At 60.6% G+C, this 57,671-nt stretch carries 48 protein-coding genes and 1 pseudogene (2 of these 49 cut by a window edge); 25 read left to right on the forward strand and 24 right to left on the reverse strand.

Going from position 1 to position 57,671, the window contains the following annotated elements; all coding sequences use genetic code 11:
- Positions 1-29, forward strand: partial view of a class I SAM-dependent methyltransferase gene (locus tag AUK77_RS14345; protein ID WP_296130792.1) — the final stretch only. Its footprint begins 910 nt before the window's first position; the window shows 29 of its 939 coding nt (coding positions 911-939); the start codon falls outside the window, past its left edge; it ends in the stop codon at positions 27-29.
- An 83-nt stretch (positions 30-112) separates the two neighbouring features.
- Here AUK77_RS14345 and AUK77_RS14350 read toward each other — a convergent pair whose 3' ends face one another.
- Positions 113-454: a cupin domain-containing protein gene (locus AUK77_RS14350; protein WP_090250378.1), complete on the reverse strand. Its 342-nt coding sequence runs from the start codon at positions 452-454 to the stop codon at positions 113-115.
- Positions 455-685: 231 nt separating this feature from the next.
- On the opposite strand from AUK77_RS14350, the gene AUK77_RS14355 reads away from it, so the two are divergent.
- The 5 genes from AUK77_RS14355 to AUK77_RS14375 are packed head-to-tail and all read left to right on the forward strand — an operon-like array spanning position 686 to position 4,607.
- On the forward strand, positions 686-1,831 hold the full coding sequence (locus AUK77_RS14355) for an ABC transporter permease (RefSeq protein ID WP_296130794.1): 1,146 nt from the start codon (positions 686-688) through the stop codon (positions 1,829-1,831).
- Positions 1,831-2,616, forward strand: a complete 786-nt coding sequence (locus tag AUK77_RS14360) for an ABC transporter ATP-binding protein (RefSeq protein WP_177479899.1) — start codon at positions 1,831-1,833, stop codon at positions 2,614-2,616. Before AUK77_RS14355 ends, AUK77_RS14360 begins: the two co-directional genes overlap by 1 nt.
- Entirely contained in the window at positions 2,616-3,533 is a 918-nt protein-coding gene (locus AUK77_RS14365) for an MlaD family protein (RefSeq protein WP_296130797.1), read from the forward strand. The genes AUK77_RS14360 and AUK77_RS14365 overlap by 1 nt, the downstream gene beginning before the upstream one ends.
- Complete coding sequence (locus AUK77_RS14370) at positions 3,530-4,141, forward strand: ABC-type transport auxiliary lipoprotein family protein (protein ID WP_296130800.1); 612 nt, start codon at positions 3,530-3,532, stop codon at positions 4,139-4,141. Before AUK77_RS14365 ends, AUK77_RS14370 begins: the two co-directional genes overlap by 4 nt.
- 28 nt (positions 4,142-4,169) lie before the next feature.
- Entirely contained in the window at positions 4,170-4,607 is a 438-nt protein-coding gene (locus AUK77_RS14375) for a nucleoside deaminase (RefSeq protein ID WP_296130808.1), read from the forward strand.
- A 3-nt stretch (positions 4,608-4,610) separates the two neighbouring features.
- On the opposite strand, the gene AUK77_RS14380 is transcribed toward AUK77_RS14375, so the two are convergent.
- The 3 genes from AUK77_RS14380 to hslO form a co-directional block, all read right to left on the reverse strand.
- Complete coding sequence (locus AUK77_RS14380) at positions 4,611-6,539, reverse strand: ATP-dependent DNA helicase RecQ (protein ID WP_296130810.1); 1,929 nt, start codon at positions 6,537-6,539, stop codon at positions 4,611-4,613.
- Positions 6,540-7,145: 606 nt separating this feature from the next.
- Positions 7,146-8,687 (reverse strand): phosphoenolpyruvate carboxykinase, encoded by a 1,542-nt coding sequence (locus AUK77_RS14385; protein WP_296130812.1) that lies wholly within the window; start codon positions 8,685-8,687, stop codon positions 7,146-7,148.
- Positions 8,688-8,848: 161 nt separating this feature from the next.
- Positions 8,849-9,736: an Hsp33 family molecular chaperone HslO gene (gene hslO / locus AUK77_RS14390; protein ID WP_296130814.1), complete on the reverse strand. Its 888-nt coding sequence runs from the start codon at positions 9,734-9,736 to the stop codon at positions 8,849-8,851.
- On the opposite strand from hslO, the gene AUK77_RS14395 reads away from it, so the two are divergent.
- Entirely contained in the window at positions 9,735-9,992 is a 258-nt protein-coding gene (locus AUK77_RS14395; protein ID WP_296130816.1) for a hypothetical protein, read from the forward strand. The two genes, hslO and AUK77_RS14395, sit on opposite strands and share 2 nt — an antisense overlap.
- Here the strand turns inward: AUK77_RS14395 and AUK77_RS14400 are convergent.
- Complete coding sequence (locus AUK77_RS14400; RefSeq protein WP_296130817.1) at positions 9,968-10,396, reverse strand: S4 domain-containing protein; 429 nt, start codon at positions 10,394-10,396, stop codon at positions 9,968-9,970. The two genes, AUK77_RS14395 and AUK77_RS14400, sit on opposite strands and share 25 nt — an antisense overlap.
- Positions 10,397-10,528: 132 nt before the next feature.
- On the opposite strand from AUK77_RS14400, the gene AUK77_RS14405 reads away from it, so the two are divergent.
- Positions 10,529-10,963, forward strand: coding sequence for an ATP-dependent zinc protease (locus tag AUK77_RS14405; protein ID WP_296130949.1), 435 nt, complete (start codon positions 10,529-10,531; stop codon positions 10,961-10,963).
- Positions 10,960-11,865, forward strand: coding sequence for a 30S ribosomal protein S6--L-glutamate ligase (gene rimK / locus AUK77_RS14410; RefSeq protein WP_296130819.1), 906 nt, complete (start codon positions 10,960-10,962; stop codon positions 11,863-11,865). The genes AUK77_RS14405 and rimK overlap by 4 nt, the downstream gene beginning before the upstream one ends.
- A gap of 54 nt (positions 11,866-11,919) precedes the next feature.
- Here the strand turns inward: rimK and AUK77_RS14415 are convergent, their stop codons facing one another.
- The 3 genes from AUK77_RS14415 to ompR form a co-directional block, all read right to left on the reverse strand.
- Complete coding sequence (locus AUK77_RS14415; RefSeq protein ID WP_296130821.1) at positions 11,920-15,696, reverse strand: EAL domain-containing protein; 3,777 nt, start codon at positions 15,694-15,696, stop codon at positions 11,920-11,922.
- 67 nt (positions 15,697-15,763) lie between these two features.
- Complete coding sequence (locus tag AUK77_RS14420; RefSeq protein ID WP_296130824.1) at positions 15,764-17,077, reverse strand: ATP-binding protein; 1,314 nt, start codon at positions 17,075-17,077, stop codon at positions 15,764-15,766.
- Between the two features lie 97 nt (positions 17,078-17,174).
- Entirely contained in the window at positions 17,175-17,909 is a 735-nt protein-coding gene (gene ompR / locus AUK77_RS14425; RefSeq protein ID WP_296130825.1) for a two-component system response regulator OmpR, read from the reverse strand.
- Positions 17,910-18,196: 287 nt separating this feature from the next.
- Between ompR and AUK77_RS14430 the strand changes: the two genes are divergently transcribed.
- The 3 genes from AUK77_RS14430 to AUK77_RS14440 all read left to right on the forward strand — a co-directional run bounded on the left by AUK77_RS14430 (position 18,197) and on the right by AUK77_RS14440 (position 22,758).
- Positions 18,197-20,524 (forward strand): Tex family protein, encoded by a 2,328-nt coding sequence (locus AUK77_RS14430; protein WP_296130827.1) that lies wholly within the window; start codon positions 18,197-18,199, stop codon positions 20,522-20,524.
- A gap of 294 nt (positions 20,525-20,818) precedes the next feature.
- Positions 20,819-22,399: a glutamate--cysteine ligase gene (gene gshA / locus AUK77_RS14435; protein WP_296130828.1), complete on the forward strand. Its 1,581-nt coding sequence runs from the start codon at positions 20,819-20,821 to the stop codon at positions 22,397-22,399.
- A gap of 149 nt (positions 22,400-22,548) precedes the next feature.
- Positions 22,549-22,758 carry a ribosome modulation factor gene (locus tag AUK77_RS14440; RefSeq protein ID WP_296130831.1) on the forward strand — a complete coding sequence of 70 codons (210 nt, stop codon included), beginning with the start codon at positions 22,549-22,551 and terminating at the stop codon, positions 22,756-22,758.
- A gap of 71 nt (positions 22,759-22,829) precedes the next feature.
- On the opposite strand, the gene AUK77_RS14445 is transcribed toward AUK77_RS14440, so the two are convergent.
- Positions 22,830-24,533 (reverse strand): amidase, encoded by a 1,704-nt coding sequence (locus tag AUK77_RS14445; RefSeq protein WP_296130833.1) that lies wholly within the window; start codon positions 24,531-24,533, stop codon positions 22,830-22,832.
- Positions 24,534-24,944: 411 nt separating this feature from the next.
- Between AUK77_RS14445 and aguA the strand changes: the two genes are divergently transcribed.
- A complete protein-coding gene (gene aguA / locus AUK77_RS14450; protein ID WP_296130835.1) occupies positions 24,945-26,051 on the forward strand; it encodes an agmatine deiminase in 1,107 nt (368 codons plus the stop codon).
- 28 nt (positions 26,052-26,079) lie between these two features.
- On the opposite strand, the pseudogene AUK77_RS14455 reads toward aguA, so the two are convergent.
- From AUK77_RS14455 to desA, 8 genes and pseudogenes are all read right to left on the reverse strand, one after another.
- Positions 26,080-26,544, reverse strand: a pseudogene (locus tag AUK77_RS14455) (methyl-accepting chemotaxis protein); the annotation flags it as partial.
- A 24-nt stretch (positions 26,545-26,568) separates the two neighbouring features.
- On the reverse strand, positions 26,569-27,399 hold the full coding sequence (locus tag AUK77_RS14460; protein WP_296130837.1) for a PAS domain-containing protein: 831 nt from the start codon (positions 27,397-27,399) through the stop codon (positions 26,569-26,571).
- Positions 27,400-27,752: 353 nt separating this feature from the next.
- The gene (locus tag AUK77_RS14465; RefSeq protein ID WP_296130839.1) at positions 27,753-27,944 is read right to left on the reverse strand and encodes a DUF2892 domain-containing protein; all 192 of its coding nucleotides are present in this window, start codon (positions 27,942-27,944) and stop codon (positions 27,753-27,755) included.
- Positions 27,945-27,964: 20 nt separating this feature from the next.
- Positions 27,965-28,381 (reverse strand): DUF6691 family protein, encoded by a 417-nt coding sequence (locus AUK77_RS14470; protein ID WP_296130841.1) that lies wholly within the window; start codon positions 28,379-28,381, stop codon positions 27,965-27,967.
- Positions 28,382-28,383: 2 nt separating this feature from the next.
- A complete protein-coding gene (locus tag AUK77_RS14475; protein WP_296130844.1) occupies positions 28,384-28,815 on the reverse strand; it encodes a YeeE/YedE family protein in 432 nt (143 codons plus the stop codon).
- A complete protein-coding gene (locus AUK77_RS14480; RefSeq protein WP_296130846.1) occupies positions 28,815-29,138 on the reverse strand; it encodes a metalloregulator ArsR/SmtB family transcription factor in 324 nt (107 codons plus the stop codon). Before AUK77_RS14480 ends, AUK77_RS14475 begins: the two co-directional genes overlap by 1 nt.
- Before the next feature lie 334 nt (positions 29,139-29,472).
- Entirely contained in the window at positions 29,473-30,771 is a 1,299-nt protein-coding gene (locus AUK77_RS14485; RefSeq protein ID WP_296130849.1) for an OprD family porin, read from the reverse strand.
- A gap of 503 nt (positions 30,772-31,274) precedes the next feature.
- Positions 31,275-32,462, reverse strand: coding sequence for a delta-9 fatty acid desaturase DesA (desA, locus tag AUK77_RS14490; protein ID WP_296130851.1), 1,188 nt, complete (start codon positions 32,460-32,462; stop codon positions 31,275-31,277).
- 168 nt (positions 32,463-32,630) lie between these two features.
- Here desA and dibA point away from each other — a divergent pair, with 168 nt between their 5' ends.
- The 8 genes from dibA (at position 32,631) to AUK77_RS14530 (ending at position 45,839) form a co-directional block, all read left to right on the forward strand.
- Positions 32,631-34,922 carry a phosphodiesterase DibA gene (gene dibA, locus AUK77_RS14495; protein WP_296130854.1) on the forward strand — a complete coding sequence of 764 codons (2,292 nt, stop codon included), beginning with the start codon at positions 32,631-32,633 and terminating at the stop codon, positions 34,920-34,922.
- Between the two features lie 130 nt (positions 34,923-35,052).
- On the forward strand, positions 35,053-39,519 hold the full coding sequence (locus tag AUK77_RS14500) for a PAS domain S-box protein (protein WP_296130856.1): 4,467 nt from the start codon (positions 35,053-35,055) through the stop codon (positions 39,517-39,519).
- Complete coding sequence (locus tag AUK77_RS14505; RefSeq protein ID WP_296130859.1) at positions 39,512-39,898, forward strand: response regulator; 387 nt, start codon at positions 39,512-39,514, stop codon at positions 39,896-39,898. Before AUK77_RS14500 ends, AUK77_RS14505 begins: the two co-directional genes overlap by 8 nt.
- On the forward strand, positions 39,891-41,543 hold the full coding sequence (locus AUK77_RS14510; RefSeq protein WP_296130862.1) for a diguanylate cyclase: 1,653 nt from the start codon (positions 39,891-39,893) through the stop codon (positions 41,541-41,543). Before AUK77_RS14505 ends, AUK77_RS14510 begins: the two co-directional genes overlap by 8 nt.
- Before the next feature lie 199 nt (positions 41,544-41,742).
- On the forward strand, positions 41,743-42,255 hold the full coding sequence (locus AUK77_RS14515) for a fasciclin domain-containing protein (RefSeq protein ID WP_296130865.1): 513 nt from the start codon (positions 41,743-41,745) through the stop codon (positions 42,253-42,255).
- 148 nt (positions 42,256-42,403) lie between these two features.
- Entirely contained in the window at positions 42,404-43,693 is a 1,290-nt protein-coding gene (locus tag AUK77_RS14520) for an FAD-binding oxidoreductase (protein ID WP_296130867.1), read from the forward strand.
- 71 nt (positions 43,694-43,764) lie between these two features.
- On the forward strand, positions 43,765-44,322 hold the full coding sequence (locus AUK77_RS14525) for an XRE family transcriptional regulator (RefSeq protein WP_296130870.1): 558 nt from the start codon (positions 43,765-43,767) through the stop codon (positions 44,320-44,322).
- Between the two features lie 170 nt (positions 44,323-44,492).
- Positions 44,493-45,839 carry a glutamine synthetase family protein gene (locus AUK77_RS14530; RefSeq protein ID WP_296130873.1) on the forward strand — a complete coding sequence of 449 codons (1,347 nt, stop codon included), beginning with the start codon at positions 44,493-44,495 and terminating at the stop codon, positions 45,837-45,839.
- 76 nt (positions 45,840-45,915) lie between these two features.
- Here the strand turns inward: AUK77_RS14530 and chrA are convergent, their stop codons facing one another.
- A complete protein-coding gene (chrA, locus tag AUK77_RS14535; protein ID WP_296130875.1) occupies positions 45,916-47,259 on the reverse strand; it encodes a chromate efflux transporter in 1,344 nt (447 codons plus the stop codon).
- Positions 47,260-47,399: 140 nt separating this feature from the next.
- Between chrA and pbpG the strand changes: the two genes are divergently transcribed.
- On the forward strand, positions 47,400-48,302 hold the full coding sequence (gene pbpG / locus AUK77_RS14540; protein ID WP_296130878.1) for a D-alanyl-D-alanine endopeptidase: 903 nt from the start codon (positions 47,400-47,402) through the stop codon (positions 48,300-48,302).
- Positions 48,303-48,312: 10 nt separating this feature from the next.
- On the opposite strand, the gene AUK77_RS14545 is transcribed toward pbpG, so the two are convergent.
- The gene (locus tag AUK77_RS14545; protein WP_296130881.1) at positions 48,313-49,986 is read right to left on the reverse strand and encodes a bifunctional diguanylate cyclase/phosphodiesterase; all 1,674 of its coding nucleotides are present in this window, start codon (positions 49,984-49,986) and stop codon (positions 48,313-48,315) included.
- 260 nt (positions 49,987-50,246) lie between these two features.
- On the opposite strand from AUK77_RS14545, the gene rep reads away from it, so the two are divergent.
- Together rep and AUK77_RS14555 are read left to right on the forward strand one after the other, a co-directional pair.
- The gene (gene rep, locus AUK77_RS14550) at positions 50,247-52,256 is read left to right on the forward strand and encodes a DNA helicase Rep (protein ID WP_296130883.1); all 2,010 of its coding nucleotides are present in this window, start codon (positions 50,247-50,249) and stop codon (positions 52,254-52,256) included.
- A gap of 200 nt (positions 52,257-52,456) precedes the next feature.
- On the forward strand, positions 52,457-53,029 hold the full coding sequence (locus tag AUK77_RS14555) for a xanthine phosphoribosyltransferase (RefSeq protein WP_296130886.1): 573 nt from the start codon (positions 52,457-52,459) through the stop codon (positions 53,027-53,029).
- A 92-nt stretch (positions 53,030-53,121) separates the two neighbouring features.
- On the opposite strand, the gene AUK77_RS14560 is transcribed toward AUK77_RS14555, so the two are convergent.
- The 5 genes from AUK77_RS14560 to dadA form a co-directional block, all read right to left on the reverse strand.
- Positions 53,122-53,544 carry a c-type cytochrome gene (locus AUK77_RS14560; RefSeq protein ID WP_296130891.1) on the reverse strand — a complete coding sequence of 141 codons (423 nt, stop codon included), beginning with the start codon at positions 53,542-53,544 and terminating at the stop codon, positions 53,122-53,124.
- Positions 53,545-53,653: 109 nt separating this feature from the next.
- Positions 53,654-54,202 carry a cupin domain-containing protein gene (locus AUK77_RS14565; protein ID WP_296130951.1) on the reverse strand — a complete coding sequence of 183 codons (549 nt, stop codon included), beginning with the start codon at positions 54,200-54,202 and terminating at the stop codon, positions 53,654-53,656.
- 101 nt (positions 54,203-54,303) lie between these two features.
- On the reverse strand, positions 54,304-55,377 hold the full coding sequence (gene alr, locus AUK77_RS14570; protein WP_296130894.1) for an alanine racemase: 1,074 nt from the start codon (positions 55,375-55,377) through the stop codon (positions 54,304-54,306).
- Between the two features lie 89 nt (positions 55,378-55,466).
- Positions 55,467-55,817, reverse strand: coding sequence for a RidA family protein (locus AUK77_RS14575; protein ID WP_296130897.1), 351 nt, complete (start codon positions 55,815-55,817; stop codon positions 55,467-55,469).
- Complete coding sequence (gene dadA, locus AUK77_RS14580) at positions 55,792-57,090, reverse strand: D-amino acid dehydrogenase (protein ID WP_296130899.1); 1,299 nt, start codon at positions 57,088-57,090, stop codon at positions 55,792-55,794. The genes AUK77_RS14575 and dadA overlap by 26 nt, the downstream gene beginning before the upstream one ends.
- Positions 57,091-57,244: 154 nt before the next feature.
- Between dadA and dadR the strand changes: the two genes are divergently transcribed.
- On the forward strand, positions 57,245-57,671 hold the 5' portion of the coding sequence (gene dadR, locus AUK77_RS14585) for a transcriptional regulator DadR (protein ID WP_090250512.1). The gene runs 62 nt beyond the window's last position; the window shows 427 of its 489 coding nt (coding positions 1-427); its start codon is at positions 57,245-57,247; its stop codon lies off the right edge, out of view.

The following is a 57,671-nucleotide window of genomic DNA, read 5'->3' on the forward strand; positions in this document are numbered from 1 at the left end:
TCAAAGCACTGGTCTTTCAGCAGGGTTAATCAACGCACACGGGCCTAAAGCATGAAATGGTGCCAGTCGCACGGGAGGCCATTGACGGTCGCTCCCGTAGGCGCTGAGCGAATCAGGCAAACACGAAGTATTTGCGCACGGTTTCCACCACCTCCCAGGTGCCCTTCATCCCCGGCTCGACGATAAAGATATCGCCAGCGCGCAGATGAATCGGTGCCTGCCCTTCCGGGGTGATGATGCAGTACCCCTCCTGAAAGTGGCAGTACTCCCATTTCTCATAGGCCACCTGCCATTTACCGGGCGTGCAGATCCAGGTGCCCATGATCTTGCTGCCATCTGCCGAGGTGTAGGCATTCAGGTTGACGGTGTGCGGCTCGCCGGCAATGCGCGTCCACTTGCAGGCATCCAGCAGTGGAATCGGCTGGGTATCACGCAAAACGGTAATCGGGGACATAGGTGGCTCCTGAGGTCAGTAGAAGAACAAGCGTCAGCCTAGAACCAACGCCCGTCCCTGACTGTCCTGAGGTCGACCTGCAACTGCCTGGAAGCGCGGGCAGTTCACACGCCCATACGGCTGGGTCATGCATGTTGAATCGGGCCATGCAAAGGTTGAACACCGCCCACGCGGTTCAAGCCTGCGCCTTGCACTGGGCGTTTGCGCCGCGACAAGGTTAAGCTGTGCGCCATGAGTACAGCCCCGTTTATCACACCGTTTGAGTCCAGCCGCACGGATGCGCCTTCTGGGTTGCGTATCGGTGGCGACTGGACGTTGGCCCACTACGCCGCACTCGAAGCGCAGGTGCAGAGCCTGCGCGGCCGTCTGCCGACGGATGCACCCATCGACCTGGATGCACTCAACGCCCTCGATACGGCCGGTGCGGCCCTGCTGGTGGAATTGCTCGGCAGCCAGCGCTTGGCACAACTGACGCAACAAGCGCCGCACCTGAGCACTGAACGCCGCGCTTTGCTGCAAGCCGTGGGCAGCGCGATTGCCGAAGCGGGCGATGTTGTACCCGCCAAACGCATACCGGCCTGGCGCGAGTTTTTCGGGCAAATTGGCCAGGCCGTGGAAGAGTTTTGGCAACAGGCTGTGACCCTGCTCGGTTTTATCGGCATGACCCTGGCCGCCATGTTCGCCATCCTGCTGCGCCCTGGCCGCTGGCGCATCACCTCGCTGGTCGCGCATTTGCAGCAGAGCGGGCTGAACGCGGTACCGATTGTGGCCCTGCTGACTTTTCTGGTCGGTGCGGTGGTGGCCTTTCTCGGCGCCACAGTGCTCGCCGACTTTGGCGCGAGCATCTATACGGTCGACTTGGTGGCGTTCTCTTTTTTGCGCGAATTCGGCGTGCTGCTCACCGCCATTCTCATGGCCGGGCGCACGGCCAGCGCCTTTACCGCGCAAATTGGCTCGATGAAGGCCAATGAAGAAATCGACGCCATTCGCACCCTGGGCCTCAACCCGCTGGAACTGCTGGTGCTGCCACGGGTGTTCGCCCTGCTGATCGCCCTGCCGATTCTGACCTTTATTGCCATGCTCAGCGGCATCCTCGGCGGCGCGGTGGTGTGCGCCCTGAGCCTGGATATTTCACCGGCCATGTATTTGGCCATGCTGCAGGAAAACATCGCCCTCAAGCACTTTCTGGTGGGCATGGCCAAAGCACCGATTTTTGCCTTTCTGATCGCCGTGATCGGCTGCCTGGAAGGCTTCAAAGTCACCGGCAGCGCACAGTCGGTGGGTGAACGCACCACCTCCAGCGTGGTGCAGTCGATTTTTGTGGTGATCGTGCTCGACGCCCTCGCCGCGCTGTTCCTCATGGAGATGGGCTGGTGATGGGCGAAGCGATTATCGAAGTGCGCCACTTGGTCAACCGCTTTGGCACGCAGACCGTGCACCAGGACCTGGCGCTGGACCTGTACCGTGGCGAAGTGCTCGGGGTGGTCGGCGGTTCGGGCACCGGTAAATCGGTGCTGCTGCGCAGCATTCTCGGCCTGCGCCAGGCCAACGCCGGCACCGTGCGAGTGTTCGGCGAAGAACTGCTGAGCCTGTCACCCGAGCGGCGCTCGCGGCTGGAACGACGCTTTGGTGTGCTCTATCAACGTGGCGCGCTGTTTTCCTCGCTGACGGTAACGGAAAACATCGCCCTGCCGCTGATCGAGCACGCGGGCCTCAGCCGCGCCTCGGCCGAACGCTTGGCCCAGGTCAAACTGGCGCTGGTCGGGCTGCCGCGCACAGCGGGCGATAAGTACCCCACGGAGCTGTCGGGCGGCATGATCAAGCGCGCGGCACTGGGGCGGGCGCTGGCCTTGGAGCCGGACATTCTGTTTCTCGACGAACCCACCGCCGGGCTTGACCCGATTGGCGCGGCCGCCTTCGACCAACTGATTCTGACCCTGCGCGACGCCCTGGGCCTGAGCGTATTTCTGGTCACCCATGACCTCGACACGCTCTACACCATCTGCGACCGGGTGGCCGTGCTGGCGGAAAAACGTGTGCTGGTGGCCGACCGTCTGGACGTGGTGGCCGCCACCGACAACCCATGGATTCACGATTATTTTCACGGCCCGCGCGGACGCGCAGCCGAACAGGCCGCCAACGGCGCGCCAGGGAGCCCCTGATGGAACCGCGTGCACACCACGTGTTGATTGGCCTGTTTACCGTGCTGATGGTGGCCGGTGCGCTGGGCTTTGCCCTGTGGCTGAGCAAAGCCAGCTCGGACCAGGAACTGCACGACTATGATGTCATCTTTAACGAAGCGGTCAGCGGGCTCTCCGCTGGCAGCGCCGTGCAATACAGCGGCATCAAAGTGGGCGATGTGATCAGCCTGCGCCTCGATCCCAAAGACCCGCGCAAGGTCCGCGCGCACATCCGCGTCAGCGCCAGCACGCCGATCAAACAAGACACCCGCGCACGCCTGTCGATTACCGGCATCACCGGTGCGGCATTGATCCAACTGCACAGCGGCACGCCGAAAAGTCCAGTGCTGGTAGGCAAAGAGGGCAAACGTGCAGAGATCGTCGCCGACCCTTCACCTCTCACCCGCCTGATGGCCAACGGCGAAGACTTAGTGCTCAGCGTCACCCAGTTGCTCAACCGCGCTAACCAACTGTTCTCCGATGAAAATATCGAGCGCGTCTCGCGCACCCTGGAGAACGTCGAACAAACCAGCGCCAGCGTGGCCGAGCAGCGCGATGAACTGCGCCTGGCCCTGCAACAGATGAGCAGCGCCAGCCAGGAAGCGGCCAGCCTGATGCGCAACGCCAATCAACTGCTCAGTGGCCCCGGCCATGACGCACTGCACAGTGCCGGGCGCATGATCACCTCATTGGAGCGCAGCAGCAGCGAGATCGAACGCCTGCTCAGCGACAATCGCAGCGCCCTCAATGGCGGCATGCAAGGCATCGGCGAACTGGGCCCGACCATCATTGAACTGCGCGAAACCCTCAGCGCCCTGCGTTCCTTCGCCCGCCGCCTGGAGGAAGACCCGGCCGGCTACCTGCTGCGCAGCGACACCATCAAGGAGTTCCAACCATGAAGCGCCTTCGCCTTGCCGTCGCCGGCCTGTTGATCGCCTGCCTGAGCGCCTGCACGGTGCTGCCGAAAAGCCAGGTGCTGAGCATTTACCGCCTGCCTGCCAGCAGCCTGCCCAGCCATGACGCCAGCGCCGACTGGGCGCTGCGGGTGAACAAGCCCTACAGCAGCCAATTGCTCGACAGCACACGAATTGCCGTCTTGCCGCCGGGCGATCAAATCAGCGCTTACCAAGGCGTGCGCTGGAGCGACCGGGCACCGCTGCTGTTGCGCGACCGCTTGGTGGATGCCTTTCTCGACGACGGTCGCCTCAAGGCGGTGAGCAGCGATGACAGCCGCCTGCAAGCCGATCTGGAACTGGACGGCGACCTGCGCGCCTTCCAAAGTGAATACCAGAACGGTCGCCCGGCCGCGCGCATCCTGCTCGAAGCGAGGCTGGTGGAAAGTGGCAGCTTGCGCATCCTCGCCAGCCGTCGCTTCGAGGTCAGCCAACCCGCCAGCGACACCACGGTGCCTGCCGTGATCAATGCCTTCGGGCAGGCTGGCGACCAACTGGCACGTGAGGTGCTGGAATGGACGGTGCAGCAAGGTCAGGCGGCGCAGCAAAAATAAACTCAGTTGTTTAAGAGAGGGACGAGCCATGGATAAGTTTATGCAAGCGGCCATCGACGAGGCGCGCCAAGGACTGGCCGAAGGCGGCATCCCAATTGGTTCGGTGCTGGTGCACAAAGGCCAGATCATCGGCCGTGGTCACAACCGCCGTGTGCAACAGGGCAGCGCCATCCGCCATGGCGAAATGGACGCCCTGGAAAACGCCGGTCGGCAAACCGCGCAGACCTACCGCGAGTCGGTGCTCTACACCACCCTCTCGCCCTGCGCGATGTGCAGCGGCGCGATTCTGCTGTACGGCATCCCCACGGTGGTGATCGGCGAGAACCAGACCTTTCTCGGCGAAGAAGCGTTGCTGCGCGAACGCGGGGTAAACCTGCAGGTGCTGCAAAACGACGAATGCCTGCACCTGATGCAAGGCTTTATCGCCGCCCAGCCGACGCTGTGGAATGAGGATATCGGCGAGTAGCGCCTACACGCGCTGCGCCGCTAGCCACGCGCGCACCTCGGCGTAGGGGTACGCCTCCAACGCCGCAAAGCCGCCTAATTGACGGGCCTTGAGCGCGGTGAACAGCGGCACGCTGACGCCGCACAGGTAGCGCGTCAGGCATTCGACGCTCGGCGCTACGCCTTTGTGCTCCTGATGCTTTCGCACAAAGCCGGCACACAATGCCTGTAAGTCCAACTCCGCCAAAGCCGGTAACGCGGGCGGGGCCGGTAGCTGGGCGATCTGCCCCTGACACACCGAACAATGCCCGCACTGCTGCGGCGCATGGCTGTCGCCAAAATAAGCCGCCAGTCGCTGGCTCAAGCAGTGTTCGCTGGCAAACAGCGCGAGCATGGCGTGTATCCGGCGAATCTCGCTGGCTTCCTGCTGGCTGAAATAGCCATGCAATTCAGCGCTCAGCGCCTCGGCATCAAACCCCGGCTGCAGCAAGGCATAGACCTCGGTCATCTGCTTGCTTTCCACCTCGATCCAGCCTTTTTCCTGAAAGTAATCCAACGCGATGATCACCCGGCTGCGCTCGGCCTGATGCTGCTGATACAACTGTTCGAAATCGACCGTGCACCAAGTGCGGGCGCGCTGCGAGGTGGTGATCAGCGCCTCGACAAACTGCCGCCGCTCACCGCTGAAATGAGCCAGCAGCGCCTCGGGTTCGAGCAGGTATTTGAAGCGATATTCGGCGAAATAGGCGTAGCGCGGGGCGATGATGCCGCGTAGCTCCAGCTGCACCAGCAGGGTTTTCAGCGGCAATTGGCGAATATTGCTTTGCTCGGAGAGTTGGTTGAGCATCAGCTCCCATTCGCCGCCCTGGCCGCCGGCCAACAGCTGATCAAGCACACAGCGAATGCCCTCGCGCTCGGGCGTGTCGCCATAGACAAAGTTCTCCAGCACGTTGAGGCTGTCGCGGTTGGCCAGTACCAGGCAGTCCGAGGGCTGGCCATCACGCCCCGCACGACCGATTTCCTGGCTGTAGTTCTCGATGGATTTGGGCAAATCAAAGTGCACCACGTTGCGGATGTCACTCTTGTCGATGCCCATGCCAAAGGCGATGGTGGCGACGATGCAGTTGATGTGCCCGGCCATAAACTGGCGCTGGATCGCCTCGCGCGCCTCGTGTGGCATACCCGCGTGATAGGCGCTGGCAGCAACGCCACGCTCACTCAGGCGCTCAGCCACCTGCTCGGCGGTGCGCTGCTGGGTTACATAGACAATGCTGGGTTGCCCGGCCTTGGCTGACAGCCATTGCTGCAACCGGAGCAGTTTATCGGCCCCGCTGACCGGCTCGACCAGCAGGTTGAGGTTTGGCCGGTAAAAGCCAGTGGTGACCACATCAGCTTCAGCGATGGCGAACTTCTGCTGCATGTCGGCCACCACCTTGGGTGTTGCCGTGGCGGTGAGCAGCAGCACCTGCGGGATGCCGAACTGGCGTTGGTAGTCCGGCAGCTTGAGGTAGTCCGGACGAAAGTTATGGCCCCACTCGGAAATGCAGTGCGCCTCATCGACCACCAACAGGGAGATCGGCACCTGCGCGATAAAGTTGCGGAAGCGCTCATTTTTCAGACGCTCAACCGAAATCATCAGAATCTTCAGCTCACCGGCTTTCGCCCGCGTCATCACTTCGGATGCCTGCTCGCGGCTTTGCGCCGAATCGATGCTGGCGGCACTGATGCCACGCCCATGCAGAAACGCCAGTTGATCCTGCATCAGGGCCAGCAACGGCGAGATCACCAAGGTCAAATGCGGCAGGTGCAGGGCGGGTAACTGATAACACAACGATTTGCCCGAACCAGTGGGGAAGATCGCCGCCGCCGATCGTCCCGCCAACACAGCCGAGACCACAGACTCCTGGCCGGGGCGCAACTGCTTGAAGCCAAACACACGTTCAAGGGTACTCATGGCGGTCACTCCATCGGCCGCCGCAGCGGTAAAAACGGTTAAGCCTGACAAGCGCCTGCGCTATTTCCAATCTAACTAACGCCACTGTCAGCCCTGGCCTACATTGAATTCAAACAAGCCGCAAAGGAGATCAGTATGCAGTTATCTGGCTTCAACAGCAGCGTGTGGATGGCCACCTGATTGCACGCTTGCTGCATGCGCTGCAAACCATGGGTCTGTTGGTGTGGCAACGCAGTTGCCTCGGCTGTCGTTTTGGTTCTATCGACACCACCTGCCCCCTTGCAGGTGATAGCACCGAAAGCCTGAGTTGCCACACCCGCAGGCCTATGGCCAGAGTTATCCATAGCCGTAACCAGGCCGTGTAGAGCGGCCACCTGACGCAACACCGCAGCACCCCACCATGCCTGATCAACTCGATAGGCATCAAAAGCCGCCTCCGGGCGGCTTTTCCGTTTGTTATCGCACGCTTAAAGCATCGTGGGAGGGGCTTTAGCCGCGACAGCCTCTTAAAGCTCGCCGCTAAAGCGCCTCCTACATATTAAGGCGCGATTTCCCAGGCATAAAAAAACCGCCGATTTCGGCGGTTTTTAATGAAACCGTTACAACTTACAGTTGCGGGCCGGCATTCTTAATGGCATCGCTCACATCAAACTTCTGGAAGTTGTCGACGAACAACTTGGCCAAGCCTTTGGCGGCGGTGTCGTAAGCAGCTTGATCAGCCCAGGTGTTGCGTGGGTTGAGCAGATTGGTTTCAACGCCCGGTACGGACTTCGGCACGCTCAGGTTGATGATCGGCAGCAGCTCGGTCTCGGTACCAATCAGCGCACCGCTCTGAATCGCTGCAATCACGCCACGGGTAGTCGGGATGTTGAAGCGCTTGCCAACACCATAGCCACCGCCGGTCCAGCCAGTGTTGACCAGGTAAACCTTGGAGCCGAAGCCGCGGATACGCTTGATCAGCAGCTCAGCGTATTCGCCAGCCGGACGCGGGAAGAATGGCGCGCCGAAGCAGGTGGAGAAGGTCGACTTGATGCCGCCGCCCGAACCCATTTCGGTGGAACCGACCAGCGCGGTGTAACCGGAGAGGAAGTGGTAAGCCGCTTGCTCTTCGTTGAGGATCGACACCGGCGGCAGTACGCCAGTCAGGTCGCAAGTGAGGAAGATCACGGCGTTCGGCTCACCGCCGAGGTTCTTCTCGCTGCGCTTCTCGACCAGCTCCAGCGGGTAAGCCGCGCGGCTGTTCTGGGTCAGGCTGTCGTCGGCGTAGTTCGGTACGCGGTTCTCATCGAGCACCACGTTTTCCAGCACGGCGCCGAACTGGATGGCTTTCCAAATCACTGGCTCGTTCTTCTCGGACAGGTCGATGCACTTGGCATAGCAACCGCCTTCGATGTTGAACACCACGCCCACGCCCCAACCGTGCTCGTCGTCGCCGATCAGGTAGCGGCTTTCGTCAGCCGAGAGGGTGGTCTTGCCGGTGCCGGACAGACCGAAGAACAGAGTTACGTCGCCTTCTTCACCGATGTTGGCCGCGCAGTGCATTGGCAGCACGTCGGCGTCCGGCAGCAGGAAGTTCTGCACGCTGAACATGGCTTTCTTCATTTCACCGGCGTAACGCATGCCAGCGATCAGGACTTTCTTGGCGGCGAAGTTGAGGATCACGCAGCCATCGGAATTGGTGCCATCACGCTCCGGTACGCATTCGAAGTTGGCGACGTTGAGCACTTGCCACTCGTCTTTGCCAGCCGGGTTGTACTGCTCCGGATTGATGAACAGGCAACGGCCGAACAGGTTCTGCCAGGCGGTGGCGGTGGTCATCTTGACCGGCAGGTAGTGCGCGTCGGCAGAACCTACATGAACGTAGGACACGAAGCTGTCCTGCGCGTCGGAGAACGCTTGTACGCGGTCCCACAGGGCATCGAACTTGTCAGCCGGGAACGGACGGTTGATTGCGCCCCAGGCGATTTTCGCCTCGGTGCTCGGCTCTTGCACGATGAAGCGATCAGCCGGCGAACGACCAGTGCGATGGCCTGTGCGTACGACCAGCGAGCCGTTGGCGGCCAGCTCGCCTTCACCGCGACGAAGAGCTTCTTCGACCAGTTGGGCAGCGCTGATGTCGGTGTACACGGCGTTGTTGGCTTGCGTCATGTGGTTCCCCGTCGGCCACGTGGCCGAGTCTTCCGAACGATTTGTAGTAGAAACCTGAGCACTACTACAGCGAAAAAAGTGCGGCGGATTATGCCAGAAAAAGCCGACTGCGGGTGCAGCCTCTGATCAGCTCTCCGTACCGCGATCTAGAGCGGTGCGCCTTAATGACGCGTGTCTGACGGTGAGTCTGTACCGCCAGCCATAAACAGTTGCAGCACATCGGCAGCATCAAACAGGTAACGCTCGTTGCAGAACTGGCAATCGATTTCCACGCGGCCAGCATGCTCGAGCACCAGCGCTTGGGCGTCGGTTTGGCCGAGGCTGATCAATGCGCGGCTGGAACGCTCACGCGAGCAGCTGCAACGAAACAGCAGTGCGCGCGGGTCAAACAGGCGCAGCGGCTCCTGGTGATAAAGGCGAAGCAACAGGGTTTCGTTGTCCAGGCCTAGCAGCTCTTCTGCTTTCAGAGTGTCCGCCAAGGCCATGGCGTGCTGCCAGCTGGCTTCGCGCTCATCGGCCTCTTTCAGGCGGTCTGCAGGCAACTGTTGCAACAGCAGGCCACGGGCGCGCTGACCATCGGCACAGAGCCAGAAACGCGTTGGCAACTGCTCGGAGGTGGCGAAATACTGGGTCAGGCAGTCGGCCAGAGTGTCACCTTCCAGATCGACGATGCTTTGATAACGCTGCCCAGACTTGGGGTCGACGGTCATGGCCAACACGCCATCGGGCATCAGAGCACGCAGGCTGACATCGGTGCCTATCTGCTCGTCATCGTAGCGGGCAATGCCACGCAACTCGCCTTCACTGGAGCATTCGACCATCAGCAACGGCACGGCACCGGAGGAGCGCGCCTGGAGAATCAGCAGGCCTTCAAACTTAAGTGTGCCGATCAGCAACGAAGCCGCCGCCAGCAGCTCACCGAGCAACTGTGCCACGGCTGGCGGATAGTCGTGTTTGGCAAGGACATGGCCGTAGCTGTCAGTTAAACCAACCAGCTCACCGCGAATATCGCTGTCGTCGAACAAGAAACGCTGGGAAAAATCAGGCATGCCACTTTCACTGAATCTGGTACGGCCGGCGATTTTAGGCGCAAATGCCCATCCAACCAAGCGCCTCTTATCTATCGGCCTTGCGGGCAGAAGCTATCAGGCAAGTGAACGCCAGCCTTACCGGGGCAAACTGCCTGATTCTGTACTCGCCGCCCGCCACACCACATGGAACCTCTGCGTGCTGCGCACGCCCGCCCAGCCGGAATTGGCCGAGCGCGCAGCACTGCTGGATCAGTCCTCGTCCGCCCAGGGATGACGCACGCCGCCGTCCTGTCGCTCATTGAAATCATGCAGCTGGCGACGCTGTTTTTTGCTTGGCCGGCCATCGGTCTGCATACCCAGCCCGCCGGCCTTGCGCTGCAAGGCGGCCTGCTCACGACGGGCGATGCTCTCGCCTGTCTCGGCATACAAGGCTTGCGCCTCGGGCGCACCGCGACGCACGGCGGACAATGCCTGCACCACCACGCTGCGCTCATCAAAACCGCTGCGGATCACATACACATCACCGACTTTCGGCTCCTTGCCCGGTTTGCAGCGCTCACCCCGGTGATGCACCTTGCCACCTTCTATAGCGGCCTTGGCCAGGGCGCGGGTTTTATAAAAGCGTGCAGCCCAGAGCCATTTGTCCAGACGCACCTTGTCGTCATTTTTCTCGCTCATTCAGTCCTCGCTGATTGCACGGCGCAATGCGGACATTTTGCCTGATGCAGTTGTCATAAGGGCCAACTAGAATGCCCGCACATAACCTGGAACTGCCCTGTGAAGACGTTTGACCAACTTGGCGTGATCGGCCTGCGTGAGTGGATCAACCTGCCGGAACTGGGCATGGTCGGCCTGCGCGCCAAGATCGATACCGGCGCGAGCACCTCTTGCCTGCATGCCAGCGATATTCAGCCATTCGACCGCGCCGGTGAGCCGTGGGTGCGCTTTACCGCTCACCTCGGCACGCTGGTGCAACGCCGTCATCGCTGTGAAGCGCCGCTGGTCTCGCTGAAAACCATCAAAAGTTCCAACGGTCAGGCGCAGTCACGTTACGTGATCCGCACCCCGGTGACCTTGGGTGAGCGCGAGTGGCCCGTGGAGTTCACCCTGACGTGCCGCAAAACCATGCGCTACCGCGTGCTGCTCGGTTCCAAGGCGCTGGTTGACGGCCAACTGCTGGTCAACCCGGCGCTGACCTATGTGCAAAACAAACCCTCTCTTGCTGACCCTTCTGGTGCCCAATGAAGATCGCCGTGCTGTCGCGCAACCCGCGCCTGTATTCCACCCGCCGCCTGGTTGAAGCCGGACAGTTACGCGGCCACGAAATGGTGGTGATCGATACCCTGCGTGCCTACATGAACATCGCCAGCCACAAGCCGCAAATCCACTACCGCGGCAAAGCGTTGGAAGGCTTTGATGCAGTGATTCCACGCATCGGCGCATCGGTAACCTTCTATGGCTGCGCCGTGCTGCGCCAGTTCGAGATGATGGGCGTGTTCCCGCTCAACGAATCGGTGGCCATTGCCCGTTCGCGCGACAAACTGCGTTCGCTGCAACTGCTGTCACGCCGTGGTGTTGGCCTGCCGGTGACCGGTTTTGCCCATTCCCCGGACGACATTGCCGACCTGATCGAGATGGTCAACGGCGCACCCTTGGTGATCAAAGTGCTGGAAGGCACCCAAGGCATTGGCGTGGTGCTGTGTGAAACGGCCACCGCTGCCGAGTCGGTGATTGAAGCCTTTATGGGCCTCAAGCAGGACATCATGGTGCAGGAGTACATCAAGGAAGCTGGCGGTGCGGATATCCGCTGCTTTGTGGTCGGCGACAAAGTGATCGCGTCGATGAAGCGCCAGGCTAAACCCGGTGAGTTCCGCTCCAATCTGCATCGCGGTGGCTCAGCCAGCCTGATCAAAATCACCCCGGAAGAACGCATGACCGCCATTCGTGCGGCCAAGGTCATGGGGCTGTCGGTAGCCGGGGTGGACATCCTGCGCTCCAACCACGGCCCGCTGGTGATGGAGGTCAACTCCTCGCCAGGCCTGGAGGGCATCGAAACCACCACCGGCAACGACGTCGCCGGCATGATCATTCAATACATCGAGAAGAACGGCGGCCCACACCTGACCCGCACCAAGGGCAAGGGCTAAACAGCCGTGGAGTGGATGAGGCTCTTTTCATCCACCCGCTACTCGGCACTGGCCTCAACCTGACGGCTGATGCTGCTCCATCCAGGCGAGGAAATCCGCGGCTGGCAGCGGCCGACTGAAGTAATAGCCCTGGCCCAATGAGCAGCCGTTGTTGCGCAGGCAATCCAACTGCCATTCGCTCTCGATGCCTTCAGCCACACACTCGAGCCCCAGGTTGCGGGCAATCATCAGAATGGTTTGCACCAGCACCAGGCCGCTGCCGTCTTCGCCGTCCATGTCCCAGGTAAAGCTGCGATCGATTTTCAGGCGATCAAGGGGAAGACGCTTGAGGTAGGTGAGCGAGGAATAGCCGGTGCCGAAATCGTCGATGGCAAAGCGCACGCCCATGGCCTTGAGAGCCTGCATATTGCTGATGCATTGCTCGACCTCTTCAAGCAGCACGCCCTCGGTAATTTCCAGCTCCAGCGCGCTGGCCGGCACCTGATGCCGCGCCAAACATTCGCTGATGCGCGTAACGCAATGGCGTTGGCGCAGTTCGCGCGGGCTGAGGTTGACGGCCAGCACCAGCTGCGGCCACTGCGGCAGCCAACCGGCTAAGGCCTTGCAGGCGTTTTCCAGCACCCAGTCGCCCAGCTCCTCGATCAGCCCGGTCTCTTCAGCCAGCGCAATAAACTGCTCGGGCATCACCGCTCCACGCTCGGGATGCACCCAACGCAGCAGGACTTCCGCACCGGTTACACGGCCATTGGCCAAAGCCAATTGCGGTTGGAAGACCAAGTGCAATTGGTTGCGCTGTATGGCCTGACGCAACTCGCTTTGCAGTTGCAGACGCTGGTCGATGGCGGCCTGCATTTGCGGGGCAAAAAAGTGCAGCGCGTTACGACCGCCCTGCTTGGCGCGGTACATGGCGGTGTCCGCCTGCTTCAGCACATCGGCGGCCACTTGACTGCCAAAGGGGTGCAGGGCGATGCCGATGCTGGCGCTGATGGACAATTCATGACCATCAATCAGGCAGGTACCCGTCAAGCTTTTCAGCAGCTTTTCAGCCGCAGCAGCCGCCGCTTCGGCTGCCACCTCCGGCTGGTTATCAAGCCCTTCCAACAACACGACAAACTCATCACCGCCCATGCGGGCCAGGGTGTCTTCGGCGCGCAGGGTGCTGGCCAGACGCGTCGTGACCTCGCGCAGCAAGCTGTCGCCGACCAGATGGCCAAGGCTGTCGTTGACGGTTTTAAAGTGATCCAAGTCGATAAACAGCAACGCGCCCAAGGTGTTATCGCGCAATTCACGATCCATGGCGTGTTGCAGGCGGTCGATCAGCAAACGGCGATTGGGCAAGCCGGTGAGTTCATCGCTAAAGGCCAAGCGCTCGATCTCACGCTGGTAGCGCTGACGCTCGGAGATGTCCGTGACGCTCACGCGAATCAGCGCCGGCTCACCGGGCATGCGCACCAGACGCACTTCGCACGGCAGCCGACGGCCCACACTGTCGCGGTGCAACCACTCGAACACTGGCGCCTCACCATCCAGCGCGCGGCGCACGTAAATAGCGCCAGCCTCCGAGGACAACCGACCGTCAGCCTGTTTGTAGGGGCTCAGGTCGAAAACCTGCTTGCTGAACAACTCTTCACGGCTGTAACGCAGCAGACGTAAGGCATTTTCATTGCACTCGACCATCGCACCACTGAGGTCAAACAACAGAATGGCCTCGGGCGCATGCTCAACCATGGTGCGGTAACGCGCTTCGGCCTGCAGACGCTCGCTGACGTCTTCCACCAGCAGCATAAACATACGAACACGGCCGGTGCTGTGGCGCACGGCGCGCAAACTGACGCGGGTATGCACCAGGCTTTGGTCCGGCCGGCGAAAGCGCTTTTCCAACTCAAAACCTTCGCGCTCACCGCGATGCACCTGATCCAGCAGCGGCTGTTCAAGTTGCAAGTCATCGGCAAAGGACAGGCTTTCCCAGGTGCTGCTCAGCAATTGCTCGCGGGTGCAGTCGAGGATGCTGCAAAACTTCTGATTGACCTCCTCCCAGGCAAAGCTGGGGCTGGTCAGGGCCATGCCAATCAGCGGCGCTTCAAAGAACAGGCGCAGGCGTTCGTCGCGTTCGCGCAGTTGTTGTTCGGCGTATTTGCGCGCGCTGACGTCCTGTAACGCGCCATACACCCGCAACAGCTCGCGCCCATCACGCTCGGCAGCACCGCGAATGCGCAACCAGCGGGTTTTGCCCTTGGCAGTGAGCAGGCGCACCTCAATGTCGAAATGCTCCTGACCGTCGATCAGGTGCTGCAGTATCCGCTCAGACAACACTCGCCCACTGGCATCCAGATAACTCAGGGCCTGAGTCAGATTGGGCGTGCCGTTTTTCGGGTCCAATTCATAGATGCGAAAACAGCCGGCGCTCCAGTCCATGGTTTGCTGAGGCAGGTTCAACACCCAGCCGCCCAGGTTGGCGATGTGTTCGGTCTGGCCGAACAGGTAACTCTGTTTGAGCAGTTCATCGCTCTGCTTGCGCACTTGACTGGCCAGGTGTTCACGCGCGGAGACGTCACTTTGCAGGGCGACAAAATGGCTGATGCCGTTTTCATCTCGCATGGGGGCGAGGGTCAGCTCGTTAAAGAACGGCTGGCCGTCCTTACGGTAATTGCGCAGCACCACTTCACGCGCGATACCGCCACTTAAGGCTTGCTGCAGTTGGCCACGGGCACGTTGCTGCTGGTCTTCACTGAGCAAAAAGTTCCAGTTTTGCCCGAGGATTTCAGCCTGGCTGTAGCCGGTCATTTGGCTGAAGGCGGGGTTACTGTAGATCAGCGGTAGATTGGGCTGCCGGGCATCGGCAATGATCACCCCGAGCGGGCTCGCCTCCAGCGCCAGATTGGCCAGCGCCAATTGCTGCTGCATCTGCGCGGCGCGGGCCAGCGACTGGCGCAAATCGCTCAGGCTACGGCCTACCAACAGCGTGGCAAGCATAAACAGCAACACACTGAGTTGCAGCTCTAGGCGCTGCGGGTCAAGCCAAGCCTCGGCATTCGACACGCCACGCAGCAGCGGCATAATCAATACCGCCAATACACTCAGCAGGGCACCGCAGATCCCACCGGCAAAACCCCACACCAGCGCCAGCCCGAGTGTCATAACGCCCAACAGTGGCAGGTTCAGTGTCAGCGGCAATAAATTCAGCAGCCAGGGCATGCCGCCCAACAACAGCAGCAAGAGTGGCCACGGCGGTAGGTGACGCAGCACCTCGGCCACCTCATGAGGGCCCTGCAGTGCCGCACCCTGCAGCCAACCTCGGCGACGCATCCAGGGCGTCAGGTAAACCAGCACCGGAATGGACAGCGCCAGCGCGGTGAGGCTGTCAGCCAGCCACAGGGTCAAACTGCCCGACGCCAGCGCTGAAAGGGGCAAATGCCCTGTCAGCCATAGATTCGCCTGCACCCCGAAGGCCATTGGCACTGCGGGTAGCAGCACACCGAGCAACATCAACCGCAGCAGGTGGCTGACATCCGGCAGGGCGGGGTCAAAAGGCCGCTGCTTTAACAGGAACCACGCCAGCGCAACACCCAGGGTTTCAGGGATGGCATACAGGGGTGACCACTGCCAAGCCAGGCCCCACAAGGGAATCGACACCAATGCATTAAGGTAGACAGCCACCAGCACCCGTGGCCCCCACCACAGCACCAGCACCAGGCCGAGGGCAAACGGCACGTACCAGAGCGCAGCGCCATCGCTAAACTGGGTGGCCAGCGACAGCCAAGTGGCCAGATGGAGAAATGGCAGCGGCAGTAGCCAGGTCCAAAATGCAAGGCGGTGGGGAGTTGCAGGCATGCTGACCTCGTATCAGGGCGCTGATTGAGCCTAGTTCAGCGCTGTGATGACAGTATGTCAGGCCTGATCAAACTGCGTCGCGCGGTAACAGCAAGCCCAGAGGCAAACAAACACGTGCTTCCAGGCCGCCACCGGAGCGATTGCGCAACTCCACGCTGCCACCGTGCAGGGCGGCGATGCGTTTGACGATGGCCAGGCCCAAACCGGTGCCTTGTCCGCCGCGCGCCAGGTCACCGCGAATAAACGGATTAAACACGCGGCCCAACTCCGCCGGATCAATCCCCGCACCCCGGTCAAGTACGCTCAGCACTACGTATGGCGCGTTGTTATCGCCACCCAATGACACCGCCACCTCCACCGCGTTGCCGCCATAGCGCAGGGCATTCTCGATCAGGTTGACCAACAGGCGCTTGAGCGAAACGCGACGCAGCGGGAACGCTGGCACGGACTCCAGACACAGACGCACCATTTCCTGCTTCTGGTTGTACGGGGCGACCACTTCACGAATCAATTCAAGCAGGTCGAGTTGCTCCAGCGGCTCGTCGCGACCATCGCGGATAAAGGCGAGGAACTGATCGAGGATGGCATCCATGTCCTCAATGTCGCGCACCATGTCTTCGGTCAGCTCCGAATCGGTGTTTAAAAACTCCATCGACAGGCGCAGACGCGTCAGCGGTGTCCGCAGATCATGAGACACGCCGGCCAGCATCAGTTCGCGCTCACGCGCCACCTGCTCAACGTCTTCGGCCATCTGGTTAAAGGCGCGGTACACCTCGGTCATTTCGCTCGGTGTGTCACTCACGGTCAGGCGCACGCTGCGCCCCTTACCGACTTGCCGCGCGGCGAACACCAAGCCTTTTAGCGGGGCATTGAGTTGGCGGACAAAGATCCAGGCGGCCGCCGTCGACAACAAACCGATGGCGAGGAACCAGCCCAATACACTCCAGATGCGCTGACCACGCAGCGGATGCGGATACAGCGGCACCCGCAGCCACTCATCACCAAGAGCCGGGGCACGCACCCAGAGCGCGGGCGGACTTTTGGCGCGCACGCGCACCTCGGTGTCCGGGCCCAATTCGGTGCGCATCTGCCGTTCGAAGATCTCGCTGTAGGGCCAATGCTGCTCGGTGGCTGGCACCTCTCCATGAAGCACCGGCTTTAGCCCGGCGGCCTCGGCAATGGTGGCGCGGTCTTCCGGGTCCGCTGCCCAATAGGCACGCAGGGTCAGCGCGGCACCATGGCTGTACTGCCGATCGACCAGCACGTCCTCGTTCATCATCAGATAAACCAGGGTCAGCGCCTTGGAAAACAGCACCACGATCAGCACCAGCCAAAGCGTGCGGGCAAAGAAGCTTTGCGGGAACCAGAGAGGGGTTTTCATGGTGACTCGATGTGGTTATGGGGTGGATCGCGCCTCATCGATCCACCGAGCGGAAATGAGGGGCGGATGAATAACGTGTCATCCACCCTACGGCGGGTTACTTATTGCCGTCCGGCACGAACACATAACCCACACCCCATACGGTCTGGATGTAGCGGGGCTTGGACGGGTCCGGTTCGATCAACCGACGCAGGCGGGAAATCTGCACGTCGATGGAGCGCTCCAGCGCATCCCACTCACGGCCACGGGCCAGGTTCATCAGCTTGTCGCGGGTCAGCGGTTCACGCGCATGCTGCACCAGCGCCTTGAGCACGGCGAATTCGCCGGTGGTGAGCATGTGGACTTCATCGCCCTTCTTCAGCTCACGGGTGGCCAGGGACAATTCATATTCCCCGAAGCTCACGCTTTCATCCTCGGTGCCCGGCGCACCCGGTACCACAGGGGCCTGACGGCGCAGTACAGCCTTGATCCGCGCCAGCAACTCACGCGGGTTAAACGGCTTGGCCAGGTAATCATCCGCGCCCAGTTCCAGGCCTTGGATGCGGCTGGCTTCGTCGCCCTTGGCAGTGAGCATGATGATCGGCACCTGATTGTTCGCCTCACGCAGGCGACGGCAGGCCGAAAGACCGTCTTCACCCGGCAGCATCAGATCGAGCACCACCAAGTTGAACAGTTCACGGGCCAACAAACGGTCCATCTGCTCAACGTTCTCTACGGCGCGCACGCGGTAGCCCTGCTCGTCGAAAAAACGCTCCAGCAAACGACGCAGACGGGCATCGTCATCGACGATAAGGATTTTTTCGCCTTCAACAGGAAGTGCAGTGCTGCTCATTCAGGGCTCCTTGAACAGGCATCCGCCGTATGCGGATGCGCGGGCAGTATGCGATGGCCGGCATTATGGCTCAGCCGCCGCTGGCAACGTGATGGCCATTGTTAGCAGATTTGTCGGGCCAGCCCCAGCCTGGCGCGCTCAGACAGATGTGCAACCTTCGCTGCTCGCGCGTGCCGCGTTGAGGGGGCGGCCACCCGCCTTGCCGCACATGGTTATAATGCGCGCCTTTCGTGACTGGCCCGTGGTCTGCGTGGCCGCCCTGTCGTTTCAGTGTGGGTAGCATTTATATGGATAGCATCAACAACCGCATCGCCAATGAATTGGGCGTGCGCCCGCAACAGGTCGCCGCCGCCGTGGCGCTGCTCGATGAAGGCTCCACCGTGCCGTTTATTGCGCGCTACCGCAAAGAGGTCACCGGCAGCCTCGACGACACCCAACTGCGTAACCTGGAAGAGCGCCTGCGCTACCTGCGCGAACTCGACGAGCGCCGCGCCAGCATCCTCGCCAGCATTGAAGAACAGGGCAAGCTGACGCCCGAACTGACCCGCGAAATCAACTTGGCGGAGACCAAAACCCGCCTCGAAGATTTGTACCTGCCGTTTAAACAGAAACGCCGCACCAAGGGCCAGATTGCCCTGGAAGCCGGCCTCGGCGAACTGGCCGACGCACTGTTCAACGACCCAACGTTGACGCCGGAAAGCGAAGCCGAACGTTTTATCGACGTCGAAAAAGGCTTTGCCGACGTCAAGGCCGTGCTCGAAGGGGCCAAATACATCCTTATGGAGCGCTTCGCCGAGGACGCCAACCTGCTGGCCAGCCTGCGCAGCTACCTCAAAGACAACGCCATCCTCAGCGCCCGCGTCGTCACCGGCAAAGAAAACGAAGGGGCCAAGTTCCGCGATTATTTCGAGCACGACGAGAAGCTCAAAGGCGCGCCCTCGCACCGCGCCCTGGCGATCTTCCGTGGCCGTAACGAAGGCATCTTGAGCGCCAGCCTGAAGGTCGGTGATGAGCTGCCCGGCAGCATGCACCCGTGCGAAGGCATGATCGGCGAACGCTTCGGCATCAGCGCCCGTGGCCGCGCTGCTGACAAATGGCTGAGTGAAGTGGTGCGCTGGACCTGGAAGGTCAAGCTCTACACCCACCTGGAAACCGACCTGTTCGGCGAACTGCGTGAAGGCGCAGAAGACGAAGCCATCAACGTCTTCGCGCGCAACCTGCACGACTTGCTGCTGGCCGCCCCGGCGGGCCCGCGCGCCACCCTAGCGCTCGACCCCGGCCTGCGCACCGGCTGCAAAGTGGCCGTAGTCGATGCCACCGGCAAAGTGCTGGAAACCTCTACGGTTTACCCGCACGCACCACGCAATGACTGGGACGGCACCTTGGCGATCCTCGCCAAACTGTGCGCCAAACATGCGGTGGACCTGATCTCCATCGGCAACGGCACCGCCAGCCGCGAAACCGACAGGCTGGCCGCTGACCTGATCAAGAAGCTGCCGGGCCTGAAGCTGACCAAGGTCATGGTCTCCGAGGCTGGCGCTTCGGTGTATTCGGCCTCCGAGTTGGCCGCCAAAGAATTCCCGGACATGGACGTGTCGCTGCGCGGCGCGGTATCCATCGCCCGTCGCCTGCAAGATCCGCTGGCCGAGTTGGTGAAAATCGACCCGAAATCCATTGGCGTCGGCCAATACCAGCACGACGTGTCGCAGCTCAAATTGGCGCGCTCGCTGGATGCCGTGGTGGAAGACTGCGTAAACGCCGTGGGCGTGGATGTGAACACCGCCTCCGCCGCCCTGCTCGCGCGCATCTCAGGCCTCAACGCCACCCTGGCGCAGAACATCGTCGCCTTCCGTGACGCCAACGGCGCGTTCAAATCCCGCGCCGAACTGCTCAAGGTGCCGCGCTTGGGCGATAAAACCTTCGAACAAGCCGCAGGCTTTCTGCGCGTGATGAACGGCAGCAACCCGCTCGACGCCTCCGCTGTGCACCCGGAAACCTACCCGCTGGTGCAGCGCATCGCCTTGGATACCGGCCGTGATATCCGCTCACTGATCGGCGACTCGACCTTCCTCAAGCGCCTCGACCCGAAACAATTCACCGATGAAAAATTCGGCCTGGTGACCGTCGGCGATATCTTGAGCGAGCTGGAAAAACCCGGCCGCGACCCGCGCCCAGAGTTCAAGACCGCAGAGTTTCAGGAGGGCGTAGAAACCCTCAACGACCTCAAACTGGGCATGATGCTCGAAGGCGTGGTAACCAACGTGACCAACTTCGGTGCTTTCGTCGACATCGGCGTGCACCAGGACGGTCTGGTGCACATTTCGGCGCTGTCGGAGAAGTTCATCAAAGACCCACACGAAGCGGTCAAGGCCGGCGACGTGGTCAAGGTCAAAGTCATGGAAGTCGACATCCCGCGTAACCGCATCGCCCTCTCCATGCGCATGGGCGACACCCCCGGCGAGAAAATCGAAGGGCCGCGTGGCGGGCAATCCCGTGGTGGCAAACCGGCCGGCAACGCCCCGCGCAGCGAACGCCACTCCAGTCAAGACAAACCCGCCCCAGCCAGCGGCGGCATGGCCTCGCTATTTGCCAATGCCAAGCAGTTGAAGAAGTAAGGCGCCGCAAAGCCCGTAGGATGGGTCGTGCCGCGCACGTCGAAATGCGCGGCACCATTACCCATCACGACGTTGGCGGGTATTGGTGCTCAACTTTATTTCGGCCCGACTCATCCTTCGCGCGGGGCAAAATTCCGTCGCATTAAGACAGCAGCACAGCGCCCAGCTCTAACCCTCGTTACCCGCCTCGGGTTATAAAGCCCTATCGACCGGCACAACCGGTTTTCTTGCCCCCTTGTAGAGCACGCCAGCCGCCCCCATAAAGGGGCAACCGATGCGTGAAGGAATGCGATCTTGAGCGACCTGTTAACCCGCCGCCTGGCCCAGCTTGGCGAGCACGCCAACCTTTCCCTGCTGTCCCAGTGCCTACATGGCATCGAGCGCGAATGCCTGCGCGTGGACAGTCGCGGTCAACTGGCCCTGACCCCGCATCCGCAAGCCCTGGGCTCGGCGCTGACGCATGCGCAAATCACCACCGATTATTCTGAATCGCTGCTGGAATTTATCACCCCAGCTGAGGCGGATCCGGCGGCGACGTTGGCTGATCTTGAGCAGATCCATCGGTTTGCCTACAGCAAGCTCGGCGACGAGTTGTTGTGGAGCCCGTCCATGCCCTGCGCCCTGCCGGATGAGGAGACGATCCCGATTGCCCGCTACGGCAGCTCGCACATTGGCGAACTCAAGTATGTGTACCGCAAGGGTTTGGCCATGCGTTATGGCAAAACCATGCAGTGCATTGCCGGCATTCACTACAACTTCTCTCTGCCGGATGCCCTGTGGCAATTGCAGCAGCAGGCCGAAGGCGACACGCGCAGCGCGCAGGATTATCAGTCGGCGCGTTACATCTCACTGATCCGTAACTTCCGCCGTTACAGCTGGCTGCTGATGTACCTGTTCGGCGCGTCACCGGCGCTGCACAAAGGCTTTATGCGCGGCCGCCCGCACCAGTTGCAAGAACTGGATGAGGAAACCCTCTACCTGCCCTACGCCACCAGCCTGCGCATGAGCGACCTGGGCTACCAGAGCACTGCCCAGTCGGGTCTTACGCCCTGCTATAACGACCTCATAAGCTACACCGACAGCCTGCGCAAAGCCGTCGGCACGCCCTACCCGCCGTATGTGGAAATAGGCGCGAAGCGCGATGGCGAGTGGCTGCAACTGAACACCAATATTTTGCAGATCGAAAACGAGTACTACTCGAATATCCGCCCCAAGCGCGTAACCCACAGCGGCGAACGGCCGATTCAGGCGCTGATGGCCCGTGGCGTGCAGTATGTGGAAGTGCGCTGCCTGGATATCAACCCGTTCCTACCGCTGGGCATTGATCTGACCGAATCGCGTTTTCTGGATGCCTTCCTGCTGTTCTGCGCGCTGGCCGACAGCCCACTGCTGGAAAGCGGCGAGTGCCATGCTTGCACCGACAACTTCACCGCAGTGGTCAAAGAAGGCCGCCGCCCGGACCTGCACTTGCAGCGTCAGGGCCAACCCGTGCCATTGCACGCCTGGGCCAGTGAGCTGCTGGAGCAGATCCGTCCGCTGGCCGAATTGCTCGACCAGTGCCACGGCAGCGAGGCGCACCTGCAGGCGTTGCAGGCGCAGCAGGCCAAGGTCGACGATCCCAGCCTGACGCCGTCGGCACAGGTACTCGCGCAACTGCAACAAGGTCAAAGCTTTACGGCTTTTGCCCTGCACCAGAGTCATTTGCATGCGGCGTTCTTCCGCAGCCAGCCGCTCAGTGCTGACGCGCAAGCCGCGTTTGAAGCCAGCGTCGCGCAGTCGCTGCATCAGCAGGCTGAGCTGGAAGCACATGAAGAGGGCGACTTCGACAGCTTTGCGGCGGCTTATCAAGCCAGCATCCTGGCCGTAGCAAACTGAATAGCCGACGTGCCGACTCGCACGGAGTCGGCATTTCGCCAACCCCATCACATAAACAGTCAGCGGTGGCAAAAGTAGGATCAGCGGCGCAGTCTGCGTGCAGGCATACGGCTAGCATTGCAGAGGTCAAACCACTGCGAGCTGCAACCATGGCCTGCGCCGATATCAACAAGGAAGATGACCAGCACTGGAGCCTGGAAAGCCTCAACAAGGCTTACCAACAAGGCTATATGGCGGGTCTGACAGGGCAAAACAGCACCCCACGCACCCTGGCCGCCGATGTATTGATGGCCGCCTGGGAGGCGGGCTGGGACGACGGCAACGAGCAATTCGAACTGCATAAACGCCACAGCGCCTGACACTTCACACAGTACCGTTAAATGACTCACGGGGTTGACGCATCACGCGCCAGCCCCGTTTGCCGTTGTGCTTAGCTCAGGGGCGGTGTGCGCGGCGGGATCTGGCGTTTTGAGCCAGTGGACTCAAACGCGGCCGCCAAGCTCAGCAGCGCCGAGTCGTCGTAAGCACGACCGGCAAAGGTCAACCCGACCGGCATACCGATATCCGCCATCACGCCCATCGGCACGGTCACGGTGGGCACGCCCAGGTGCCGAATGGCCAGGTTGCCATTGGCTACCCACACCCCGTTGCTCCAGGCGATGTCGGCCGAAACCGGATTGATATCGGCATCCGCCGGGCCAACGTCAGCCACCGTGGGGAACAGCACGGCGTCGAGGCCGAGGCTGTCCATCCAGTCTTCCAGATCGATCTTGCGCGTGTGTTCCAGGCCACGCAGGCCGTCGGGCAGCGTTTCGATTTCGTCCCAATTCTTCAGGCCGCGTTTGGCCATGTTGACGTATTCATCCATGCCGGCGGCCAAGTCGCCTTCGCGGTTGGGCAAGGTGCCGGGGTCATGGGGGAAAATTTGCGGGCCGTCGACATCAGCCAGGCGATTCAACTTCGGATCGCCGTTGGCACGCAAAAAGTCATCGAAGGCCCAGCCGCTCAGTTCCCACAACTCGTCATGCAAAAACTCAGGCGTGACGATGCCGCGGTTGTACACGGTCGGCGCACCGGGGCGGTCGCCTTCACAGTTGGAGACCAACGGGAAGTCCACTTCGATGACTTCAGCACCTGCAGCCTCCAATGCGTGGCGCGCCTGTTCCCAGAGCGCGATCACCGAGGCGCGGGTGTGAATGCGTTGGCCGGTCGGCCCGCCGATACCAGGGTTCTCGCTGGTACCAGCGGCTTCATCCTTGTTGATAAACATGCGCGGCACACCCAGGCGTTTTCCGGCCAGGGTTTCCGCCTTGACGGCCAGCTCGGCGTAAGCGGCCGGGCGCACGTCCGAGGCTTTCGGGATCGGCACCCAAGGCTGCAAACGCCAGAGATCGCCGCGATTGTCGGCGTCATCGGCGACCACCACATCAAGCACCTCAAGCAGATCGCTCATGGTGCGCGCAAACGGCACTACCACGTCCATGGTCGGCGTCAGCGGCCAATTACCCCGCACGGAAATCACCCCGCGCGACGGCGTATACGCACACAAGCCGTTATTCGAGGCCGGGCCGCGCCCGCTTGACCAGGTTTCTTCAGCCAGGCCAAACGCGGCAAAGCTGGCGGCGGTGGCCGTACCGGCTCCGTTAGACGAGCCAGAGGCAAAAGGTGCAGTCAGGTAGGCGGCGTTGTACGGGCTTTCCGCACGGCCATAGACGCCGCGCTGCATGCCGCCGTTGGCCATGGGCGGCATATTGGTTTTGCCCAGGCAAATAGCCCCACCGGCGCGCAGACGCTCCACGGTAAAGGCATCGCGGTAGGCGATCAGGTCTTTGAAGGCTGGGCTGCCGGAAGCGGCCGTCAGCCCTTTGACCAGGTAACTGTCCTTGGCGGTATACGGAATGCCATCCAGCGGGCCGAGGGTTTCACCACGGGCGCGACGCGCATCGGAGGCCTGAGCTTCCTTAAGGGCGTCCGGGTTACGCACCACCACGGCATTGAGGCGGGTCGGCGTGCCGGGGCCATCGTAGGCGTCGATACGCGCCAAGTAGGCTTGTACCAGTTCAACAGCACTGGTTTGGCCTGCCTCAAGTGCCGAACGCAGCTCGGCAATGGAAAGCTCGGTTACTTCAATCATGTTGTCACCACTGGCTGATGCGGGGTTATGCAGTGCTCACACTGCAGTGGGAAATGATGCTGGGTTAGCGTCGTCAGTTACATGGCATAACGCCGCTCGTTCACCTTAAATCGTGTTGCCCACCTCGTTTAAGCGGACTGTGCAAACCCGATTCTGGTATGCGCCCAACATTTAAACGGATTTTTATTGGATATTAGACGATTAAAAACACGTTAAGAAAGATATTTATGCTTTAAAAGTCGATTTTTATCGGCTATAAATAGTCCATTCACTGCACCGAGCACGCAGGCAAAGCTACCGTAACCCTACGCTGTTAGCGTCAGATGACCGTCGCTTAACGCCTCTGTAAGGTAGCAGCCCACGCCAGGCATCGAACGCCACCCACTTAGCCGCCTCATTTTTGGTGAACCTATGACAGCCCTGAACACCACCCCACGCGCCGATGGTTTCCGCATGCCTGCCGAGTGGGAAGCGCACAGCCAAACCTGGATGGTCTGGCCAGAGCGGCCGGACAACTGGCGTTTGGGTGGTAAGCCCGCGCAGGCCGCGTTTAGCGCCGTGGCCAGGGCGATTGCCGAATTTGAGCCGGTGACGATGGCGGTATCCGCCGGCCAATACGAAAACGCCTGCGAACGCCTGGCCCAAGCCAATATCCGCGTGGTGGAGATCACTACCGACGACGCGTGGGTGCGCGACACGGGCCCAACCTTTGTGACCAACAGCAGCGGCGAGGTGCGCGGCGTGGACTGGGCTTTCAATGCCTGGGGCGGCCATAACGGCGGGTTGTATGCCAGCTGGATGCGTGACGATCAGGTGGCGCGCAAAATCCTGCAAATCGAAGGCTGCGCTAGATACCGTACTGATGAGTTGGTGCTGGAAGGTGGCTCGATCCACGTAGACGGCGAAGGCACCCTGATCACCACCGAAGAGTGCCTGCTCAACCCCAACCGCAACCCGCACCTGACGCGCGAGCAGATTGAGCAGTACCTGGCGGATCACTTGGCCATCGACACCGTGATCTGGCTGCCGGACGGCCTGTTCAATGACGAAACCGACGGCCACGTCGACAATTTCTGCTGCTACGTGCGCCCCGGTGAAGTGCTGTTGGCTTGGACCGATGACGCCAATGACCCCAACTACCCGCGCTGCCAAGCCGCCATGCGCGTGCTGGCAAACGCCCGCGATGCCAAGGGTCGTCAATTGATCGTGCACAAAATGCCGATTCCCGGCCCGCTGTATGCAAATGACGAGGAATGCGCCGGTGTCGATCTGGTGGCCGGCACTCAGGAGCGCGACCCATCGATCCGTTTGGCCGGCTCCTACGTCAACTTCCTAATCGTCAATGGCGGCATCATCGCGCCCAGCTTCGACGACCCCAAGGATGACGAGGCCGAAGCCATTCTGCGGCGTTTGTTCCCCGAGCATCGGGTGGTGATGGTGCCAGGGCGGGAAATCCTTCTGGGCGGCGGCAACATTCACTGCATCACCCAACAGCAACCAGCACCGCGAGGGCGCTGAGGGAAAGCGCCCGCGGCTAAGGCGGGCGCTATTCGTCCTCAATCACGTTGCTGAACTGGCCGATCGCATCGACCACACGCTGTGCTTCATCGCGTATTTTCAAGATCATCTCGCCGGCTTGATTAACCAGCAGCACGCCCTTCTCCGCCTGCTGCTTGCTGCCGGTCATGCCACTCACAGCCTGAGTCGCTAACTCGTGGTTAAGGCGCACCACGTCATTGATTTCTACAGTGGCCTGACTGGTGCGCGCGGCTAGGTTACGCACCTCATCGGCTACCACGGCAAAGCCACGGCCCTGCTCACCGGCACGAGCAGCTTCAATGGCCGCGTTTAAGGCCAACAGGTTGGTTTGCTCGGCAATCCCACGAATCACCTGGACGATGCTGCTGATGCGCTCGGACTGCGCCCCCAGAGCCTCAATCCGTTGCGCCACCTCGACCAGCTCCTGAGCGACGCCGCGCACAACATGCACAGCCTCCTTGACCGTTTCGCTGCCGGCATCGGCACTGCTGTCGGTCTACCGCGCAATGTCATAGGCCAACTGCGCGGCAGCGGACTCTGCTTCGCGCTGTTCGACTTGCTCAGTAATGTCGCTGGCAAATTTGACCACCCCGTACTGTCGCCCGCTTGCATCAAACAATGGGTTGTAGGTGGAGCGTAGCCAGATGGTTTTGCCACTTTTGCTGACCCGTTTGTAGCGACCGGCGAAGACCTCGCCGCGAGCTAGGCGCTGCCAGAGGTTGCGGTAAGCCTCACTGCCCGCCTCTTCATGCGTGCAAAACATACGATGATGCTCGCCGCGAATCTCTTCGAGCCGGTAACCAGTCGTACTCAGGAAGTTCTCATTCGCCGTTAACACCTCGCCAGCTAAGTTGAACTCAATCATCGCCATAGAGCGATTGATCGCATTTAAATAGCTCTCGTGCTGCAACTCGGCATGCATGCGCGCGGTGATATCGGTGGCGATCTTCACCACCCGCACGACTTTGCCATCGGCATTGCGCACCGGCATGTAGCAAGCCTCCAGCCATACTTCACGACCGCCCTTGGCAACACGCTTGTAGCGATCACAGAACGTCTCGCCACTGCCCAAGCGCCGCCAGAATTGCGCATAGGCCGGGCTTGATGTTTGCTCATGATTGCAAAAGATTCGGTGATGCTGGCCACGCAACTCGTCCAGACCATAGCCCATCACGGCAAGAAAGGACTGACTGGCATCAATAATTTCACCCTCTGCAGTGAACTCGATCAACGCAAAAGCCTGGCTTATTGCGCCCATGAGCTGCTTATACGACGCCAGTTCCAACTGGCACTGCTGTAACTCACTGCGAAGCGTTGAACCGAACATAGAGAGAGCCTCACTAAGCACCCAGTAGCCTGGGTGAGGAAATGTTCTATTTATTCTTTGAAGTGCATCGGCTTGCCTTTATCTAGTTTTAGCCCATCTTCGGACTGGCCGTTAGACGCCAACGCCCAGCCACGACAAAAGGCCGGTCAAATGACAGGCCAATACATTGAAATCGGAGAAAAGGCGGACGTTGCAGCGCTGTATTGCACAGCGGTTGGAGCATGCCGTCACACCACTCTGCTCGGCGCAGAATGGCGAGAATCAATGCGCAGACCCACAGGTTGCGCATTACTCATGAAGCGGCATCAGCCCGCTGCAGCACAGAGCACCGCAGCAGGCCCACCAACAGCGTTTTAGCCTTTGCTTTTACAGGTATTGATGCCCAGCAGCGGATACGCCGGGCAGAAACGGAACACGCCAGTGGCCAGCGGCACAACGCCGATCAGCCCCCACAGGCCAATCACGCCCGTGAAGCTCAAGCCCAGCAAAATCAGCCCGGCGGCAATGCGCAGGCCACGGTCGAGGGTGCCAACATTTGCGTTCATAGTGATCTCCCGATCATCAATTACCCGTGCCGGCGCTCCAGCACGGTAAAACCCAACATGCCCGCCAGCATCGCGGCGCTGAACAGCACAATCTGCCATTGGCCGGTTAGCAAAGTGACCAGCGCAGGCCCCGGACAAATACCGGCAATGCCCCAACCGATGCCAAACAGCAGGCTGCCGCCGAGCAAACGGCGATCAAGCTCGCGCTTAACCGGCAACTGCATCGGCGCGCCCAGCAAGCTACTGCGCTGCGCGCGCGCCCAACTGAAGGGCAAAAATGCCACGCCAATCGCCGCCGCCATCACGAACGCCAGCGACGGGTCCCAAGCACCACCCAGATCGAGAAACGCCAGCACCTTGGCTGGGTTGGCCATACCGGCCAACAGTAAGCCGATGCCAAAAATCAAACCGGCGAGAAAGGCCATCAGTTTGCGCATGTTCAGCCCCCCAACAGATGACGCAGGACAAACACAGTGGCGAAACCCGCCGCCATAAAGGTCAGAGTTGCCGCCAACGAGCGCGGCGATAAGCGCGACAGCCCGCACACGCCGTGACCACTGGTGCAGCCCGCGCCATAGCGACTGCCAATGCCGACCAGCAAACCGGCGACGGTCAACGTCAGCCAACCGGAATCAATCTGTATATCCGGCAGACGGCTAAACAATTGCCAGACCAGCGGCGCAAGCAAAATACCCAGCACAAACAGCGCCTTTTCGCCGAACCCTTCGCCGCGCTCCAGCAGGCTACCCAGTAGGCCACTAATACCGGCAATCCGACCGTTCATGAGCACAAATAGGCTGGCCGACAGGCCAATCAGCGCACCGCCGACCAAGGCGCTCCACGGGGTAAAGTTGTACCAATCTATCGTCATCACTCGGCACCTGCGCAGAACAGTTGATACAGGGTGTTGATCACCGCCAGCGCCGCAGGGCTGCTGATGCAGTAGAAAATCTGTTTGCCCTCACGTCGCGTCGCCACCAAGCCCTCTCGGCGCAACACGGCGAGTTGCTGGGACAGGGTTGGCTGCTGAATCCCTAGCAACGCTTCCAACTCGCTGACATTGCGCTCGCCTTGCGAGAGCTGGCACAGCAGCAGCAGGCGGTCGGGATTGCTCAACGCCTTGAGCAATTGCCCGGCAGCATCGGCATTGGCGCGCAGTTGCTGGATATCTAAGGGGGCGGCATCTGGGGTCATGATCAACACTCAGTTAAGACAAATACAATCTATTACTTTATATATTGATTGGCAAGCCGATTACTGAGCAAGAGTCCGGGCCTGAGCGAACAGGCGTCGCCGCTAAAGCGCCTCCCACCATGATTGGAGCGCGATGCCTTTAGGTTTTTGCGCAGCAGGTTGTATTGAGCGTCTCGGCGCTCAACACCGCCCGACGGAGGACAGAGAACATCAATGAACCACCCAGAAAAATGCCGCTCACCTAAACCAGGGGAGCGGCATTGATCACGGCTGTGGGCTATCGCCCTTTCACAGGCTGAACTGGATGCAACAGCTCAGCCTGAGAGCGCCGGGCTTACATCAGCGGCAAGGTGTAGCTGACGATCAGACGGTTTTCGTCGAGGTCGTTGGCGAAGTTCGAGCGCACAGACGCATTGCGCCAGCGCACGCCCAGATTCTTCAGCGCGCCGTCCTGGAACACGTACATCAGTTCCGTGTTGCGCTCCCACTCTTTGCCTTCCGATACACCGCGACCACGGTCGACGTTATCGCCGGTCAGGTAACGGGTCATAAAGGTCAGACCCGGAATCCCGATGCTGCCGAAGTTGAAGTCATAGCGTGCCTGGTAGGACTTCTCGTCCTTGTTGGCGAAGTCGCCGATCTGCACGTAGTTAACCAGGAACGGGTCAGTGCCGTTGATGTAGGCGAAGCCGGTGTCGCCGCTCATTTTCTGGTAACCCAGACCAAAAGCGTGGCCATCCAGACCGTAGGTGACCATGGCACCCAGCGCTTTGTTATCGACGTTGCTACGGTTGCCGTCATCAGTGGAACGGGCGTAACGCAGATCGGTCTTCAGGCTTTGCTTGTCGCCCAGCGGCAGCACATGCACGGCGTTGAAGGAATGCTGCTTGTACAGCTCATCAAGGTTGGAATAGTAGTAACCGGCGGTCAGGTCTTTGGTGACCTTGTAGGTGCCGCCGATGAAGTCGAACGCATCAGTGGTGGAACCGCCGCTCAGGCGAATACCACGGGTACCTACAGTGCCGCGGTTGCTATTGAAGCTATTGGTAATCGAAATATCTTCGTAATCGCTGGAGTTACGGTTGTTCACCTCGCGCACGTGCGCCGCTTCCAGCATCAGGCCGTCGATTTCTTGGGAAACCAGGTGACCCGCTTCGAACACCTGTGGCAGCAAACGGCCGTCGCTTGAGGTGATGGCGGCGTTTTTGAACTGCATCTGACCAACACGCAGCGTGCTGTTGGAGATTTTCGCCTTGGCCGCAACGGCCAAATCGGAATAGTTGTCCTGCGAGCCACCGGAACGATCTGGCACCAGCAATTCAGTGTTGGATGTGCCGCCACCCGAATCCAATTTGAAGCCGAACATGCCAATGGCGTCCGCACCAAAACCTACGGTGCCGTCGGTGAAGCCGGAGTTAGCCCGCAGAATAAAACCTTGCGCCCATTCTTCGCGCTTGGACTGCGTCTTGGCCGGTACATCGCTGTTGCCCTGACGGAAATCACGGTTGAAGTAAAAGTTACGCGCTTCGAGGGTGACTTTGCTGTCGCCCAGCAAATCAGCGTAAGCCGCTTGGCTCAGGCTCACGCCCAAGGTGCTGGCCGCAACGGCTAGGGCGAGGGAGGTCTTTCTCATTATGGTTCTCCAGTTGTGTGTGGTTTACACATCGGCACGGGTACTGTCTTCAGCCAGTGAAGTGGCAGGCGCGCACCGAATCAGGGGCGATGCCGGGCTTGGTGATGGGCGGACACAGGCCTGCCGCAACGTATTAGCCGGGCAATCACAATCAGGTGAGCGAACGAAGGCAGCGGGCGCGAACTGGGGGGATTGGGCAGGTCAATGGCATGGCGCAGTTCTCTTCATTTTTATTATCGGTCGACTAGGCAACCGTTATGAAAAGGACACTACGCAGATAATGTGCCAGCAGCTGGAAAACGTCGTAAAAGCACGAACCGTCTGGCCTCGACGCTTAACTTGCGGCGGCAGGGCTGAGTCGGGCCGAGCGAGAATAAGCGGATTTTTGCCGATAAACCCAACGGCAAAGGCGAGTTATCGCCACACCCACAACGTGCTATTCAGCGAGAGCACGCAGCATCAAAAAACCCGCCAGGCGGCGGGTTTGATGAGCGAAAGTAGGTTTACAGCGCGCTGGCAGGACGCAACGAATAGGTCTTCAGTTGCTCAGCGAATTCTCGCAGGGACTGGATACCGCTGGCCTCGGCATCGGCAACCCACTGCCTGATGGCTTCCAGCATGTCGTGGCCGTTGGCGCTGGTTTTTACCCAGATTTGCTGCAGAGCCAGGCGTTTTTCATAAATCACTTTCAGCGCCTGGCTCTGTTCCAACATGCGCTGGATACGCGCCTGGTGGCCTTCATCCAGCAGGCTGGGTTCACGCGAGAGCAGGCGCTTGGCGCGGTGGAAATGATGACGCACCGATGCATCAGCTTTGGCCAATTCCTGCTGCACCAGCGGCGCGATCACCAGCTTGCGGTACTGCGCCATGATCTGGAAACGGTTGTTGAGGATGGCCATGGCGGTGTCCATGTCCAGGTTGCGCTTACCTACAACACGGTGCGCAATCGGCGCGACACGCTGCACCTGAGCCAAACCGAAGAAGCTGAACAGCTTGATCCAGAACCAGCCCATGTCGAACTCCCAAGGCTTGACCGACAGCTTGGCCGAATTGGGGTAGGTGTGGTGATTGTTGTGCAGTTCTTCGCCACCAATCAGGATGCCCCAAGGCACCAGATTGGTCGCGGCATCGCGGCATTCAAAGTTGCGGTAGCCCACGGCATGACCGAGACCGTTGATCACACCCGCTGCCCACACCGGAATCCACATCATCTGCACAGCCCAGATGGTGATACCCGCTGCACCAAACAGGGCCAGATCAATCACCGCCATAATGGCGATCCCGCCCACCGGGAAGCGCGAATAGACATTGCGCTCAATCCAGTCTTCCGGGCAGTTTTTACCGTAAATGCGCAGGGTTTCCGGGTTCTGCGCTTCTTCGCGGTAGAGCTCGGCACCTTTGCGCAATACCGTGCTCAGGCCTTTGATCACGGGGCTGTGCGGGTCATCAACGGTTTCGCATTTGGCGTGGTGTTTACGGTGGATCGCGGTCCACTCGCGAGTGTTCTGCGCCGTGGTCAGCCACAGCCAGAAACGAAAGAAGTGCTTCAGCGCCGGGTGCAGCTCCAGCGCTCGATGCGCCGAGTAGCGATGCAGATAAACCGTCACGCTGACGATCGTAACGTGGGTCATCAGCAAGGTGACGGCAATCAGTTGCCACACCGACAGATCGAGTAAACCGTTGTACCACATGGATCGCGTGCCTCATGGATAAGGAAAGACGTGGCTACTTTTTAGCGCACATCTGTACACATTATCCCTGACACGGATCAGAAAACCAGTTGGTCTTTTGCATAAGAATGCCGCACCCTTACAACCTCTATATCATCTAGCCCTTTTCAAAGGACTGAGCAGCAACCCATGACAACCTCTTTTAGTGCCTGGCGCTGGAGCCTCAGCTACATATTGGTCGCCGGACTCTGGGTGCTGTTTAGCGACGGCCAACTGATTGCCCTTGGGCTGTCAGTCGAACAGCTGGAGCGTGCGCAACTGGTCAAAGGCCTGGCCTTTGTTGTGCTGACCGGCGCCTGCCTATTTGCCATTCTGGCCATCCACCATCGTCAGCATCTGCGCGCCCAATACGCCTTGCAGCGCAGCGAGAAGCGCCTGTACCAAGCGCTGGAGGCCTCACAAAACGGCATGTGGGACTGGAACCTACAAACCCAGCAAATGGACTTCTCCCCAGGTTTTGCCGCTTTGTTGGGGATCAGTGGCGAAGCCTTGGGCAACCAAGCCAGCAATTGGCTGGACCGGCTGCATAAACATGACCGCGAAGCCTTGCAGCGTAACCTGCAAAAACGCCTGAACAGCCTTAACCCCGCAACGTTCGAAGACACCTACCGGCTGCTGCATGACGACGGCAGCTACCGCTGGATTCAACTGCGCGGCCGCCTGCTGCTGACCGAACAAGGGCATGCTGAACGCTTGATCGGCACGGCCAGTGATGTAACCCAGCGGCGTATGGATGAAGACAGCCTACGCCAGGCTGCCGCCGTCTTTGATGCCACCCAGGAAGGTGTACTGGTAACCGATGCGCAGCAACATATCGTGCACTGCAACCCGGCCTTTACCCGCATTACCGGCTACACCCAGGCGGAGATCCTCGGTAAATCCCCAGGCATGCTGAAGTCCGGCCGGCATGACAAAAGCTTTTACGACAGCCTCTGGAACGCGCTGGAAAATCGTGGCTCGTGGAGCGGCGAGGTGTGGAACCGGCGCAAAAATGGCGAAATCTATCCGCAGTGGCAGTGCATCCGCGTAATCCACGATGAACAAGGCGACATCAGTCACTACGTCGCGGTGTTTTCCGACATCAGCGTGCTAAAACGCTCGCAGCATGAACTGGACTACCTCGCCCACCATGACCCGTTGAGCAACCTGCCCAACCGCCTGCTGTTTACCGAGCGCGTCGAACGTGCGCTCGATCACGACCATATTGAGCCGCAGCGCGGCGCTGTGCTGCTGATCGACCTGGACCACTTTAAGCACATCAATGAAAGCCTGGGCCACAACATAGGCGATTTGCTGCTCAAAGACATTGGCCAGCGCCTCAGCGAACAACTGGGCAAGCGCATGACCCTGGCCCGTTTAGGCGGCGACGAGTTCGGCCTGCTCTACGAACACTGCGCCAACGCCGAACAAGCGGCGGTGATGGCCCAGCGCCTGCAAAACTGCCTGAACCGAGCCTTCAGAGTGATGGATAACGAGCTATTCATCACCGCCAGCATCGGCATCAGCCTGTATCCCGATGATGCCCAGGATGTCGATCAAGTGCTGCGCAACGCCGACTCGGCGCTGTTCAAAGCAAAAAACGGCGGGCGCGAAAGTTATGCCTTTTATAGCCAGGAACTGACCCAGCACGCCCACCAGCGTGTGGAGCTGACCAGCGCCCTGCGCCATGCCTTGGATAACCAGGAATTGCGCGTGCATTACCAGCCGCTGATCTGCCTGAAAAGCCGGCGGATGATCGGTGCCGAGGCGCTGATCCGTTGGCAACACCCTCTGCGCGGCCTGGTTTCGCCCGGCGAGTTCATCCCCATCGCCGAAGAAACCGGTTTAATTGGTGCCCTCGACACCTGGGTGCTGCAGCAAAGTTGTCGGCAGATGGTGGCCTGGCACACGGCGGGCTTACCCCTGCAATTTGTCGCGGTAAACGTCTCCAGTCGCCTGTTCAGCCGGGGCGAGCTGGATCAGCGGGTCGCCGACGTGCTGCGTGACACCGGCCTGAACCCGGCGTGCCTGGAACTGGAAGTGACCGAGAGCGCGGTGATGGAAGATGCCGATGCTGCCCTGGCGCTGATGGAGCGCCTGCGCGCCTTGGGCGTGCGCCTGGCGATTGATGATTTCGGCACGGGATACAGCTCGCTGGCGCGCCTCAAGCGCCTGCCGGTGCACAAACTCAAACTCGACCAAAGTTTTGTCAGTGGCCTGCCCCATGACCAGGATGATGTCGCCATCACCCGCGCCGTGATTGCCCTCGGCCACAGCCTGGGCCTTAAAGTGCTGGCGGAAGGCATTGAGCAGCCCGAGCAACTGGCCTTGCTCGACGAATTGGGCTGCGACCATGGCCAGGGCTATCACTTCGGCCGGCCACAACCGGCCGAGCAACTGGCAGAGTTGCTGGCACAACAACGCGACGCAGTGTATGACTAGCAGACAGCCCGATATGACGTGTGACGCTTGCCTTGAATCGCTCACGGCCCCCAAGCCCGCGCGCGATCAATGTCTACACTAACGCTACACGCGCTCGAACTCCCCCGATGAACATGCCCAGGCTCGCCCGATGCATTCATTGTTAAAACAGTCGACGACGCTCTGGATCGTAGGCCTCGGTAGCCTTGCCCTGGCCCTTCTGTTCGCCCTGCTGGCAGGCGCGGCGCTGAATGAGCGCGAAGCACTCTGGCAATCAACCGTCAGCCGCCAGCACGCCTTGCAACGCCAGGCCTTGCACAGCGCGCAACTGAACCTGGAAGACCAAGCCGAACTGCTGGCGCAAACCCTGGCAGCCGATATCCCATTGCTTGAGCAGGTCAACCAGGCCCGTTTGCTGATGCGCACCGGCACAGCCCTCGATCCGGCCCTGCAACCGATCCGCGAACAACTGCTGGCCCACCTCAGCCCGCGCTGGCAAAGCCTACAACGCAGCTACCCATTTGACTTGACCGTGCACCTGAGCAACCACGATGTCCTGCTGCGCGTGCACCAGCCGGATTTTTTCGGCGACCGCCCTGAATCCGCCGGGCGCATGCTGCAGGATGTCGAAACCATTGGCAGCAGCCGCGCAGGCCTGGGTCCAGGCGACAATGGGCTGGTGGTACGCGCCATCAGCCCATTGCGCATACCGGGCGAGGCAAACTCAGTACCGATCGGAGGGTTGGAAGTCAGCCTCAACCTAACGCAAAACCTGCAACAGCTAGACCGCGAACTGGACGCAGGCATTGCCCTGCTGCTGGAACGCCGCACGCGTCCGGCGGGCGACCGCGACGACACCGCGCCGAGCGCCTCCAGTTGGTATTTCGAGGGCTTTTCCAGACCAGAGGTGCAGGACTGGCAGGCCAAACAACTGTTGCCCGACCCCGAGGCCGGCGACAGCGTCAAACTGCTGCGCGACGGTGGCACTACCTACCTGCTCAACCAACTCGTCCTTTCAGGCTATGCAGCCATCGGTGGCAAAAGTGCCCCGGCGGCCGTTGCCCTGACCTGGAGCGATGTCAGCGAGGCCTTTGCCCTGCATCGCCATAAGCAACATTGGCTCGTGGGCAAATGGTTGCTGGCCTGGTTCGCGGCCGAAGCCTTATTGCTGCTATTGCTGCAAGCCACGCGCCTGAGCAGTCAACGGCTGATGCAACGCCACCATCGCGAACTGCAAGCCAAACACGAGCAAAGCGAAGCGTCACGCAAGCTGCTCGCGCTGATTGCCGAGGTGCAGGCGGCCTACATCAACGCCGACAACCAACGACAAGCTTTCGACGCGCTGCTGCAACGTATTCTGGAACTCAGCGAATGCCGGTTCGGCTTCGTCGGCGAAATACTGCACGACGAACACGGCGCGCCATTTCTGCGCACCTTCGCCATCAGCAACATCAGCTGGGATGCAGCCAGCCTGGCCTACTACGAAGCGCGCGCCACACAGGGCCTCGATTTCCGCAATCTCGATACGCTGTTTGGGCGGGTGATCCGCTCAGGTGAGGCATTGGTTAGCAACAACCCGGCGGCTCACCCTGCCAGTGCTGGCTTGCCGCCCGGGCATCCGCCGCTGGATGCCTTTGCCGGTCTGCCGATAAAAGCCGACGGCGAGATGATCGGCATGCTCGGCCTGGCTAACCGCGAGGGCGGTTTTAGCGCCGACTTTGTTGAGCACCTGCAGCCCATGCTCACCACCCTCGGCCAGTTGCTCAAAGCCTTGCGCCGCGACCAACAGCGCGAACAGGCCCAGCAGCGTATCCAACGCCAGCAAGCGGCGTTGCATGCCCTGAATGAAATTGCCGCATTGCCCAAACTCAGTACTCAGGAGCAACTGCGTCAGGCCCTGCAACTAGGCGCGCAGTTCTATGCCATGCCGCTGGGCATCATCAGCCAGATCGAGGCCGACACCTACCAGGTACTGGTGCAGGTTTCGCCACCCGACACCCTGCAGGATGGCCAAACCTTCACGCTGGGTGACACCTATTGCAGCATTGCCCTGCGCAGTCAGGACGTGCTGGCCATTGCCCACATGGGCGACAGCGCCTACCAATCGCACCCTTGCTACCCGCTGTTTGCCCTGGAGAGTTATATCGGCATTGCTGTGTGGGTGGCGGGCCAACGCTTTGGCACCCTCTGCTTTGCTTCCAGCGCACAACGTCGTGACGCCTTTGATGAGGCTGACGAAGAGTTTTTGCGCCTGTTTGCCCGCTGGGTCGGCGCCACCCTAGAGCGCCAACAGCACGAGGAGCAAATCCGCGAAGCCAGACGCTTCCTGCAGGCGGTGCTCGACTCCGCCACCGGGGTGAGCATGATCACCACCGACCGCGACGGCCTGATTACCCTGTTCAACACCGGCGCCGAGCGCTTGCTGGGCTATCGCAGCGCAGAAGTCATCGGCCAGTACACCCCAGCCCTGTTCCACCGCGCCGATGAAATCGAGGCGCGCGGTCGGCTGTTGAGTCAGCAGGAAGGCCATGCCATCAGTGGCTTTGCCGTGTTTATGCACAACCCTAGCAAAGGCGAACCGGAAACCCGCAAATGGACCTATGTGCGTAAAAACGGTGAACCGCGAATGGTCAACCTGACCGTCAGCGCCATGCGCGACGGCAACGGCGAGATCACCAGCTACCTGGGCATTGCCAGTGACATCAACGACCTGCACTTGACCACCCAGGCCCTGCAAAAGAGTGAGAACCGCTTCCGCGCCCTGGTGGTCAGCTTGCCGGGCGCGGTGTACCGCTGTCGCAACGACGCCGACTGGGCGATGAGCTACCTGAGCGATGAAATCCAGGTGCTCAGTGGCTATCCAGCGCACGAATTTATCAACAACCGGGTGCGCAGTTTCGCCAGCGTGATCCATCCGGATGATTTACCGATCACCCTCCGCGCGGTGGATGCGATTGAGCGTTATGAATCGTTCGAGCTGACCTACCGCCTTCAGCATGCCGACGGCCACAGTGTCTGGGTGCGCGAAAAAGGCAGGGGGGAGTACGCCGCCGACGGAAAACTGCTGTGGATCTCCGGTTTTATCTGGGACATCAGTGACCGTAAAACCGTGGAAGACCAGCTCAGGCTAAGCCAGCAACGTTTCAGCAGCGCCTTCAACACCGCGCCCCAAGGCATGGCGCTGGTCTCGCTGGACGGCGAGTGGCTGGAGGTCAATCAGGTGCTGTGCAGCATGCTGGGCTACAGCCGCGAAGCGTTATTACGCAGCAACTTTGCGCAGGTCACCCATCCCGACGACCGCCTTATCGATCAACTGAATATCGAGGAACTGCTGGCTGGCGAAGTGAGCAATTTCCAAATTGAAAAGCGCTACCTCGACAGTCAGGGCTGCATTATCTGGGTGTTGCTGAGCGTCTCGCTGGTACGTGACAGCGACGAACAACCCGTGCACTTCGTGGTGCAGATCCAGGACTTCAACGAACGGATTGCCGCCGAAATGGCCATCCGTGAGCGTGAAGACTACCTGCGCACCCTGCTCGATAACGTGCTCGACGCGATCATCACCGTCGATCAACAGGGCTATATCGAAACCTTCAACCACGCGGCCGAGCGTATCTTCGGCTACAGCCACCTGGAAGCCTCCGGCCATCGCATCACCCTGCTGATGCCCGAGCCACAACGCTCGATGCGCGCACGCTACCTCAGTCATTTCCTGAAAACCGGTATGCAACAAATGCTCGGCAAGGAAATCGAACTGACCGCCATGCGCAGCAATGGCGAAGCCTTCACCATCGAACTGGCCATTTCGCAAATCAGTCACCAAGGCCAACGGCGCTTTATTGCGGTGATCCGCGACATCGAGGAGCGCAAACGCATCGAGCGGATGAAAAACGAGTTCGTCTCGACCGTCAGCCACGAACTGCGCACCCCGCTGACCGCCATTGCTGGCTCCCTCGGTTTGGTCAACGGCGGCGCCCTCGGCGCAGTGCCCGCGAGCATGCAACAGATGCTGCAAATCGCCCAAGACAACAGCCAACGTTTGAATCTGCTGATCAACGACCTGCTCGATATGGACAAACTGGTGGCTGGCAAAATGCTCTTTGACTTGCAGGAACAACCCCTGCAGCCGCTCATCATGCAAGCCATCGACGAAAACCAGCCCTATGCCGAGCAGCATCAGGTGCAGCTAAAACTGCAGGGCAGTGGCACCCACGCCCGCGTGCGCGTTGACCGCTTGCGCCTGGCCCAGGTGCTGGCCAACCTGCTGTCCAACGCGGCGAAGTTTTCGCCCAGTGGCCAGCAAGTGGATGTAGTCATTAATGAAGAGGCCGGCCGCGTGCGCATCAGTGTGCGTGACCACGGCCCGGGCGTGCCGGAGAACTTCCAGGCGCGCATCTTCAGCAAGTTTTCCCAGGCCGACGCCACCGACACCCGCCAGAAAGGCGGAACCGGGCTGGGCCTGGCCATTAGCAAAGAAATCATCGAACGCATGGGCGGGCAGATCGGTTTCGATTCCAGTCCCGGCCACGGCGCGACTTTCTGGTTCGAACTGGCTACCCTAGCCGCAGAGGTGAAGCCTGAGTCACCCGCCAGTCCTGAGGAGAACCAACATGCCTGAGTTGCAACGTATTCTGCACGTAGAGGACGACCCGTCGATCCAGGCAGTGGCCAGAGTCGCACTGGAAGCAGTCGGCGGTTTTCAGGTGCTGAGCTGCTCCAGCGGCCAGGCTGCACTGGATCAACTCGTCGCGTTCGCGCCAGACTTTATTCTGCTTGATGTGATGATGCCGGACATGGACGGCCCACAAACCCTGGCGCACATCGCCCAATTGATCGACATTGAGCAAGTGCCGGTGGCCTTTATGACCGCCAAGGTGCAACCCGCGGAAATAGCCCACTACCGCAGCCTGGGCGCACGCGATGTGATCATCAAACCCTTCGACCCGATGCAACTGGCAGCGCAAGTACGCAAGATCTGGAGTCAGTCCCATGGTTAACGGCATCTCGCCCGAAGCAGAGTTTCAGCAACACCTGCAGCAACTGAGCAGCGCCTTTGCCCTGCGCCTGCAAGAAGAAATGCCGCTGCTGAAACTCAACGCTGAGCGACTGCTGCACAGCAGCGAACCCCACGAGCAACTGCAACACTTGCAGGCGCTGCGCGATCAACTGCACAAACTGGCCGGCGCAGCTGGCACCTTCGGCTTTAGCAGCCTCGGCCAGCGCGCGCGCGAGCTGGAGCAGGAGGCTGATAAATGGCTGGACACCCTGCAGAAGGAGCAGCAAAGCCTGCAGGATTTCAGCCGCAGCCTGCTGCAACTCGCGAGCGAGCAATTTCAGGCACCGGTCATCGAAGAGCCCGCCGTTAAACGCACGCGCCCGGCGCGGAGTAACCCCAGCTCACGGCGCATTTATATCCTCGAAGACCAACCGGCGATTGGCGAAAGCATGCGCCTGACGCTGAACAACTTCGGCTATCAGGCCGAGCATTTTATGCGCATCGCCGACCTTGAGCAGGCCTTGGACAGGCAACTGCCCGGCGCGCTGATTGTCGACGTCAACTTGCCTGATGAAGCCCTCACCGGCCTGCAATATGCCGCCCAACTGCAACAACGCCTGGACGAACCGCTGCCGCTGTTGGTGATCACCACCCAAGATGACTTCGCCACCCACCTGGAAGCGGTGCGCGTCGGTGCGCTGGGTTTCTTCACCAAACCGGTGGACATTACCCAGCTGGAAAACCGCCTGGAGCGCTGCTTTGCCCAGCAGCAGGGCGAGCCGTATCGAGTGATGATCATTGATGATGACCGCGAACTGGCCAGCCGTTTCAGCCTGATTCTGCGCGACGCCAACATGCTCGTGGAAATGCTCCACGAACCCTCAGAAATTTTCGCCCGCATGCGCAGCTTCAACCCTGAAGTGGTGCTGCTGGACGTCTGCATGCCGTGCTGCACCGGCCCGGAGCTGGCACAAATCATCCGCATGAACGACGACTGGCTACGGGTACCGATTGTTTACCTGTCGGCCGAAACCGATAACAACCGACAGATGAATGCCCTGATCAAGGCGGGCGACGACTTCCTCACTAAGCCCATCTCGGACAATGCCCTGATTGCCGCCGTGTTCTCCCGCGCACAACGCGCGCGCCTGCTGAGCAATGCGCTGTCCCGCGACAGCCTGACCGGCCTGCTCAAGCACGGTGACATCAAGGAACAAGTCGGCATCGAACTGGAGCGCGCCCAGCGCAGCGGCAAGCCCGCCAGCGTGGCCATGCTTGATATCGACTTCTTCAAGAAGGTCAACGACAGTTACGGCCACGCCGCCGGTGACAACGTCATCCGCGCCCTGGCCAATCTGCTGCGCCAGCGCCTGCGCCGCGTCGACAGCTTGGGCCGTTATGGCGGTGAAGAGTTTCTAGTGGTGCTGCCAGACTGCCCGGCCGAACAGGCCCGGCGCATTCTTGATGAGATACGCCAGCGCTTTGCCGAATTGCACTTTATTGCCGGTGAACAGCAGTTCTCGGTCACCTTGAGTGCCGGCATCGCCAGCACCCGCGATGATTCGGCGCAAGCCAACGACCTGCTCGAAAGAGCCGATCGGGCGCTGTATGCGGCCAAACATGGCGGGCGCAATCAGGTTTGTTAACCGCTGCGGCGGCTTCACAAGCGCCGCGCCAGCCACGCCTCAACTGCCTTTCCTGCCTGCGTGGGCAACAGCGAGTTCCGCCGCTGTCTGCCCGCGTGTTAACAGGCAACCTTTACAAATCATGTCGAGCCGGGAACTCAGCACGCCATAGCTGTACAAACACTGTGCAAAACAAACAACCCTGTACCAGGAGATTTTTATGTTTGCTCAGTTCAATACAACCGTCCAAGGCTTCAAACGCGCTGCGATGATCACCACCGCCGCACTCGCCCTGGTGGCCGCGCCCGCATTTGCCGACGGTCATGGCAACAAGAAAGACATCGTCGACACCGCCGTCGGTGCGGGTCAGTTCACCACCCTGGTGACCGCCGTGACCGCTGCCGGCTTGGCCGAAACCCTCAAAGGCAAGGGGCCATTCACCGTCTTCGCCCCCACTGATGCGGCCTTCGCCAAAGTGCCCAAAGCGGACCTCGACGCCCTGCTGGCAGACAAGGAAAAGCTGACTGCCGTACTCACCTACCACGTTGTTCCAGGCAAGTTGATGGCCGCCGATCTGGCCGGCAAAACCAGCCTGAAAACTGTACAAGGCGGTGAACTGACGCTCGACACATCCAACGGTGTCAGCGTCGACGGCGCCACCGTCAGCACCGCCGATATTGAAACCAGCAATGGCGTTATCCACGCCATCGACAGCGTGGTCATGCCCAAGTAACCCCTCACTCGCCGGACCAAGGCCGACACCCGCAAGGGGTCGGCCTTTTTCATGAACGGCCCGCAGAAAATCCTCGCCGCTTGGCTTTGTGAAATTTATAGCGTAGATTTTCATGAAATTATCAAAGCCTAATTTCATGAGGCGCATCATGTTCAAACAATCCGCCCAGCATATTGGCACCTACTACGCCGCCACCTACCCGGGGCCGATTCCGCTGCGCCCGCGTTTGCAGGAGGCCTTGCAGTGCGATGTGCTGATCATCGGTGGCGGCTTCAGTGGTTTGCACACGGGCTTGCGTCTAGCGCTGGCTGGCAAAAAAGTCGTGCTGCTGGAAGCCAGCCGCCTGGCCTGGGCCGCCTCGGGGCGTAACGGCGGTCAGGCGCTGCCGGGTTGGTCTTGCGATATGCCTCCGTTCGAGAAGGCATTAGGCCTGGAGCGCGCCCGTCGTCTGTGGGACAGCATGGTCTGGGCGGCCGAAGAAATGCGCGAGCTGCCCGAGCGGCATCAGTTCGATATTGATTACCGCACCGGCGCCATCTACACCGCCGTGCTGCCGCGCCGCGTGCGCCAATTGCAGGACAGCATCGAAGAAGCCGAACACAAATACGGCTACAACAAGCTCAGTTTTATCCCGAAAAACCAATTGCCGCAGTGGATTGCCAGCCCGCGCTACCTGGCCGCCGTGCACGACAGCGGCGCCGCCCACCTCAACCCGCTGAAGTTGGCCCAAGGCCTAGCCGATGCGATCGAGAAAGCCGGCGGACGGCTCTTCGAGCAAACCCAAGCACTGAGCTACCACGAAACCGCAGACGGTTTTGTGGCCCGCACGGAACAAGGCGAAGTACGCAGCGACACCTTGGTGTTGGCCTGCAACGCTTATATCGACAAGCTCGACCCGCAATTGTCAAAACGCCTGCTGCCGGTCGGCTCCTACCAGGTCGCCACCGCGCCGCTGGACCCGGAGCTGGCGCGATCGCTGTTCCCGCGTGGCACCTGCGCCATCGACAACCAGTTTGTACCCGACTACTTCCGCGTCACCCCGGACAACCGCCTGCTGTTCGGCGGCGGCTGCACCTACCTGGGCGGCATCCCCAAAGACGTGCCAGCGGCCACCCGGCCGTATCTGGAGCGGGTGTTCCCGCAACTGCGCGGCGTGCAGATCGACTACGGCTGGGGCGGGCATATCGACTGCACGATGCAGCGCACCCCGGATGTCGGCCGCAACGGGCAGAAGTACTGGCTGCAGGGCTTCTCCGGCCACGGCATTTTGCCAACCCTGGCCGCTGCCCGTGCAGTGAGCGATGCGATCCTCGGTGACAGCGACCTGCTTGAGCTGTACCAAGGCCTGAGCAACCCGCGCTTCCCCGGCGGCGATCTGCTGGCCGCGCCGATCGAGGCGGTGGGCAAGGCCTGGTATCGCCTGCGTGACGTGATTTAAACCCGTAGCCCGGATGCAATCCGGGACCACCCTCCCCGGATTGCATCCGGGCTACGTAAAAAGGAAACAACATGGACATGCAAGACGAAGTCGAAGGCCTGGCGATCCTGATCCGCGATCTGCGCAAGCACAAAAACCTCACCCTCGGTGAGCTGGCGGCGCGCATTGATCGGTCGGTGGGCTTTCTCTCGCAAGTCGAACGCGGCCTGTCGCGCCCAACCGTGGCCGACCTAACCGCCATCAGCGAAAGCCTCGGCGTGCCGACCACCTACTTCTACAGCCTGAGCAAACCGCGCGCCGTGCCTTGGGTCACCCGCCCCGGCGAACGCCGCACGCTGTACTACGCCGGTGGCATCACCGATGTGCTGGCCTCACCGACCATGTCGGGCGGTTTCTCCATGCTCGAAAGCCGCCTAGACCCCGGCGCCACCAGCGGCGAAGGCCACCTGAACGACAGCTCCGAACAAGGCGGCTTTGTCCTCGAAGGCGAGCTGACCATCTGGTACGGCGACGCCGCCGAGCCGGTCACCCTCGGCCCGAATGACAGCTTCCAATTGCCGCCGCACGCACAATTTCGCTACGCCAACCTCACCGACTTACCCACACGAGTGCTTTGGGTCTTCACCTGAAATTCGGCCAAAACCGACTGCGCTCGGCCATGCTGCGTTGAAAGCAGGCTCGGACTGCTCATTTACGACTTGTAAACTCCGCGTCCTCGCCTGCTTTCGCCTTGCCTGACCTTCGCTCGTGACGGTTTTGATCCGAATTTTCTTGGCACCTATGAGAACAAGAGCAAAACATGAACTCATCATTCCCCGACCTGCTCAGCGAAGTCCGCGCCTTCCGCAGCGCCAACCCCGAGGTGCGCTATGTCGACCTGATCAGCCTGGATATCCCCGGGCATTTCTACGGCAAGCGTTACCCCATCGACATGCTGGAGAAGGTTGCCGCCGGCAGCCCGCTGAAAATCCCGCAGAACTGCGTGCTGCTGGGCGTACAGGGCGGCCTGCACCCGATTGGTGATTACTGCTTTAACGACGGCGACCCGGACGCGCCGCGCAGGTTGATTCCCGGCACGCTCAAGCCGGTGCGCTGGGAAAGCCAGCCGCTGGGGCAGATGCTGATCAGCTCCGATGGCACCGAAGCGCCCATCGAATTTGAGCCGCGTGAAGTGCTCGCCCGCGTACTCAAGCGCCTAGAAGCAAGGGGTATCCGTCCGGTGGTGGCCTTCGAGCTGGAGTTCTACCTGTTTGATCGCACGCTGAAAGACGGCCTGCCGCAGTTCCCCCGCGACCCGCTTTGCGACGATGCGGATGACCAACCGAACATGCACATCGAACGTCTGTCGCGCTTTAGCGATGTGCTGCACGCCATCGTCGACGCCGCCAATGAACAGGGCATTGACGCCAATGTGATCACTGCTGAGCTTGGCCCCGGCCAGTTCGAGATCAACTTCGGCCATTGCGACGACGGCCTGCGTGCCGCCGACTGGGCCGCATTGTTCTGCCGCAGCACCCGTGGCGTGGCGCTCAAGCACGGCCAGCGCGCCAGCTTTATGAGCAAGCCCTACCTGCACGCGCCGGGCAGCGGCATGCATGTGCACGTCAGCCTGTATGACGCTGCCGGCAAAAACCTGCTCGCCGCCGATGAACAACGCCCGCTGCGCCATGCCGTGGCCGGCTGCCTGGAGTTGCTGCCGCACTGCATGCCGATCTTCGCGGCCAACCACAACGCCTTCCGCCGCTACGGTGCCATGGTCAACGCCGCCAGCCGCGCCAGTTGGGGCTTTGAAGACCGTGATGCGTGCATTCGCATCCCCGAGTCAGACGGCAAGAACCTGCGCATCGAACACCGCCTGGCCGGTGCCGACGCCAACCCCTATCTGGTGCTGGCCGCGATCCTCACCGGAATGGAACACGGTCTGGATGTCGGTATTGAACCGATTGCGCCGCTTAACGAAAACCGCCAGAGCGGCATCGACTTCCCGCAGGACATGCTCGGCGCGGTCAGCGCCATGCGCGGCCATGCGGTGGTCAACCAAGGCCTGGGCGAAGAGTTTGTGATGGTCTACTGCGAGAACAAGCGCCAGGACCATCTGGCCTTTATGCAGGAAGTGAGTGCGCGGGAATACCGCTGGTTTCTCTAACCGCTCCACGCCCTCGTAGCCCGGATAAGCCTTGGCGCAATCCGGGCTACGGGTGGCTTCTGAGAACCGTAGAGCGTCAACGCAATAGGTGCACCGCCAACCCAGCCAGTGCCGACACCAGCAGCACCTCCATCACCCCGCGTTTAAAGTGCAGCAGCGCCAGCGCCGCCGCCACGGCCAGCAGGGCCGACGGCCACTCGAAGGTGCCGCTAAAGCCCTGCGGCCAAAGCACGTGATAGGCGAAGAACAGTGCTAGGTTGAGGATTACCCCCACCACCGCTGCGGTAATACCGGTCAGCGGCGCGGTGAATTTCAGCTCGCCGTGGGTGGATTCCACCAGCGGCCCGCCGGCCAAAATAAACAGAAATGACGGCAGAAAAGTGAACCAGGTGACCAGCGCCGCCGCCGCGGCACCACTGGCAAAGCCCGAATCGCCGCCGAACACCGGCTGCAGGTACGCCCCGACAAAGGCCACAAACGCCACCACCATGATCAGCGGCCCCGGCGTGCTTTCGCCCAGCGCCAGGCCGTCGATCATCTGCGTCGGCGTCAGCCAGCCGTAGTGATCGATCGCGCCCTGATACACGTAGGGCAACACCGCGTAGGCACCACCAAAGGTCAGCAGGGCCGCCTTGGTGAAGAACCAGGCCATTTGCGTCAACGTACCGTCCCAACCATACAGGGCCGTGAGCAGCGCCATCGGCAACAGCCAGAGCAGCGCACCCACCGCGAGCAACAACGCCAAGCGCGACGGCTTAAAACGTGTGTGAGGCAGCACCGGACTGTCATCATCAATCAGCGCCGGGCCGTAAGACGCTTGAGCCGCCGCATGCCCACCCGCGACGCTGAACGACTGCGGCAACAGACGACCGCCGAGGTAGCCACACAGCGCAGCCCCCAGCACGATCAGCGGAAATGGCAGGTTAAACACAAAGATCGCCACAAAAGATGCCCCGGCAATGCCCCACAGCCAGCGGTTACGCAACACGCGCCCGCCAATACGCCAGGCCGCCTGCGCAACAATCGCCGTCACCGCCGGTTTGATGCCGTAGAACAGTCCCGCCACCCACGGCACATCGCCATAGGCGATATACAGCCAGGACAGCCCGATCAGGATAAACAGCGACGGCAACACGAACAGCACCCCGGCGATCACCCCGCCCCAGGTGCGGTGCAGCAACCAACCGATGTAGGTGGCCAACTGCTGCGCCTCCGGCCCCGGCAGCAACATGCAGTAGTTCAGGGCATGCAAAAAGCGCCGCTCCGAGAGCCAACGGCGCTTCTCGACCAACTCCTCATGCATGATCGCAATCTGTCCCGCCGGCCCGCCAAAGCTGATCAAGCCCAGCTTGAGCCAGAACCAGAAGGCTTCAGCCAAACTCACAGAACGCGGCGCGTCAGGTGCGGGTGTATCGGACATGGGCAGGCTCATCCTCTGGAAACCCGCGCACTATAGCCTGCCCGCATGACGATTTAAGCCGGCATGGCTTAAGCCGCGCGTGGATTTCCGTATACTGCGCAACGTTTCGCCATCCCCCACCCCTTGCCCGTGAAGACGCCGTGAATATCCGTCATTCGATCGTAAACCTGCTGCTGATCTGCAGCTGCGTTGTAGTTGCCTCGAACATCCAGGCTGCCGCCAAACAACAGGAACTGGCCTCCGGCAGTGCCCTGCTGGTGGACCTGCAAACCAATCAGGTGCTCTACGAGCGCAACGCCGACAGCGTGGTGCCGATTGCCTCGGTCACCAAACTGATGACCGCCATTGTCACCCTCGACGCCAAGTTGCCGCTGGATGAAATGCTGCCGATCATGATTCGCGACACCCAGGAAATGCGCGGTGTGTTCTCCCGCGTGCGCGTGGGCAGCGAACTCAGCCGCCGCGACATGCTGCTGCTGTCCTTGATGGCCTCGGAAAACCGCGCCGCCTCCAGCCTGGCGCATCACTACCCGGGTGGCCACAGCGCCTTTGTCGCCGCGATGAATGCCAAGGCCCGCGCGCTGGGCATGAACAGCTCGCGCTTTGTCGAACCCACCGGGCTATCGGAACACAACCTGTCCAGCGCCCGCGACTTGGTGCTGATGCTCAAGGCGGCGCGCCAGTACCCACTGATAGGCCAGTTCAGCACCACGTCGGAAAAGACCCAGGCGTTCCGCAAGCCCAACTACACCCAAGGCTTTCGCAACACCAACAACCTGGTGCGCAAACCCGACTGGAGCGTGCAACTGAGCAAAACCGGCTACACCAGCGAAGCCGGACGCTGCCTGGTGATGAATACCGTGATGAATAACCGTCAGGTGGCCTTTGTAGTGCTCGATGCCTTCGGCAAGTACACCCACATGGCCGACGCCACGCGCCTCAAACGCTGGCTGGAAACTGGCAAAATCACCGCCGTGGCCCCTGCGGCTATCAGCTACCGCGAGCAGAAGCTGGCGCAGCGTCAGGCGCAGGCTACGCAGTAACTACGTAGCGTCAGCCGTGACTGGGCACAGTCAGCGGCTGGCGTGCGCCGTACACCAGAAAGCGCGCCAGCTCATTGAGCGGTAGCGCTTTGCTGATCAGAAAGCCCTGTACCTGATCGCAGCCGAACTGACGCAACAAGGCCAGTTGCTCGGCATTTTCCACACCCTCGCCCACCACCTGCAGGTTGAGGTTGTGCGCCAGGTTGATCATTGCCCGCACCATCTGCCGGCTCTCGCTGCGTTCACACATGCCGGCAACAAAACTCTTGTCGATTTTCAGCAAGGTGATCGGCAGGTTGTTGAGGTGCACAAACGATGAAAATCCGGTGCCGAAATCATCCAATGAAAAGCTGACGCCCAGTTGCGCCAACGCTTGCATGGTTTTTTGCACCTGATCACTGCGGCGCATCACGGCCGTTTCGGTCAACTCAAACTCCAGCCACTGCGCATCCACCCCGCGCTCTTCAATCAGGCGACTGAGCGTCGGCAGCAATTGGCTGTCCTGAAACTGACGGAACGACAAATTGACCGCCATGTGCAGCGGCGGCAACCCACGCCCCAGCAACCACTGCATGTCGCGCAGGGCACGGCTGATCACCCAGTAGCCGAGCGGCACAATCAGCCCACTTTCCTCGGCCAGCGGCACAAACTCATTCGGCCCGAGTAACCCATATTCACGGTGCTGCCAGCGCACCAAGGCTTCCAGGCCAAGAATTTGTCCGGTTTGCACACACAGACGCGGTTGGTAATGCAGCTCCAACTCGTCACGGCGCAAGGCGCGGCGCAACTCACTTTCCAGATCTGCCTGATTGCGCGCGCTGCGGTTGATGCGCTCGTCATAGACATGGAAGGTACAACCCTGCTGACTCTTGGCCTGTTGCATGGCGATGTGCGCATACCACATCAGCGGGTCGGCGCTGCTCTCGGCGCGGGCATGGACAAGGCCCAGGCTGCAGCCAATCAACAGGCTCTCACCGTCAACCCAGTAGGGTTCGCTGAGCGCTTCAACGATCTGCGCCGCCAGCCGCTCGGCACGTTGCGGGTCGCGGCGGTTATCCAGTAGCAAGGCAAATTCGTCACTGCCCAATCGCGCCAGTTGGTCGCCCGCCTGCAACTGCGCCTTGATCCGCGCCACCACCTGACGAATCAGCTGATCGCCGCCCTGATAACCGAGGGCATCGTTGGCATGGCGGAAGTTATCCAGATCCAGATGCCCCAGGCTCAGCCCAAGCCCGGCAGACTCCACCAGTCGTGCAGCGAGCAGGGTGTGAAAGCCTTGGCGGTTGGCGATCCCGGTCAAGGCATCCTGCTCAGCCAGCCGCTGCACAGTGTCGTGCAATTTGCCGCGCTCACAGGCATAGCGCAGGCAACGGCGGAGTACATCACTGCTCAAGCGCTCGGCCACCAGCCAGTCACACACGCCTTCAGGCTCGGTTTCAGGTTCGACTTCGAGCAAAAGAATGGTCGGCAGAGCGCAGTGGCCGCCAGCAGGCAGGTGGTTAGGCGTAGCCAGCAACAGGGCATTGCTGGGTTTATCAAACAGCGCGCTGGCAGCCTCCCAGGAGGGCGCCGTGATCAATGCGTAGCCGCTGCCCAAATCAGCCAGACGCTGGCGCAACAGCTGCACCCAGTAGGGCGTTTCAGCCAGTACCAGCAGCCTTATAGGTTCAACAAAAGCGGACAAGAACTTCCCCTACTACACAATAAAGAGCGTTGTTGCCGCTCGGATGCGTCGTCATCGACGTCTAATCACGCACATCCTTGTGTCTGTGGCGCTTTGCCTGCTGAGCAGGTAGCCGAAAGTGCCCTCAGATTACTGCAATACGCGAATTAGCCAAGCGTGGCCGTTTGCCAGTATGTGCGCTGCGGCACAGTTTCAGATCGGCACGGCAGAACGCCTCAGGCCTGTTAAAATGCGCGCCCACTCCCCAGACGATCGATTTCATGTCCCGACTGAACCCCCGGCAGCAAGAAGCCGTGAACTATGTCGGCGGCCCACTTTTGGTGCTCGCCGGCGCAGGTTCCGGCAAAACCAGCGTGATCACGCGCAAAATCGCCCATCTGGTGCAGAACTGCGGCATCCAGGCCCGGCACATCGTTGCCATGACCTTTACCAATAAAGCCGCGCGCGAGATGAAAGAACGCGTCGGCAGCCTGCTCAAAGGCCCGGAAGCCCGCGGCCTGACGGTGTCGACCTTCCACAACCTGGGCATGAACATCATCCGCAAGGAATATGCGGCGCTGGGCTACAAGCCGGGTTTCTCGATCTTCGACGAGGGCGATATCAAGGCGCTGCTCTCGGACATCATGCAAAAGGAATATGCCGGCGACGATGGCATCGACGAGATCAAGAATTACATCGGTAGTTGGAAGAATGATTTAGTCCTGCCCGAAGACGCCGTGGCCATGGCGCGCAACCCCAAGGAGCAGACCGCCGCTATCGTCTACCTGCACTACCAGCGCACACTCAAAGCCTACAACGCGGTGGACTTCGATGATCTGATCCTGATGCCGGTCAAGCTGTTTCAGGACAACCCAGACATCCTGGAAAAGTGGCAAAACCGCATTCGCTACCTGCTAGTCGACGAATACCAGGACACCAACGCTAGCCAATACCTGCTGGTGAAATTGCTGGTGGGCATGCGCAACCAGTTCACTGTGGTGGGCGACGACGACCAGTCGATCTACGCCTGGCGCGGCGCGCGGCCGGAAAACCTGATGCTGCTGAAAGAGGACTACCCGTCGCTGAAGGTGGTGATGCTGGAGCAGAACTACCGCTCCACCAGCCGTATCCTCAAATGCGCCAACATCCTCATTGCCAACAACCCGCATGCCTTCGAGAAGCAACTGTGGAGCGAGATGGGCATGGGCGACGAGATTCGCGTGATCCGCTGCCGTAACGAAGATGCCGAGTGTGAACGCGTGGCATTGGAAATCCTCACCGAGCACCTGCGCACGCAGCGGCCTTACAGTGACTACGCCATCCTTTACCGGGGTAACTACCAGGCCAAGCTGATGGAGTTGAAGCTGCAGCACCACCAGATTCCTTATCGTCTGTCCGGCGGCACCAGCTTCTTCGCCCGGCAAGAGGTGAAGGATTTGATGAGTTACTTCCGCCTGCTGGTCAACCCGGATGACGACAACGCCTTTCTGCGCGTGATCAACGTGCCGCGCCGTGAAATCGGCTCAACCACCCTAGAAAAACTCGGCAACTACGCCACCAGCCGCAAAATCAGCATGTACGCCGCCGCTGGCGAAATCGGCCTGGGCGAACAGTTGGATGCACGCTACACCGAACGCCTCGCGCGCTTTACCAAATGGATGGACCGGGTGCGCCAGGAATGCGCGCAGAACGACCCGATTGCCGCCATTCGCAGCATGGTCATGGATATCGACTACGAGAACTGGCTACGCCAGAACGCCTCCAACGACAAAGTTGCCGACGCGCGCATGGGCAACGTCTGGTTCCTCGTCGAAGCGCTGAAAAACACCTTGGAGCGCGACGAAGATGGCGAGATGACCATCGAGGACGCCATCGGCAAACTGGTGCTGCGCGACATGCTCGAACGTCAGCAGGAAGAGGAAGAAGGTGCCGAGGGCGTGCAGATGATGACCCTGCATGCGTCCAAAGGGCTGGAATACCCGTCGGTGTACATCCTCGGCGTGGAGGAAGAAATCCTCCCGCACCGCTCCAGTATCGAGGCCGATACGGTTGAGGAAGAGCGCCGCCTGGCTTACGTGGGCATCACGCGCGCCAAACGCAACCTGACCATGACCTTCGCCGCTAAGCGCAAACAATATGGCGAGATCATCGACTGTTCACCGAGCCGCTTCCTTGATGAATTGCCGCCGGAGGATCTGGTATGGGAAGGCCTGGAGGACGCCGCCCCGGAGGTCAAAGCCGCCACCGGCAACTCGGCACTGGCCAACATGCGGGCGATGCTGAAAAAATAGTCACGCAGCGACGCTGCCAGTAATGTGGCCGCCAGGAATAATTGATTAATCACGAGGTAGGTTGGGTTGAGGAACGAAGCCCAACAAGGCGAGTGACATGCCATGCGGCACCCAATGTTGGGCTTCGCCGCTGCGCGCCTCAACCCAACCTACATCGCAACCCATCCTACGCAAAACACTAGAACAACGAGGGACGCCGCGTGGAAGCGCTGAAACAGAAAATTCGCGATGAAGGCACCGTACTCTCGGAGCAGGTGCTCAAGGTCGATGCCTTTCTCAATCACCAGATTGATCCGGCGCTGATGCAGCAAATTGGCCATGAGTTTGCCCAGCGCTTCGCTGGCCTTGGCATCACCAAGATCGTCACCATCGAAGCCTCGGGCATTGCCCCGGCGGTAATGGCCGGCCTGGAATTGGGCGTGCCGGTGATTTTTGCGCGCAAGTACCAGTCGCTGACGCTCACCGACAACCTGTACATCTCCAAGGTGTTTTCGTTCACCAAGCAAACCGAAAGCACCCTGGCTATTTCGGCCAAACACCTGAACGCCCATGATCACGTGCTGTTGATCGATGATTTCCTGGCTAACGGCCACGCGGCACGCGCGCTGATCGACCTGATTGGCCAAGCGGGCGCGAGCATTGCCGGCATTGGTGTGGTGATCGAAAAGTCCTTCCAGCGCGGCCGCGCCGAACTGGACGCGCAAGGCTATCGGGTCGAGTCACTGGCGCGCATCGGCTCACTCAAAGATGGCCAGGTCAGCTTTATCGAGTGATACACCCGCGAGCGCCAGGATGCTTGGCGCCCGTTTAAGTATCAGGCAATAAAAAACCGCCCGAAGGCGGTTTTTTGGTTAATGCCAAGCGCTTACAGGCCAGACATTTTGACGATGGCTTCACGCAGCTCATCATCGGTGCAATCGGCACAGGTGCCTTTTGGCGGCATGGCATTGATACCGGCGATTGCTGTTTTCAGGATAGCGTCTACGCCACCTTCTTTATCCGCACGCGCTTTCCAAGCTGGGGTATCGCCGATTTTCGGCGCGCCCAAAATACCTGGGGTATGGCAGGCGGCGCAGTGCTTGGCAATGATGTCGTCAGCTGTGCGCGCAGCGCCGCCGGCGACAACCGCAACAGCACCCACACCTTTGCACTCTTCACCCATCACACAGACTTCACCCACCGGCTTCAGTCGCTCGGCAATGGCGTCGTCGGTCGTGGCCTGAGCAGTCACTGCCCACAGGGCCAATACGGTAGCCGGTGCTACCAACAGCTTTTTAATCAGGTTCACGGTACACCCTCTTCGTGGCTAGTCACGCTCGCGGCCACGGTTTCGCGAGCCACGTCAGTATAACGGTAAGCCGGTTGCGCTGAAACAACCCAGATTGTCGCAGGGTTATTTAGAAATTAGCCGGCGTGGTGGCGCTAATCAACCGAGCGGGTTGCTCAAACGGGTTGCGAAAGCGATGCGGCTTGCTGCTCTCAAAGTAGTAACTGTCGCCAGGCTCCAGGATAAACACCTCCTCGCCCACGGTCAGTTCCAACTTGCCCTCCACCAACATGCCGGCCTCTTCGCCTTCATGGGCGTACATTTCGTCGCCTGTGTCGGTGCCGCTGGGGTAGGTTTCATCAAGGAAGGAGATGGCCCGCGTCGGGTGCGCCTTGCCCACCAGTTTCATGGTGATGGCTCCGCTGCAGATGTCGGTCAGTTCCTCCGCACGGTAGACCACTTGGGCCTGATTGTCCGGCTCTACATCCAGAGAAAAGAATTCCACCAGCGACATGGGAATACCGGCCAGCACCTTTTTCAACGAACTGATCGAAGGGCTTACGCTGTTCTTCTCGATCATCGAAATGGTGCTGTTGGTGACGCCCGCCCGTTTGGCGAGTTCACGCTGGGAAAGGCCTTTGAGTTTACGAATGGATTGCAGTCGAACACCGACGTCCAATGCTGGAGCCCCCTTGGGAGAGATACGGAAAAGTGGCCGTATCATCGCATAGCGTTCAGAATTTACAACACCTGTGTTCAAACTCATCGCAGCCGGGGCTTTTAATCCCCGAGATAGAGCAGCGGCACCCGGCGCAGGTTGCAAAACAACTGATAAGGGATGCTCTGCGCCTGCTGGGCCACCTCGCTGGCCAACACCTGTTTGCCCCACAGTTCGACGCGGCTGCCCAGGCCCGCGTGGGGCAGATCGGTCAAATCAACGGTGAGCATGTCCATCGACACACGACCAATCAAGCGGGTGAGTTGACCGTCGACCGCCACCGGCGTGCCGGTCGGTGCATGGCGCGGGTAACCGTCGGCATAGCCCATGGCGACCACACCGACGCGAGTCGGCCGCTCGCTGACAAAGCGCGCACCATAGCCCACCGGCTCGCCGGCCGGCAGTTCGCGCACGCTGATGATCTTCGACTCCAGAGTCATCACCGGCTGCAACCGCGCGGCCACGGCCTGCGCCTGCTCGAACGGGGTGGCGCCGTAGAGCATGATGCCGGGACGCACCCAGTCGCTCGGCACATTGGGCCAACCCAATACGGCTGGCGAATTACGCAGGCTGACCTCGGCGACTATGCCCTGGCGCGCCTGCTGAAATACCGCCAGCTGTTCCTCACTGCGCGGGCAGTCCAGCTCATCGGCGCGAGCGAAATGGCTCATCAGCACCACCTTCGCCACCTTGCCGCTGGCCAGCAAACGTTGATAGGCCGCCTGATAATCCGCAGGGTGCAGCCCCACGCGGTGCATGCCGCTGTCCATCTTTAACCAGACCGTCAGCGGCGTGCGGATAGCGCTGCGCTCAATCGCCTCTAACTGCCACGACGAATGCACCACACACCAAAGATCATACTGCTCGATCAGCGGCAATTCGTCGGCCTCAAAAAAACCTTCCAGCAACAGGATCGGCCCACGAATACCGGCCTCGCGCAGTTGCAGCGCTTCCTCGATGCAGGCCACGGCAAAACCGTCGGCCTGCTCCTGCAACGCCTGCGCACAACGCACCGCGCCATGGCCGTAGGCATCCGCCTTGATCACCGCCAAAGCGCGTGCGCCGCTGACCTCGCGGGCCAATTGGTAGTTGTGACGCAAAGCTTGCAGGTCGATCAGGGCGCGGGAAGGACGCATGACGTTCTCGGCTATCAGCAGTTTTCAGACTATAAAAAAGCCCGGTGTGATGGCCGGGCAAACACTTATCGCAAACGGGACGGGCGGCGTTATAGCGCGGCCACGATCATCATTTCCACCAGCACTTCAGGCTTGTACATCTTTGCCTCGACGCAAGCGCGAGCGGGCGCGGCACCGGGGGCAACCCAGGCATCCCAGACCTCATTGAGGCCGGCGTAATCGCGGTCCATGTCCTTGAGGTAGATGGTCACGGAGAGGATCTTCGACTTGTCGCTGCCGGCCTCGGCCAGCAGGCGATCCGTACTGGCCAGGGTCTCGCGGGTTTGCTGCACGATATCACCACTCAGATCGTCCGCCAGTTGCCCGGCCAGGTAGACCGTACCGTTATGGATGACGATTTCGCTGTAGCGACTTTCAGTGTGCAGGCGCTGTACTGACATGCTTGTGATTCTCCTGGGAACGACTGTAACGAGAAATATCCAGGCCTTCGGCGCTGATCTGCGGACGCTTTTTTGCCATCAGATCGGCAAGCAGGCGACCGGAGCCGCAGGCCATGGTCCAGCCCAGTGTGCCGTGACCGGTGTTGAGGAACAAATTGCGTAAGCCGGTGGCACCGACAATTGGTGTGCCGTCCGGGGTGGCCGGCCGCAGCCCGGTCCAAAATTCGGCCTGGCGCAGGTCGCCGCCCTGCGGGTAAAGATCGGCGGTGATCATTTCCAGGGTTTCGCGGCGACGCGGGTTGAGGCTCAGGTCAAAACCGGCAATCTCAGCCATGCCACCGACGCGGATGCGGTTGTCGAAACGGGTAATCGCCACCTTGTAGGTTTCATCGAGGATGGTCGAGGTGGGCGCCATCGCCACATTGGTGATGGGCACAGTCAGCGAGTAACCCTTGAGTGGGTACACCGGCGCTTTGATACCCAGCGGCTTAAGCAATTGCGGGCTGAAACTGCCAAGCGCCAGCACGTAGCGGTCGGCGGTTTCCAGCTTGCCATCGATCCACACGCCATTGACCCGGTCACCCACCGCGTCGATGCGCTGGATGTTCTGACCGAAGCGGAATTCCACACCCAGCGCTTTGGCCATTTCCGCCAGCTTGGTGGTGAACAGCTGGCAATCGCCGGTCTGGTCATTCGGCAAACGCAGCGCGCCGGCCAGTTTGTCGGTCACTGCCGCCAGCGCTGGTTCAACGCGGGCAATACCGGCGCGGTCGAGCAACTCGTAAGGCACGCCCGACTGCTTCAGCACCGCGATGTCTTTGGCGGCGTTGTCCAATTGCGCTTGAGTACGGAACAGCTGAGTAGTCCCCAACGTACGGCCTTCGTAGGCGATACCGGTCTCGGCGCGCAGTTCGTCAAGGCAGTCACGGCTGTATTCGGACAGGCGCACCATGCGCTCTTTGTTCACCGCGTAACGGCTGGCAGTGCAGTTGCGCAGCATCTGCGCCATCCACAGGTATTGATCGATATCGGCGGTGGCCTTGATCGCCAGCGGAGCGTGCTTTTGCAGCAACCATTTGATGGCTTTCAGCGGCACGCCCGGCGCGGCCCACGGCGAGGCGTAGCCCGGAGACACCTGACCGGCGTTAGCGAAGCTGGTTTCCATGGCCGGGGCCGCCTGCCGGTCGACCACCACCACTTCAAAGCCCTGACGCGCCAGGTAATACGCACTGGCTGTACCAATCACACCGCTGCCGAGAATCAGAACCCGCATACCGCTCTCCTCGCCGCGACAACGCGCGACGGATATTCTTGAGATCACAATTGAGCGCAGTATAGGAAGAGATCAGCAGTGCTTTTCACTATATAAATAGCTATATTTGGCGACAATTCTTGGCAATATCGCCTTCCGCAGAGGGGTATCCACCATGCGCACCCAGCACCAAAGCCGCCGCGAACTGGACAAAATCGACCGCAATATCCTGCGCATCCTGCAGGAAGACGGGCGTATCAGCTTTACCGAACTGGGTGAGCGGGTTGGCCTGTCGACCACGCCCTGCACCGAGCGCGTGCGCCGCCTGGAGCGCGAAGGCATCATCATGGGCTATCACGCCCGGCTCAATCCGCAGCAGCTCAAGGCCAGCCTGTTGGTGTTTGTCGAGATCAGCCTGGACTACAAATCCGGCGACACCTTCGAGGAGTTCCGCCGCGCGGTGCTCAAGCTGCCGCACGTACTCGAATGCCACCTGGTTTCCGGCGACTTCGACTACCTGGTGAAGGCGCGCATCAACGAGATGGCCAGCTACCGCAAGCTGCTCGGCGACATCCTGCTCAAGCTGCCACATGTGCGCGAGT

The sequence above is a fragment of the Pseudomonas sp. Ga0074129 genome, from assembly GCA_001465025.1.
In the GTDB taxonomy this organism is placed as follows: Bacteria; Pseudomonadota; Gammaproteobacteria; order Pseudomonadales; family Pseudomonadaceae; genus Aquipseudomonas.

Coding starts and splice junctions, on each gene's coding strand:
- AUK77_RS14350 (WP_090250378.1), bottom strand. CDS start 454: ATGTCCCCGATTACCGTTTTGCGTGATACCCAGCCGATTCCACTGCTG.
- AUK77_RS14355 (WP_296130794.1), top strand. CDS start 686: ATGAGTACAGCCCCGTTTATCACACCGTTTGAGTCCAGCCGCACGGAT.
- AUK77_RS14360 (WP_177479899.1), top strand. CDS start 1,831: ATGGGCGAAGCGATTATCGAAGTGCGCCACTTGGTCAACCGCTTTGGC.
- AUK77_RS14365 (WP_296130797.1), top strand. CDS start 2,616: ATGGAACCGCGTGCACACCACGTGTTGATTGGCCTGTTTACCGTGCTG.
- AUK77_RS14370 (WP_296130800.1), top strand. CDS start 3,530: ATGAAGCGCCTTCGCCTTGCCGTCGCCGGCCTGTTGATCGCCTGCCTG.
- AUK77_RS14375 (WP_296130808.1), top strand. CDS start 4,170: ATGGATAAGTTTATGCAAGCGGCCATCGACGAGGCGCGCCAAGGACTG.
- AUK77_RS14380 (WP_296130810.1), bottom strand. CDS start 6,539: ATGAGTACCCTTGAACGTGTGTTTGGCTTCAAGCAGTTGCGCCCCGGC.
- AUK77_RS14385 (WP_296130812.1), bottom strand. CDS start 8,687: ATGACGCAAGCCAACAACGCCGTGTACACCGACATCAGCGCTGCCCAA.
- AUK77_RS14395 (WP_296130816.1), top strand. CDS start 9,735: ATGCCACTTTCACTGAATCTGGTACGGCCGGCGATTTTAGGCGCAAAT.
- hslO (WP_296130814.1), bottom strand. CDS start 9,736: ATGCCTGATTTTTCCCAGCGTTTCTTGTTCGACGACAGCGATATTCGC.
- AUK77_RS14400 (WP_296130817.1), bottom strand. CDS start 10,396: ATGAGCGAGAAAAATGACGACAAGGTGCGTCTGGACAAATGGCTCTGG.
- rimK (WP_296130819.1), top strand. CDS start 10,960: ATGAAGATCGCCGTGCTGTCGCGCAACCCGCGCCTGTATTCCACCCGC.
- AUK77_RS14415 (WP_296130821.1), bottom strand. CDS start 15,696: ATGCCTGCAACTCCCCACCGCCTTGCATTTTGGACCTGGCTACTGCCG.
- AUK77_RS14420 (WP_296130824.1), bottom strand. CDS start 17,077: ATGAAAACCCCTCTCTGGTTCCCGCAAAGCTTCTTTGCCCGCACGCTT.
- ompR (WP_296130825.1), bottom strand. CDS start 17,909: ATGAGCAGCACTGCACTTCCTGTTGAAGGCGAAAAAATCCTTATCGTC.
- AUK77_RS14430 (WP_296130827.1), top strand. CDS start 18,197: ATGGATAGCATCAACAACCGCATCGCCAATGAATTGGGCGTGCGCCCG.
- AUK77_RS14440 (WP_296130831.1), top strand. CDS start 22,549: ATGGCCTGCGCCGATATCAACAAGGAAGATGACCAGCACTGGAGCCTG.
- AUK77_RS14445 (WP_296130833.1), bottom strand. CDS start 24,533: ATGATTGAAGTAACCGAGCTTTCCATTGCCGAGCTGCGTTCGGCACTT.
- aguA (WP_296130835.1), top strand. CDS start 24,945: ATGACAGCCCTGAACACCACCCCACGCGCCGATGGTTTCCGCATGCCT.
- AUK77_RS14460 (WP_296130837.1), bottom strand. CDS start 27,399: ATGTTCGGTTCAACGCTTCGCAGTGAGTTACAGCAGTGCCAGTTGGAA.
- AUK77_RS14465 (WP_296130839.1), bottom strand. CDS start 27,944: ATGAACGCAAATGTTGGCACCCTCGACCGTGGCCTGCGCATTGCCGCC.
- AUK77_RS14470 (WP_296130841.1), bottom strand. CDS start 28,381: ATGCGCAAACTGATGGCCTTTCTCGCCGGTTTGATTTTTGGCATCGGC.
- AUK77_RS14475 (WP_296130844.1), bottom strand. CDS start 28,815: ATGACGATAGATTGGTACAACTTTACCCCGTGGAGCGCCTTGGTCGGC.
- AUK77_RS14480 (WP_296130846.1), bottom strand. CDS start 29,138: ATGACCCCAGATGCCGCCCCCTTAGATATCCAGCAACTGCGCGCCAAT.
- AUK77_RS14485 (WP_296130849.1), bottom strand. CDS start 30,771: ATGAGAAAGACCTCCCTCGCCCTAGCCGTTGCGGCCAGCACCTTGGGC.
- desA (WP_296130851.1), bottom strand. CDS start 32,462: ATGTGGTACAACGGTTTACTCGATCTGTCGGTGTGGCAACTGATTGCC.
- dibA (WP_296130854.1), top strand. CDS start 32,631: ATGACAACCTCTTTTAGTGCCTGGCGCTGGAGCCTCAGCTACATATTG.
- AUK77_RS14500 (WP_296130856.1), top strand. CDS start 35,053: ATGCATTCATTGTTAAAACAGTCGACGACGCTCTGGATCGTAGGCCTC.
- AUK77_RS14505 (WP_296130859.1), top strand. CDS start 39,512: ATGCCTGAGTTGCAACGTATTCTGCACGTAGAGGACGACCCGTCGATC.
- AUK77_RS14510 (WP_296130862.1), top strand. CDS start 39,891: ATGGTTAACGGCATCTCGCCCGAAGCAGAGTTTCAGCAACACCTGCAG.
- AUK77_RS14515 (WP_296130865.1), top strand. CDS start 41,743: ATGTTTGCTCAGTTCAATACAACCGTCCAAGGCTTCAAACGCGCTGCG.
- AUK77_RS14520 (WP_296130867.1), top strand. CDS start 42,404: ATGTTCAAACAATCCGCCCAGCATATTGGCACCTACTACGCCGCCACC.
- AUK77_RS14525 (WP_296130870.1), top strand. CDS start 43,765: ATGGACATGCAAGACGAAGTCGAAGGCCTGGCGATCCTGATCCGCGAT.
- AUK77_RS14530 (WP_296130873.1), top strand. CDS start 44,493: ATGAACTCATCATTCCCCGACCTGCTCAGCGAAGTCCGCGCCTTCCGC.
- chrA (WP_296130875.1), bottom strand. CDS start 47,259: ATGTCCGATACACCCGCACCTGACGCGCCGCGTTCTGTGAGTTTGGCT.
- rep (WP_296130883.1), top strand. CDS start 50,247: ATGTCCCGACTGAACCCCCGGCAGCAAGAAGCCGTGAACTATGTCGGC.
- alr (WP_296130894.1), bottom strand. CDS start 55,377: ATGCGTCCTTCCCGCGCCCTGATCGACCTGCAAGCTTTGCGTCACAAC.
- AUK77_RS14575 (WP_296130897.1), bottom strand. CDS start 55,817: ATGTCAGTACAGCGCCTGCACACTGAAAGTCGCTACAGCGAAATCGTC.
- dadA (WP_296130899.1), bottom strand. CDS start 57,090: ATGCGGGTTCTGATTCTCGGCAGCGGTGTGATTGGTACAGCCAGTGCG.